The organism is Caldimonas caldifontis (assembly GCF_002930615.1).
Lineage (GTDB): Bacteria > Pseudomonadota > Gammaproteobacteria > Burkholderiales > Burkholderiaceae_C > Caldimonas > Caldimonas caldifontis.
This window is the reverse complement of the sequence record NZ_PSNX01000011.1, coordinates 1-56,887: the sequence shown is the minus strand read 5'-3', so window position 1 is coordinate 56,887 and position 56,887 is coordinate 1. Positions and strand designations below refer to the sequence as shown.

Annotated in this window: 53 protein-coding genes and 1 pseudogene (1 of these 54 cut by a window edge); 46 read left to right on the top strand and 8 right to left on the bottom strand. The window is 66.6% G+C overall.

Features of this window, described 5'->3' with window-relative positions; genetic code table 11:
• Both C1704_RS12485 and C1704_RS12480 read left to right on the top strand, forming a co-directional pair.
• On the top strand, positions 1-1,583 hold the 3' portion of the coding sequence (locus C1704_RS12485; RefSeq protein WP_104303062.1) for a peptide chain release factor 3. It extends 19 nt beyond the left edge of the window; the window shows 1,583 of its 1,602 coding nt (coding positions 20-1,602); the start codon falls outside the window, past its left edge; its stop codon occupies positions 1,581-1,583.
• On the top strand, positions 1,580-2,371 hold the full coding sequence (locus C1704_RS12480; protein WP_245876476.1) for an HAD family hydrolase: 792 nt from the start codon (positions 1,580-1,582) through the stop codon (positions 2,369-2,371). The genes C1704_RS12485 and C1704_RS12480 overlap by 4 nt, the downstream gene beginning before the upstream one ends.
• On the opposite strand, the gene C1704_RS12475 is transcribed toward C1704_RS12480, so the two are convergent.
• On the bottom strand, positions 2,372-3,631 hold the full coding sequence (locus C1704_RS12475; protein ID WP_104303061.1) for an HD-GYP domain-containing protein: 1,260 nt from the start codon (positions 3,629-3,631) through the stop codon (positions 2,372-2,374).
• A 119-nt stretch (positions 3,632-3,750) separates the two neighbouring features.
• Positions 3,751-4,935: a methionine adenosyltransferase gene (metK, locus tag C1704_RS12470; RefSeq protein WP_104303060.1), complete on the bottom strand. Its 1,185-nt coding sequence runs from the start codon at positions 4,933-4,935 to the stop codon at positions 3,751-3,753.
• Positions 4,936-5,069: 134 nt separating this feature from the next.
• Between metK and C1704_RS12465 the strand changes: the two genes are divergently transcribed.
• The 6 genes and pseudogenes from C1704_RS12465 (at position 5,070) to C1704_RS12440 (ending at position 10,586) form a co-directional block, all read left to right on the top strand.
• Positions 5,070-5,999 carry a lysophospholipid acyltransferase family protein gene (locus C1704_RS12465; RefSeq protein WP_104303059.1) on the top strand — a complete coding sequence of 310 codons (930 nt, stop codon included), beginning with the start codon at positions 5,070-5,072 and terminating at the stop codon, positions 5,997-5,999.
• Positions 5,999-6,880 carry an LpxL/LpxP family acyltransferase gene (locus C1704_RS12460; protein ID WP_104303058.1) on the top strand — a complete coding sequence of 294 codons (882 nt, stop codon included), beginning with the start codon at positions 5,999-6,001 and terminating at the stop codon, positions 6,878-6,880. Before C1704_RS12465 ends, C1704_RS12460 begins: the two co-directional genes overlap by 1 nt.
• Before the next feature lie 37 nt (positions 6,881-6,917).
• Positions 6,918-7,775: a diaminopimelate epimerase gene (gene dapF, locus C1704_RS12455; protein ID WP_104303057.1), complete on the top strand. Its 858-nt coding sequence runs from the start codon at positions 6,918-6,920 to the stop codon at positions 7,773-7,775.
• Positions 7,772-8,461 (top strand): DUF484 family protein, encoded by a 690-nt coding sequence (locus C1704_RS12450; protein WP_104303056.1) that lies wholly within the window; start codon positions 7,772-7,774, stop codon positions 8,459-8,461. Before dapF ends, C1704_RS12450 begins: the two co-directional genes overlap by 4 nt.
• A 10-nt stretch (positions 8,462-8,471) precedes the next feature.
• Positions 8,472-9,383 (top strand): annotated as a pseudogene (locus C1704_RS12445) (tyrosine recombinase XerC).
• A gap of 15 nt (positions 9,384-9,398) precedes the next feature.
• The gene (locus C1704_RS12440; RefSeq protein WP_104303055.1) at positions 9,399-10,586 is read left to right on the top strand and encodes a class I SAM-dependent rRNA methyltransferase; all 1,188 of its coding nucleotides are present in this window, start codon (positions 9,399-9,401) and stop codon (positions 10,584-10,586) included.
• A gap of 3 nt (positions 10,587-10,589) precedes the next feature.
• Here C1704_RS12440 and lysA read toward each other — a convergent pair whose 3' ends face one another.
• Positions 10,590-11,858: a diaminopimelate decarboxylase gene (gene lysA / locus C1704_RS12435; protein WP_104303054.1), complete on the bottom strand. Its 1,269-nt coding sequence runs from the start codon at positions 11,856-11,858 to the stop codon at positions 10,590-10,592.
• Positions 11,855-12,022, bottom strand: a complete 168-nt coding sequence (lptM, locus tag C1704_RS12430; protein WP_104303053.1) for an LPS translocon maturation chaperone LptM — start codon at positions 12,020-12,022, stop codon at positions 11,855-11,857. The genes lysA and lptM overlap by 4 nt, the downstream gene beginning before the upstream one ends.
• Positions 12,023-12,040: 18 nt before the next feature.
• On the opposite strand from lptM, the gene cyaY reads away from it, so the two are divergent.
• Positions 12,041-12,394 carry an iron donor protein CyaY gene (gene cyaY / locus C1704_RS12425; RefSeq protein ID WP_104303052.1) on the top strand — a complete coding sequence of 118 codons (354 nt, stop codon included), beginning with the start codon at positions 12,041-12,043 and terminating at the stop codon, positions 12,392-12,394.
• 32 nt (positions 12,395-12,426) lie between these two features.
• Here the strand turns inward: cyaY and C1704_RS12420 are convergent, their stop codons facing one another.
• Positions 12,427-14,727: a penicillin-binding protein 1A gene (locus tag C1704_RS12420; protein ID WP_245876474.1), complete on the bottom strand. Its 2,301-nt coding sequence runs from the start codon at positions 14,725-14,727 to the stop codon at positions 12,427-12,429.
• Between the two features lie 326 nt (positions 14,728-15,053).
• Between C1704_RS12420 and C1704_RS12415 the strand changes: the two genes are divergently transcribed.
• The 9 genes from C1704_RS12415 (at position 15,054) to C1704_RS12380 (ending at position 24,767) form a co-directional block, all read left to right on the top strand.
• Positions 15,054-16,133 (top strand): pilus assembly protein PilM, encoded by a 1,080-nt coding sequence (locus C1704_RS12415; protein ID WP_104303050.1) that lies wholly within the window; start codon positions 15,054-15,056, stop codon positions 16,131-16,133.
• Positions 16,130-16,765, top strand: a complete 636-nt coding sequence (locus C1704_RS12410) for a PilN domain-containing protein (RefSeq protein ID WP_104303049.1) — start codon at positions 16,130-16,132, stop codon at positions 16,763-16,765. Before C1704_RS12415 ends, C1704_RS12410 begins: the two co-directional genes overlap by 4 nt.
• A 13-nt stretch (positions 16,766-16,778) precedes the next feature.
• Positions 16,779-17,468 carry a type IV pilus inner membrane component PilO gene (locus tag C1704_RS12405; protein WP_104303048.1) on the top strand — a complete coding sequence of 230 codons (690 nt, stop codon included), beginning with the start codon at positions 16,779-16,781 and terminating at the stop codon, positions 17,466-17,468.
• Positions 17,465-18,010 carry a pilus assembly protein PilP gene (locus C1704_RS12400; RefSeq protein ID WP_104303047.1) on the top strand — a complete coding sequence of 182 codons (546 nt, stop codon included), beginning with the start codon at positions 17,465-17,467 and terminating at the stop codon, positions 18,008-18,010. Before C1704_RS12405 ends, C1704_RS12400 begins: the two co-directional genes overlap by 4 nt.
• Complete coding sequence (locus tag C1704_RS12395) at positions 18,007-20,199, top strand: type IV pilus secretin PilQ (protein ID WP_419186801.1); 2,193 nt, start codon at positions 18,007-18,009, stop codon at positions 20,197-20,199. The genes C1704_RS12400 and C1704_RS12395 overlap by 4 nt, the downstream gene beginning before the upstream one ends.
• A gap of 204 nt (positions 20,200-20,403) precedes the next feature.
• Positions 20,404-21,933 (top strand): hypothetical protein, encoded by a 1,530-nt coding sequence (locus tag C1704_RS17480; RefSeq protein ID WP_146076082.1) that lies wholly within the window; start codon positions 20,404-20,406, stop codon positions 21,931-21,933.
• A gap of 8 nt (positions 21,934-21,941) precedes the next feature.
• Positions 21,942-22,466 (top strand): shikimate kinase, encoded by a 525-nt coding sequence (locus C1704_RS12390; RefSeq protein ID WP_104303183.1) that lies wholly within the window; start codon positions 21,942-21,944, stop codon positions 22,464-22,466.
• Between the two features lie 95 nt (positions 22,467-22,561).
• A complete protein-coding gene (aroB, locus tag C1704_RS12385; protein ID WP_419186800.1) occupies positions 22,562-23,641 on the top strand; it encodes a 3-dehydroquinate synthase in 1,080 nt (359 codons plus the stop codon).
• A 13-nt stretch (positions 23,642-23,654) separates the two neighbouring features.
• Entirely contained in the window at positions 23,655-24,767 is a 1,113-nt protein-coding gene (locus C1704_RS12380) for a deoxyguanosinetriphosphate triphosphohydrolase (protein ID WP_104303046.1), read from the top strand.
• Here C1704_RS12380 and C1704_RS12375 read toward each other — a convergent pair whose 3' ends face one another.
• Positions 24,768-25,826, bottom strand: a complete 1,059-nt coding sequence (locus C1704_RS12375; protein WP_104303045.1) for an MBL fold metallo-hydrolase — start codon at positions 25,824-25,826, stop codon at positions 24,768-24,770.
• Positions 25,827-25,870: 44 nt separating this feature from the next.
• Between C1704_RS12375 and C1704_RS12370 the strand changes: the two genes are divergently transcribed.
• From C1704_RS12370 to C1704_RS12280, 19 genes are all read left to right on the top strand, one after another.
• The gene (locus tag C1704_RS12370) at positions 25,871-26,296 is read left to right on the top strand and encodes a MerR family transcriptional regulator (protein WP_104303044.1); all 426 of its coding nucleotides are present in this window, start codon (positions 25,871-25,873) and stop codon (positions 26,294-26,296) included.
• Positions 26,297-26,397: 101 nt separating this feature from the next.
• Positions 26,398-26,865, top strand: coding sequence for a PaaI family thioesterase (locus C1704_RS12365; protein ID WP_104303043.1), 468 nt, complete (start codon positions 26,398-26,400; stop codon positions 26,863-26,865).
• A gap of 46 nt (positions 26,866-26,911) precedes the next feature.
• Positions 26,912-28,090, top strand: coding sequence for an isovaleryl-CoA dehydrogenase (locus tag C1704_RS12360; protein ID WP_104303042.1), 1,179 nt, complete (start codon positions 26,912-26,914; stop codon positions 28,088-28,090).
• Positions 28,091-28,156: 66 nt separating this feature from the next.
• The gene (gene can, locus C1704_RS12355) at positions 28,157-28,840 is read left to right on the top strand and encodes a carbonate dehydratase (protein ID WP_104303181.1); all 684 of its coding nucleotides are present in this window, start codon (positions 28,157-28,159) and stop codon (positions 28,838-28,840) included.
• Positions 28,840-30,645 carry a bifunctional isocitrate dehydrogenase kinase/phosphatase gene (aceK, locus tag C1704_RS12350; RefSeq protein WP_104303041.1) on the top strand — a complete coding sequence of 602 codons (1,806 nt, stop codon included), beginning with the start codon at positions 28,840-28,842 and terminating at the stop codon, positions 30,643-30,645. The genes can and aceK overlap by 1 nt, the downstream gene beginning before the upstream one ends.
• 34 nt (positions 30,646-30,679) lie before the next feature.
• Positions 30,680-31,858, top strand: coding sequence for an acetyl-CoA C-acyltransferase (locus C1704_RS12345; RefSeq protein ID WP_104303040.1), 1,179 nt, complete (start codon positions 30,680-30,682; stop codon positions 31,856-31,858).
• Between the two features lie 7 nt (positions 31,859-31,865).
• On the top strand, positions 31,866-32,537 hold the full coding sequence (locus C1704_RS12340) for an SDR family oxidoreductase (protein ID WP_104303039.1): 672 nt from the start codon (positions 31,866-31,868) through the stop codon (positions 32,535-32,537).
• Between the two features lie 22 nt (positions 32,538-32,559).
• Entirely contained in the window at positions 32,560-33,690 is a 1,131-nt protein-coding gene (locus tag C1704_RS12335) for an acyl-CoA dehydrogenase family protein (protein ID WP_104303038.1), read from the top strand.
• A gap of 72 nt (positions 33,691-33,762) precedes the next feature.
• Positions 33,763-35,205, top strand: coding sequence for a Trk system potassium transporter TrkA (gene trkA, locus C1704_RS12330; protein ID WP_104303037.1), 1,443 nt, complete (start codon positions 33,763-33,765; stop codon positions 35,203-35,205).
• Positions 35,206-35,218: 13 nt separating this feature from the next.
• Complete coding sequence (locus C1704_RS12325; RefSeq protein WP_104303036.1) at positions 35,219-36,688, top strand: TrkH family potassium uptake protein; 1,470 nt, start codon at positions 35,219-35,221, stop codon at positions 36,686-36,688.
• A gap of 214 nt (positions 36,689-36,902) precedes the next feature.
• Positions 36,903-38,033 (top strand): TRAP transporter substrate-binding protein, encoded by a 1,131-nt coding sequence (locus C1704_RS12320; RefSeq protein ID WP_104303035.1) that lies wholly within the window; start codon positions 36,903-36,905, stop codon positions 38,031-38,033.
• A 99-nt stretch (positions 38,034-38,132) separates the two neighbouring features.
• Positions 38,133-38,729 (top strand): TRAP transporter small permease subunit, encoded by a 597-nt coding sequence (locus C1704_RS12315; protein WP_104303034.1) that lies wholly within the window; start codon positions 38,133-38,135, stop codon positions 38,727-38,729.
• Positions 38,726-40,681, top strand: coding sequence for a TRAP transporter large permease (locus C1704_RS12310; protein WP_104303033.1), 1,956 nt, complete (start codon positions 38,726-38,728; stop codon positions 40,679-40,681). Before C1704_RS12315 ends, C1704_RS12310 begins: the two co-directional genes overlap by 4 nt.
• A 4-nt stretch (positions 40,682-40,685) precedes the next feature.
• A complete protein-coding gene (locus C1704_RS12305; protein ID WP_104303032.1) occupies positions 40,686-41,291 on the top strand; it encodes a 2-hydroxychromene-2-carboxylate isomerase in 606 nt (201 codons plus the stop codon).
• A 7-nt stretch (positions 41,292-41,298) separates the two neighbouring features.
• Positions 41,299-41,697, top strand: a complete 399-nt coding sequence (locus C1704_RS12300) for a rhodanese-like domain-containing protein (protein ID WP_104303031.1) — start codon at positions 41,299-41,301, stop codon at positions 41,695-41,697.
• A gap of 98 nt (positions 41,698-41,795) precedes the next feature.
• On the top strand, positions 41,796-43,403 hold the full coding sequence (locus C1704_RS12295; RefSeq protein ID WP_104303030.1) for a carboxyl transferase domain-containing protein: 1,608 nt from the start codon (positions 41,796-41,798) through the stop codon (positions 43,401-43,403).
• A gap of 14 nt (positions 43,404-43,417) precedes the next feature.
• A complete protein-coding gene (locus C1704_RS12290; RefSeq protein WP_104303029.1) occupies positions 43,418-44,203 on the top strand; it encodes an enoyl-CoA hydratase/isomerase family protein in 786 nt (261 codons plus the stop codon).
• Positions 44,204-44,209: 6 nt separating this feature from the next.
• Positions 44,210-44,833: a DUF4126 domain-containing protein gene (locus tag C1704_RS12285; protein ID WP_104303028.1), complete on the top strand. Its 624-nt coding sequence runs from the start codon at positions 44,210-44,212 to the stop codon at positions 44,831-44,833.
• A 10-nt stretch (positions 44,834-44,843) separates the two neighbouring features.
• A complete protein-coding gene (locus C1704_RS12280) occupies positions 44,844-46,832 on the top strand; it encodes an acetyl/propionyl/methylcrotonyl-CoA carboxylase subunit alpha (RefSeq protein WP_104303027.1) in 1,989 nt (662 codons plus the stop codon).
• Positions 46,833-46,850: 18 nt separating this feature from the next.
• Here C1704_RS12280 and C1704_RS12275 read toward each other — a convergent pair whose 3' ends face one another.
• Positions 46,851-47,183, bottom strand: coding sequence for a hypothetical protein (locus C1704_RS12275; protein ID WP_104303026.1), 333 nt, complete (start codon positions 47,181-47,183; stop codon positions 46,851-46,853).
• A gap of 122 nt (positions 47,184-47,305) precedes the next feature.
• On the opposite strand from C1704_RS12275, the gene C1704_RS12270 reads away from it, so the two are divergent.
• The 9 genes from C1704_RS12270 (at position 47,306) to C1704_RS12230 (ending at position 55,677) form a co-directional block, all read left to right on the top strand.
• The gene (locus tag C1704_RS12270; RefSeq protein ID WP_104303025.1) at positions 47,306-48,226 is read left to right on the top strand and encodes a hydroxymethylglutaryl-CoA lyase; all 921 of its coding nucleotides are present in this window, start codon (positions 47,306-47,308) and stop codon (positions 48,224-48,226) included.
• On the top strand, positions 48,223-48,723 hold the full coding sequence (locus C1704_RS12265) for a YbaK/EbsC family protein (protein WP_104303024.1): 501 nt from the start codon (positions 48,223-48,225) through the stop codon (positions 48,721-48,723). Before C1704_RS12270 ends, C1704_RS12265 begins: the two co-directional genes overlap by 4 nt.
• Positions 48,720-48,941, top strand: a complete 222-nt coding sequence (locus tag C1704_RS12260) for a DUF1289 domain-containing protein (RefSeq protein WP_419186799.1) — start codon at positions 48,720-48,722, stop codon at positions 48,939-48,941. The genes C1704_RS12265 and C1704_RS12260 overlap by 4 nt, the downstream gene beginning before the upstream one ends.
• Positions 48,938-49,618 carry a 2-hydroxychromene-2-carboxylate isomerase gene (locus tag C1704_RS12255; RefSeq protein ID WP_104303023.1) on the top strand — a complete coding sequence of 227 codons (681 nt, stop codon included), beginning with the start codon at positions 48,938-48,940 and terminating at the stop codon, positions 49,616-49,618. Before C1704_RS12260 ends, C1704_RS12255 begins: the two co-directional genes overlap by 4 nt.
• A 395-nt stretch (positions 49,619-50,013) precedes the next feature.
• Positions 50,014-50,799: a S1C family serine protease gene (locus C1704_RS12250; protein WP_419186798.1), complete on the top strand. Its 786-nt coding sequence runs from the start codon at positions 50,014-50,016 to the stop codon at positions 50,797-50,799.
• A 35-nt stretch (positions 50,800-50,834) separates the two neighbouring features.
• Positions 50,835-51,848, top strand: coding sequence for an AAA family ATPase (locus C1704_RS12245; protein WP_104303021.1), 1,014 nt, complete (start codon positions 50,835-50,837; stop codon positions 51,846-51,848).
• A complete protein-coding gene (locus tag C1704_RS12240) occupies positions 51,823-52,851 on the top strand; it encodes a DUF58 domain-containing protein (RefSeq protein ID WP_104303020.1) in 1,029 nt (342 codons plus the stop codon). The genes C1704_RS12245 and C1704_RS12240 overlap by 26 nt, the downstream gene beginning before the upstream one ends.
• A 14-nt stretch (positions 52,852-52,865) precedes the next feature.
• Complete coding sequence (locus tag C1704_RS12235; protein ID WP_104303019.1) at positions 52,866-53,918, top strand: VWA domain-containing protein; 1,053 nt, start codon at positions 52,866-52,868, stop codon at positions 53,916-53,918.
• Positions 53,919-54,012: 94 nt separating this feature from the next.
• Positions 54,013-55,677, top strand: a complete 1,665-nt coding sequence (locus C1704_RS12230) for an MBL fold metallo-hydrolase (RefSeq protein WP_170064691.1) — start codon at positions 54,013-54,015, stop codon at positions 55,675-55,677.
• A gap of 3 nt (positions 55,678-55,680) precedes the next feature.
• On the opposite strand, the gene C1704_RS12225 is transcribed toward C1704_RS12230, so the two are convergent.
• A complete protein-coding gene (locus C1704_RS12225; protein ID WP_104303017.1) occupies positions 55,681-56,688 on the bottom strand; it encodes a metal-dependent hydrolase in 1,008 nt (335 codons plus the stop codon).
• Positions 56,689-56,887: the final 199 nt, after the last annotated feature.

Sequence of the window (56,887 nt, the reverse complement as noted above, 5' to 3'; positions counted from 1 at the left end):
CCCGGCGCCGCCGGACCTTTGCCATCATCTCCCACCCCGACGCGGGCAAGACCACGCTGACGGAGAAACTGCTGCTGTTCTCGGGTGCGATCCACATCGCCGGCTCCGTCAAGGCGCGCAAGGCCAGCCGCCATGCCACCTCCGACTGGATGGAGATCGAGAAGCAGCGCGGCATCTCGGTGGCCAGTTCGGTCATGCAGATGCTCTACCGCGACCACGTGGTCAACCTGCTCGACACGCCGGGCCACAAGGACTTCTCAGAGGACACCTATCGCGTGCTGACGGCGGTGGATTCCGCGTTGATGGTGATCGACGCGGCCAACGGTGTGGAAGCCCAGACCCGGCGCCTGATCGAGGTCTGCCGCCAGCGCGACACGCCCATCCTCACCTTCGTGAACAAGATGGACCGCGAGGGACGCGACCCCATCGCCCTGCTCGACGAGATCGAGCAGGAACTGGGCATGCCCTGCGTGCCCATGACCTGGCCGGTGGGCCAGGGCAAGGCCTTCGCTGGCATCATCAACCTGCGTCAGAAGAACATGCGCCTGTTCAAGGCGGGGCAGGACCGTGTCACCGACGACGAGGTCGTGTCGCTCGACCAGGCCGATGCCTTGCGCGCACGCTTCGGGCACGACTTCGAGCAGGCCGAGCAGAACATCGAGCTGCTGAGCGAAGCCGCGCCGGCCTTTGACATGGAGGCTTTCCTGGCGGCGAAGCAGACGCCGGTGTTCTTCGGCTCGGCCGTGAACAACTTCGGTGTGCAGGAGGTGCTGGATGCGCTGGTGGACCTGGCGCCACCGCCCGCGCCGCGCCAGAGCACCACGCGCCTGGTGCAACCCGATGAGGAGGCGTTCTCGGGCGTGGTCTTCAAGGTGCAGGCCAACATGGACCCCGCGCATCGCGACCGCATCGCCTTCGTACGCGTGTACTCGGGCCGTTACACCCAGGGCATGAAGCTCAAGGTGCAGCGCACGGGCAAGGAGCTGCGCCCCACCAGCGTCGTCACCTTCCTCTCGCAGCGGCGCGAGGCTGTGGACGAGGCTTACGCCGGCGACATCATCGGCTTCACCACGCATGGCGGTGTTCAGCTCGGCGACACCATCACCGAAGGCGAAGCCCTGCAGTACACCGGGCTGCCCTTCTTTGCGCCCGAACTTTTCCAGGCCGTCGAACTGGCCAACCCGATGAAGAGCAAGCAGCTCCAGGCCGGTCTGATGCAGCTGGGCGAGGAGGGCGCCATCCAGGTCTTCCGTCCGCATGATGGTGGCGCCATGCTGCTGGGGGCCGTGGGTCAACTGCAGTTCGAGGTGGTGCAGCACCGACTGAAGGCCGAGTACGGCGTGGAGGTGCGCCTGATGCCCTCGCGCTACGTCGGCGCGCGCTGGGTCACGGCCGACACGCCCGAGGAACTGAAGAAGTTCACCGACGCCAGCAGCGCCAAGCTCGCGCTGGACGCGGCCGACACGCTGGCCTACCTGATGACCTCGCCCTACGACCTGCGCCTGACGCAGGAGCGGCATCCGAAGATCCACTTCCATCCGCTGCGTGAGCATGCCGGCCTGACCCTGCAGAAAGCCGCATGACGCCCGCCGTGATGCAGCCTTTGTCCGCCTGGCCGGCGGAGGCCCGTCGCCAGTTGCGCGGCGTCTTCACCGACATTGACGACACGCTGACCCGCGACGGGGCCATCACGTCCGATGCCCTGCAGGCGCTGCACGAGTTGAAGGACGCCGGGCTGGTGGTCATCCCCATCACCGGCCGCCCGATGGGCTGGTCGGAACCCTTTGCGCGAGCATGGCCGGTGGCAGCCATCGTGCCGGAGAACGGTGCGCTGGCGGTACTGCCCGACGGCCGGCGGCTCTATGTGCAGGACGAAGCCACCCGCACGCACAATGCCCGCCGCCTGGGGGAGGTTGCGCAGCGCATCCTTGTCGAGGTGCCCGGCGCACACCTCGCTCGCGACAGCGCCGGGCGCGTCACCGACATCGCCATCGACCACAGCGAGTTCACCCACCTGCCGCAGGAGCGCATCGACCAGGTCGTGGCGCTGATGCAATCCGAGGGCATGGTGGCCACCGTCAGCTCCATCCACATCAACGGCTGGTTCGGCACACACGGCAAGTGGAGCGGTGCCTGCTGGATCGTCAGGGAACTGCTGGGTATCGACCTGGCGAGCGAACTCGACCGCTGGGCCTACGTGGGCGACTCCACCAACGATCAGCCCATGTTCGAGCGCTTCGCCCACAGTGTCGGGGTGGCGAACATCGCGCGCTTCGTGCCCCAGATGCAGCACCTGCCTCGCTACGTCACGCCCTCCGAGCGTGGCAGCGGTTTTGCCGAGGTGGCGCACGCCGTGCTGGCCGCCCGCTGATCAGGGCTTGCGGCCGGGGATGCCCGTCCACATCTCATCCAGGTTGGCGATGCTCCAGGCCTGCGGGTCCTCATGGCCGACGATGCGGTCGTTGGTCTGCACCGTCCCCAGCTCCAGCACCTCGGGCACGATGTAGGTGTTCGACTTGGTCGAGAAGAAGACCTTCACGCGTGGCAGGAGCAGCGAGCGTTCGCTCTGGTCGAGCACCACACCCAGGCGTCCTGAGTGCATGCGCACCAGCGAGCCGGTCGGGTAGATGCCCACGCACTTCACGAAGGCCTGGAAGACGCGTTCGTCGAAGTGGCCCTCCTTGGTCCACTGCGCCATGCGACGGATCGATTCCGCCGGGTGCCAGCCGGCCTTGTAGGGGCGGTCGGAGGTGATGGCGTCGTAGACGTCGCACACCGCGCCCATCTTGGCGTACAGGCTGATGGCGTCGCCCCTCAGGCGATCGGGGTAGCCGCTGCCATCCACCTTCTCGTGGTGGTGCAGGCACACGTCCAATGCCATCTCCGACTGCACGCCGGCCTCCACCAGCATGTCGTAGCCGGCCCGCGGATGGGCCTTGACCTGGCCGAACTCCTCGTCCGTCAGGCGCCCCGGCTTGTTCAGGATGTCCAGCGGGATGGCCGCCTTGCCCAGGTCGTGCAGCAGGCCGGCCAGCGCCGCCTCGCGGATTTCGTCGGTGGAGAGCTGAAGCTGGCGCGCCAGGCCCGCGGCCAGCGCCGCCACCGCCACCGAGTGGAGGTAGGTGTAGTCGTCCTTGGTCTTGAGCCGCGCCAGGCTGATCAGGGCGCTGGGGTTGCGCAGCACGGAATCCGAGATGTCATCCACCAGCGGGCCGAGGTGTTCGGTGGAGACGACCTTGCCCAGCCTGGCCTCCCGGAAGAGCACGCCGACCTCCTTCTTCGCCTGGGCCAGCACCCGTTGCGCGCGTTCGACCTCGGCGCCGAGGCTCAGGGCCTCGGGCACCGGGCGCGACGGCCGGGTGGCAGGGCCTTCCTGGCGCAGCTCGGCCCTCAGCCTTTCGTCGTCCGCCGTGCCAGGGGCAGGAGCCTCTGCCGGGGCCGCCACATCCAGCCCCTTGTCCACGTCGATCAGCACCTCCTTGACGGGGCTGCGCAGGAGCTTGTCGAGATCGGCCTGGTCCTTGATGACGAAGGAGGTCTTCCAGAACGGATGGTCGAGCCAGGACGACCCGCACAGGCCGTGCAGGAACATGCCCAGGCGCACCTGGTCGACGGGGATCTTCTTCAGCATGGAGGCGCCATGCTAGTGCGGGTCATTGGATGGCACACAAGAAAAAAGCGTGCCGAAAGGCACGCTTGTTCCAAGTTTCCGGTGCGACCCCGCGTGTGCGGGCGCTCACATCGTAGGTGTCACTTGAGACCGGCCGCAGCCCGCAGCGCCTGGGCCTTGTCGGTGCGCTCCCAGGTGAACTCGGGTTCCTCGCGGCCGAAGTGACCATAGGCCGCGGTCTTGGAGTAGATCGGGCGCAGCAGGTCGAGCATCTGGATGATGCCCTTGGGGCGCAGGTCGAAATGCTCGTTCACCAGCGCGGCGATCTGCTCGTCCGGGATCACGCCGGTGCCTTCGGTGTAGACCGTCACGTTCATCGGTCGGGCCACGCCGATGGCGTAGGCCACCTGGATCTGGCACTGGCGGGCCAGCCCGGCGGCCACGATGTTCTTGGCCACATAGCGTGCGGCATAGGCGGCCGAGCGATCGACCTTGGACGGGTCCTTGCCCGAGAAGGCACCGCCACCGTGGGGGCATGCGCCGCCGTAGGTGTCGACGATGATCTTGCGGCCGGTCAGGCCGCAGTCGCCCTGCGGCCCGCCGACGACGAAGCGGCCCGTGGGGTTGATCAGGTACTTGGTGTCCTTCAGCCACTCCTTGGGCAGCACCGGCTTGATGATCTCCTCGATCACCGCTTCGATGAACGAGGCCTTCATCTTCTTGGGCGTCTCGCTCTGGTCGGGGCTGTGCTGCGTGGACAGCACCACGGTGTCGATGCTGTGCGGCCTGCCATCGACATAGCGCATCGTCACCTGGCTCTTGGCGTCGGGACGCAGGAAGGGCAGGCGGCCGTCCTTGCGCAACTGGGCCTGGCGCTCCACCAGCCGGTGCGCGTAGTAGATGGGCGCGGGCATCAGCTCGGGGGTTTCGTCACAGGCGTAGCCGAACATCAGGCCCTGATCGCCGGCGCCCATGTTCAGATAGTCGTCGCTGGCCTGGTCCACGCCCTGGGCAATGTCGTTGCTCTGCTTGTCATAGGCCACCAGCACCGCGCAGCCCTTGTGGTCGATGCCGTACTCGGTGTTGTCGTAGCCGATGCGCTTGATCGTGTTGCGAGCCACCTCGATGTAGTCGACATGGGCGTTGGTGGTGATCTCGCCGGCCAGCACCACCAGGCCGGTGTTCGTCAGGGTCTCGGCCGCCACGCGCGAGCGCGGGTCCTGCTCGAAAATGGCGTCCAGGATGGCGTCGGAGATCTGGTCGGCCACCTTGTCGGGGTGACCTTCGGACACGGACTCGGACGTGAAGAGAAATTCGTTCGCCACTGCAGGGCCTCCAATCAAGTTGACTCACCTTCGGGCGTTTGCCGTCTCGGGTGTGCTGGAGGAGCGGCGAACGCTTTAGCGGAATTTATGGAGCGAGCCCTCGAAGCAGGCACTCACCCGGCAGCGGGCTCGCTATGCTTGCCCCTCTGCATCGCCCCGCAAGTTGTTCCTTAACCCGGCGATGGACGCATTATAGAAACATGCAATTCCTCTTCCGTGTGCTTTCCCGATGGCCCTTGTGGCTGCTCCACTGGATCGGGGGGGGGCTGGGCTGGCTGGCGTACGCACTGTCGCCCAGCTACCGTCGGCGTTTTCGTGCCAATGCTGCGCAGGCAGGGCTCCCGTGGTCGGCCGTGCGGCCCGCCGTGGCCCAGGCCGGTCGCATGGCCGCCGAGCTGCCGTGGTTGTGGATGCGGCCGCACGATGCCGATCTGGGAGCACGTGCCCGCGTGGAAGGTGCGGACTGTGTCGATGCGGCCCACCGCGCAGGGCGGGGCCTGATCTTCCTCACGCCCCACCTGGGTTGCTTCGAGGTGACGGCCCAGGTCTATGCCGAGCGTTTCGGCGAGCGTTATGGGGCGCTGACGGCCCTGTACCGCCCACCCCGCAAGGCGGCGCTGCGCGATCTGGTGGACACGGCCCGCCACCGGCCGGGCCTGAAGACGGCGCCGGCGACGCTTGCGGGCGTGCGGCAGATGATCCGTGCCCTGAAGGCCGGGGAAGCGGTGGGGCTCCTGCCTGACCAGGTGCCGCCCGAGGGGATGGGGGTGTGGGCCCCGTTCTTCGGCAAGCCGGCCTACACCATGACCCTGGCGGCGCGCCTGGCCCACCAGACGGGCGCGCACATCGTGCTGGCATGGGGCGAGCGCCTTCCGAGGGGTGCGGGCTATGTCGTGCGGTTTTCGCCCCTGGAGGAAGCCGTGCCCCATGAGGCAGAATCGGCCGCCGCCTGCATCAACCGCGCAATGGAACGATTGATCCTGCAATGCCCAGGCCAGTACCTCTGGGGCTATCACCGCTACAAGAACCCCCGCACGGCGCCCGCGGACGGAGTGCTGGCGTGATGCATCTGGGAAGCCGTGCCACCATCGGCTTGATGTGGCTGTTGCACTGGTTGCCGCTGTCGATGCAGGCCGTGATCGGGCGCATGCTCGGGCGGGCGCTCTATGCACTCGGGAGGTCGCGCCGGCGCATTGCCCTGCGCAACCTGGAACTGTGCTTTCCCCAGCAGTCGGCAGCTGAGCGTGAGGCACTGGCGCGGGAACATTTCCAGTGGCTGGGGCGCAGCCTGCTCGAACGAGGCCTGCTGTGGTACGGATCGCGGGCTCGCCTGGAGCGCCTGATCCACGTGGAAGGCGACATCGGCCTGGCAGACCGCAGCGACAAGCCCGTGATGTGGCTCGCCCCCCACTTCATGGCCCTGGACGTGGCCGGCGTGGCCATCCAGCTGCATGTGAAGAAGACCGGCACCTCCATCTACCAGGCCCAGAGCGACAAGGTCTTCGATGCAGCGATTCGCCGCGGCCGGCTGCGCTTTGGCAACGCCGAGATCTTTTCGCGCAAGGAGTCGGCCAAGCCCCTGATGCGCTGCATCCGTCGCGGCCAGCCCTTCTTCAACCTGCCGGACATGGATTTCGGCCCCAAGGATGCCGCCTTCGTGCCGTTTTTCGGTGTGCCTGCGGCCACGCTGCTGGCGCCGTCTCGCATGGCCCGGGCCCTCGACATGGTGGTGCAGCCCGTGGTGGCCGAGATGCTGCCGGGCGGCGAGGGCTATGTGGTGCGTTTCCTGCCACCGTGGACAGACTTTCCCACCGACGATGCGCTGGCTGACACGCTGCGCATGAACCAGTGGATCGAACGCGAGATCGAGCGCCTGCCCGCGCAGTACCTCTGGGTCCACAAGCGCTTCAAGACCCGTCCCCCGGGCGAGCCTCGCCTGTACTGATCGCCCGCCCGGCCGCAGGCGGGGGATAATCTTCGCCATGAGACTGCGCTTCACCAAAATGCAGGGGGCGGGCAATGACTTCGTCGTCATTGATGCCACCACCACGCCGCTGTCGCTGTCGGTGGCGCAGTTGCAGCGCCTGGGCGACCGCCGCTTCGGCGTGGGAGCCGACCAGATCCTCGTGGTCGAGCGCGCCTCCTCGGCCGATGCCGACTTCCGCTACCGCATCTTCAACGGCGCCTCGGGCGAGGAGGTCGAGCATTGCGGCAATGGTGCGCGCTGCTTCGTGCGCTTCGTGCACGAGAAGGGTCTGAGCGACCGCAATCCCTTGCGGGTGGAGACCGTCAACAACCGCCTCGTGCTGCAGGCGCAAGCCGATGGTCGCGTGACGGTGGACATGAACGCGCCGATCTTCGAGCTCGACCGCGTCCCGTTCGATGCCTCGGATCTCACGCCCCGGCGGGTGGGGGCGGGCTTCCCGCTGTGGCCCCTGGATCTGGGCGATGCGCGCGTGGAGGTTGCCGTGCTGTCCATGGGCAACCCGCATGCGGTCCTGCTCGTCGACGATGTGGACCAGGCCCCGGTGGCGCAGTGGGGCCCGCGCATCGAGCAGCACCCGCGCTTTCCCCGCAAGGTCAACGCCGGCTTCCTGCAGATCATCGACCGCGGCCATGTGAAGCTGCGCGTGTACGAGCGCGATGCGGGTGAAACCCTGGCCTGTGGTACCGGCGCCTGCGCGGCTGTCGTGGCCGGCATTCGCCAGGGGCTGCTCGATCCGGCGGTCGAGGTCGACACGCGAGGCGGCCGGCTGCGCATCGAATGGGCGGGCGGGGACGCGCATGTGTTCATGACCGGCCCGGCGCAGACCGTCTTTGAAGGAGAAATCGAACTGTGAGCACCTCTTCCGGCATCCAGGGCATCACCGAGGATGACATCGCCCGCTTCCTCGCCAACACGCCCGGTTTCTTCGAGCGGCATGCCGAGCTGCTGGCCAGCATCCAGCTCACCAGCCCGCATGGCCATCGCGCCGTCTCGCTGCAGGAGCGCCAGATGGAGATGCTGCGCGAGAAGATCCGCGGCCTGGAGATGCGTCTCATGGAGATGATCCGCCATGGCCAGGAGAACATGGCCATCGCCGACAAGCTGCACCGCTGGACGCGTGCGCTGATGCTCACGGCCGACCCTGCCGACCTGCCCGGCACCCTGGTGCATGAACTCAAGGCCCAGTTCCTGATTCCCCAGGCGGGTATCCGCGTCTGGGGCGTCGTGGGTGCCTATGCCGACCACGCCTTCGCCCAGGGCGCGAGCGAGGACACGCGGGCACTCGCCTCCAGCCTCACCCAACCCTACTGCGGCGCCAATGCGGGCTTCGAGGCAGTACGCTGGCTGGACGATCCAGAGACCGTGGCCTCGGTGGCGATGATTCCGCTGCGTCATGCCGTGGGGGCTCCGGCCTTCGGTCTGCTGGTCCTGGGGTCTCCTGATCCGACCCGCTACACCGCCGACATGGGCACCGAGTTCCTGATGCGCGTGGGCGATCTGGCCAGCGCCGGCCTGACGCGCCTGCTGCCCGAGGGCTGAGCACGCGGCCATGGACGGCGACGGCATCGATCCGCAGATCGAGCGTTACCTCGAGCACCTGCGCGTCGAGCGACGCATGGCCGAACTCACGCTCACGGCCTATGCCCGCGACCTGGCCCAACTGCAGCGTCTGGCCGTCGAAGCCGGCGTGCCGCTGGATGCGGTGCAGCCCCACCACGTGCGCCGCTGGCTGGGCCGGCTGCACGCCCAGGGCCTGTCCGGGCGCAGCCTGGCCCGCACGCTGAGCGCCTGGCGCGGCTGCTATCGCTGGTGGGGGCGCCAGGGGGGCATCGCCCACAACCCCGTCGAGGGCCTGAAGGCCCCCAAGGCGCCCAAACCGCTGCCCAAGGCGCTGTCGGTGGACCATTCCGTGGCGCTGGCTGAACACACCCCGGTACAGGACGAGGATCCCGCCCTGGCCGCACGCGACCGCTGCATCGTCGAGTTGCTCTACGGCTGCGGTTTGCGCATCAGCGAGCTGGTGGGGCTGGACGTGCGCAGCACCGCCGCCTCCCGAGGCTGGGTCGATCTGGCCGAGGCCGAGGTGCATGTGCTGGGCAAGGGCGGCAAGCGGCGCAGCGTGCCGATCGGTGCTGCGGCACGCGAGGCCCTCGTGGCCTGGCTCGCCCATCGGCCTCGCTACGTGCGAGCCGATGACGCCCCCCTGCTGCTGAGCGAGCGCGGGGCGCGGCTTTCCCCCCAGCAGCTGCGCCTGCGCCTGTCGCGGCGCGCCCTGCAGGCCGGGCTGCCCACCCAGGTGCACCCGCACATGCTGCGCCACTCCTTCGCCTCGCACCTGCTGCAGTCCAGCGGCGACCTGCGTGCGGTGCAGGAGCTGCTGTAGATCTACACCCAGCTCGATTTCCAGCACCTGGCCCGGGTCTATGACAAGGCTCATCCGCGGGCCAGGCGCAAGCCCTGAGGCGCATCCACACCCATGAAAGTCATCACCCTGCGCGAAGGCAAGGAGCGCTCCCTGCTGCGCCAACATCCCTGGGTCTTCCAGGGCTCCATCGCCCGCGGCAAGGCCGACGCCGGCGAGACCGTGCGTGTCGAGGCTCACGATGGCCGTTTCCTGGCCTGGGCCGCGTTCAGCCCCACCTCCATGATCCGGGTGCGTGCGTGGAGCTTCGACGAGAACGAGCGCATCGACGCCGACTTCTTCTCGCGTCGCATTGCCCGCGCGCTGGCGTTGCGCGATCGCCTGCCGCTCAACAGCGACGCCGTGCGGCTGATCCATGGCGAGGCCGACGGCCTGCCCGGGCTTATCGTCGACCGCTATGGCGACACGCTCAGCGCCCAGTTCCTCTCGGCGGGCACCGAACGCTGGAAGGCGGTGATCGCCGACCAGTTGCTCGCGGCGACCGGCGTGCAGCGCCTCTACGAACGGTCGGACTCCGGCGTGCGCAGCCTCGAAGGTCTGGCGCCCGCCAGCGGCTGGCTACGAGGCGAGGGGCCCACCGAAGTGCGCATCCACGAGAACGGCTGGCAGCTCACGCTGGACGTGGCCGAGGGCCACAAGACCGGCTACTACCTCGACCAGCGCGACAACCGCGGGCGCTTCGCTCAGTGGGTGCAGCACTTCGGCTGCCGGCGAGTGCTCAACTGCTACAGCTACACCGGCGGCTTCAGCGTGGCGGCGCTGGCCGGCGGGGCCGAGGAGGTGGTGAGCGTGGATTCCTCCGGGCCGGCCCTGGCCCGGGCCGACGCGCATGTGCGGCTCAACGGCTTCGACGCCGCGCGCCACCAGGCCCTCGATGCCGACGTGAACGAGACCTTGCGCCGTCTGATCAAGGAAGGCCGCTCCTTCGACGCCATCGTGCTCGATCCGCCGAAATTCGCCCCGACCGCCGCCCACGCCGAGCGGGCCTCCCGGGCCTACAAGGACATCAACCGCCTGGCCTTCAAGCTGCTGGCTCCCGGGGGGCTGCTGCTGACCTTCTCGTGTTCGGGTGGCATCGGTGCCGAACTCTTTCACAAGATCGTGGCGGGCGCCGGCCTGGATGCCGGGGTGGATGGGATGATCCTGTCACGCTTGGAGGCCGCGCCCGACCACCCGATGACGATCTGCTTCCCCGAGGGCGAGTACCTCAAGGGGCTGGCCATCCTTAAGCAGGTGCCCTGAGCGTCAGGGCAGCAGCCGCTCGTTGCGAAAGAGTTCGGCCGGCTGCTCCCGCTCGCGCACGAGGTGGGCCTGGTCCCCGATGACCAGCACCTCGGCCGCACGACCACGGGTGTTGTAGTTGCTGGCCATGGTCATGCCGTAGGCCCCGGCCGACAGGATGGCCAGCCGGGCACCCGGTTGCACCGCCAGGGCGCGGTCGCGGCCCAGCCAGTCGCCCGACTCGCACACGGGCCCCACGACGTCGTAGGTGACCGGGGAGGCGTTATGCAGGCGCGTCGGCACGATGCCCATCGTGGCCTCGTACATCGCCGGGCGCATCAGGTCGTTCATGGCCGCATCGACGATGCAGAAGTTCTTCTCTTCTCCCGGCTTGAGGTAAAGAACCTCGGTGAGCAGCACGCCGGCATTGCCCACCAGGGAGCGCCCCGGCTCGAACATCACCATGCGATGGCCGTGCCCGCGTGCGTCCAGGCGCTGGAGCAGGGCGGAGATCAGCACATCGGCCGTGGGCGGCGCCTCGTCGGTGTAGGTGATCCCCAAGCCGCCACCCAGGTCGAGATGGTGCAGGCGGATGCCCTCGGCCTCGATCGCCTCTACCAGGTCGAGCACACGGTCCAGCGCATCCAGGTAGGGGGCCACGTCGGTGATCTGCGACCCGATGTGGCAGTCGATGCCCACCACCTCCAGGCCGGGCAGCCCTGCCGCTCGCCGATAGAGGGCCACGGCACGCTCGTGGGCCACGCCGAACTTGTTCGCTTTCAGCCCGGTGGAAATGTAGGGATGCGTCCCCGCGTCCACGTCCGGGTTCACACGCAGGCTGATGCGGGCGGTGCGTCCCTCCTGAACTGCCATGGCCGACAGCACCTCGAGTTCGGCCTCGCTCTCCACGTTGAAGCACTTCACGCCGGCCTGCAAGGCCAGGCGCATCTCCTCACGCGTCTTGCCCACGCCGGAAAACACCACCCGGTCGGCGCTCACGCCCACGGCCAGCACGCGCGCGAGCTCACCGCCCGAGACGATGTCGAAGCCGCAACCGGCGCGTGCGAAGGTCTGCAGCACGGCCAGGTTGGAATTGGCCTTCATCGCGTAGCAGATGAGGTGGTCGCGCCCCGCCAGCGCCCGTTGATACGGCGCCAGCGCCGCCAGCATGGCGGCCTGGGAGTACACATACAGCGGCGTGCCGAAGCGCTCGGCCAATGCGTCCAGGGCGCAGTCCTCGAGATACAGCGACTCGCCGCGGTAGGCGAGAAAGGGAGCACCGGGCAGGTTCATCGCGACGGGACAGGTGAGGGGGAGGTGGGGGCCGAGGCAGCATCGGCCGGGGCAGGCGATGCGGTCTGGGGCAGGTAGAGAGGACCCTTCTGCCCGCATGCCGACAGGCCCAGGGCCAGCAGCGCGAGCAGGCCGGCAGATAGAATCAGGCCACGTTTCGACATGCACGGATTCTATCGGCGATGGCTCTGGACCCCACTCCCTTGAGCGACAGCGAGTACCACGAACGCAGCCTGGCGGTCCTGGCTGCCGTGGAAGCGCGTGCGGACCAGTTGCTGCAGGAGGACGTCGTCGACATCGACACCCATCGCACAGGGGGGCTCCTGGAACTGGTGTTTCCCAACGGGAGCAAGATCGTCATCAACACGCAGCCGCCGCTGCATGAGATCTGGCTCGCCGCACGCTCCGGCGGCTATCACTACCGCCATGTCGACGGGCGCTGGCTTGACACCCGGACCGATGCAGACTTCTTCGACATGCTGTCGGCATGTGCCAGCGAGCAGGCCGGCAAACCGGTGCGCTTCAGCCCCCCCTGAGACCCGCACCGAAGGCCCCGGCGAGGGGCGCTTCAGGGGCGGAAGAGATCGAGGATGCTGCGGCGTTCCTCTTCCGTGGTGGTGGTCGCCGGCGCGGTCGGATCCTCAAGGCCCAGGCTGGTGACGCCGGCTCCGTGCGCATACTCGTCGTAGAACCACTCACCACCCACCTGGATCAGCCCCGGCGGCACGCTGGGCTGGGCCACTGGCACATCCTTCAGGTAGGCAGCCATGTAGTCGATCCACACCGGCAGGGAGAGGCCGCCGCCGGTTTCATTGCTGCCGAGCTTCTTCGGGGTGCCGTAGCCAATCCACACCACCGCCACCCGTCCCGGCTGGAAACCCGCGAACCATGCATCCACCGAGTCATTCGTCGTGCCGGTCTTGCCGTACAGGTCGGGGCGCTTGAGGGTGGCCTGCGCGCGGGCGGCCGTGCCACTGCGGGTGACCTCCTGGAGGAGGCTGTTCATCACGAAGGCATTGCGCGGATCGATCACCCGCATGCTCTCATCGAGCGCGGGCGGCTTGTACTCGACCAGCACCTGCCCCCGGTTGTCGGTGACCTTGGTGACCAGTGAGGGTGCCACCCGGTAACCGCCGTTGGCAAACACCGCATAGCCGGTGGCCATCTGGAGCGGCGTGACCGAGCCGGCGCCCAGTGCCAGCGTGAGGTAGGGGGGATGCCGCTCGCGATCAAAGCCGAAGCGCGTCACCCACTCCTGCGCATACGCCGGGCCGATGGCTTCCACCACGCGGATGGAGACCATGTTCTTGGACCGGGCCAGCGCGCGCCGCATCGACATGGGGCCATCAAAGGTGCCGTCGTAGTTCTTCGGCTCCCAGGGCTTGCTGCCGGTGGTCGTGGCGTCGTAGAAGAGGGGGGCGTCGTTCACCACCGTGGCGGGGGTGAAGCCGCGTTCCAGGGCCGCCGAGTAGATGAAGGGCTTGAAACTCGAGCCAGGCTGGCGCCACGCCTGGGTCGCGTGGTTGAAGCGGCTCTTGGCGTAGTCGAAGCCGCCGACCAGGGCGCGGATCTCGCCTGTCGTGGGGTCCAGCGAGACGAAAGCGCCTTCGACTTCGGGCAACTGGGTGGCAGCCCAGCCTGCCCGGCCGAGGTTGATCACGCGAATGATCGATCCGACCCGGATCTGGACCTTGGGGTTGGCCTTGGCCGACAGCCCGGACTGCACCGGACGAAGCCCCTCCGGGCCGATGGTGACCGTTTCGCCATCGGCGAGCATGGCCACCAGCTTCTTGGGGTCCAGCTCCAGCACAACTGCGGCGCGGATCTCGTCATTGTCGGGGTGATCCACCAGCGCTTCGGCCACACGTGCATCGACCAGTGCGGGGTCTTTGGGCAGATCGACGTGACCTTCCGGGCCGCGATACCACTGCCGGCGTTCGAAGTCGGTGATGCCTTTGCGCAGCGCACGGTAGGCAGCCGTCTGTTCGTCCGAACGAATGCTCGTGTAGACATTCAGCCCGCGCGAGTAGCTTTCGTCACCGTACTGGTTGTAGATGAGCTGGCGAGCCGTCTCGGCCACGTACTCGGCGTGGACTGGCAAGCTCGGCGTCTGGCGGTAGCGCAGCACCTCGGCTTTGGCTGCGGCATGCTGCTCCGGCGTGATGAACCCGTTTTCCAGCATCCGGTCGATGATGTACTGCTGTCGGATCTTGGCGCGCGGCGGGTTGCGGATGGGGTTGTAGGCGGCCGGTGCCTTGGGCAGTCCGGCAAGCATGGCGGCCTCGGCGATGGTGATGTCCTTGAGGTCCTTGCCGAAGTAGATCTCGCTGGCGGCGGCAAAACCATAAGCCCGCTGACCCAGGAAGATCTGGTTCATGTAGAGCTCGAGGATTTCGTCCTTGGTGAGCTGGTTCTCAATCTTCAGGGCCAGCAGGACCTCATAGATCTTGCGCGTCAGCGTCTTCTCGGAAGAGAGATAGAAGTTGCGCGCCACCTGCATCGTGATGGTCGAGGCCCCCTGGCTGCCCACCGAGCCGAAGTTGGCCAGCGCAGCACGCGCCATGCCCTTGTAGTCGATGCCGATGTGATCGTAGAAGCGCGCATCCTCGATGGCGAGCACCGCCTGCTTCATCACCGCCGGGATCTCTTCGATGGGGACGAACTTGCGGCGCTCCTCGCCAAACTCGCCAATCAGCACACCGTCGGCCGAGAACACCCTCATGGGGAGTTTGGGCCGGTAATCGGTCAGGCCATCGATGTCCGGGAGATTGGGGTAGGCCACCGACAGTGCAATGACACCCAGCAAGGCCCCGGACAGCGCGGCAGCCGCAGCACCGCCGGCCACCCAGGCCAGGATCCGCAAGACCATGCGTGACCAGGGTGGCATCGAAACTCGGCGGCGAGACGGGGAGGAGGGGTCGTGGTCGGCCATGCTGGATTATAGGAAGGCGCCGTTGCCCCACCGGCTTGGATGCCTTGCCGGATGGGCGTCGCAAAAACGCTGCAGACACAGCTTGTTTCAATGTCCGGTGGTGCTCAGGGTTCTCCCGGAAATGCTGCTTTCAAGTCAGCTTTTCGCGACGGAAACAAACGGCCAAACCGTGAAAAAATCTTTGTTGCACAAAGGCTTTACTGCTAGCATTGAAGTAACTTATTAACAATCCGGCGCACCTGTGAGCGCCGTTGGGGGACCCCGTGAGCCTTCTTGATGTTTTGTTGGGCCGCAAGCATCCGCCGCTTGTCGGGCTGGACATCAGCTCGTCGAGCGTGAAGCTGGTTGAGCTGGGCCAAAGTGCTTCCGGCGAGTACATCGTCGAGCGTTTTGCAACGGAAAGCTTCGAGAAGGGCTGGATCGCGGACGGCCAGATCGAGAAGTTCGACGAAGTGGCCGATGCCGTGCGGCGTGTCGTGGTGAAAAGCGGCACCCGCACCAAGCATGTGGCCATGGCCATGCCTCAGTCGGCGGTGATCACCAAGAAGATCATGCTGCCGGCCGGCCTGCGCGAGGAAGAACTCGAGATGCAGGTCGAGTCCGAGGCCAACCAGTACATCCCCTTTTCCCTTGATGAAGTCAGCCTCGACTTCTGCGTGGTTGGCCCGAGCCCCACGTCGGCCGGCGATGTGGAGGTGCTGATTGCGGCCTCCCGCAAGGACCGCGTCCAGGACCGCCAGGGCCTGGCCGAGGCCGCCGGCCTGAAGCCGCTCGTGCTGGACATCGAATCGCACGCCTCCCGGCTGGCGGTCGGGCGCCTGATCCAGGCGCTGCCCAATGAGGGGCGCGATTCGCTCGTGGCGCTGTTCGAGATCGGGGCCGAGACCACCAGCCTCAAGGTGCTGCGCGACGACGAACTGCTCTACGACCGCGACCAGGCCTTCGGTGGCAGCCAGCTGACCCAGCTGATCTCCCGTCAGTATGGTTTCTCGTTCGAGGAGGCCGAGCAGAAAAAGCTGGCGGGCGACCTGCCCGAGGACTACGAACAGTCCATCCTCAACCCCTTCGTGGACAGCATGGCCCAGGAAGTCGGCCGCGCGCTGCAGTATTTCTTCACCAGCACACCCCATCACAAGGTGCACTACGTGATGCTGGCGGGCGGGAGTGCAGCGCTGCCCGGTCTGAAAGAGCGGGTCACCGAGCAGACGGGCTTTGCCTCGATGATCGTCAACCCCTTCGACGGCATGAAGCTGGGTTCCAGCGTGCGTGAAAGCAAGCTGCGTCGCGAGGCGCCGTCCTACCTGACGGCCTGCGGCCTGGCGATGCGGAGGTTCCTGCAATGATCCTCATCAACCTGCTTCCCCACCGGGAAGAAAAGCGTCGCCGCCGCAAGCAGGCCTTCTTTGCCGTCCTGGGCTTCTCGGCCCTTGCGGGCGGCTTGGTTGTGGTCCTGTGGTACGCCGTGCTGCAGCAGATGATCTCCACCCAGCAGGAGCGCAATGCCTTTCTGCAGAGCGAGATCGCCAAGCTGGATGAGCAGATCAAGGACATCGCCAACCTGCGCGCCGAGATCGATGCCCTGAAGGCCAGGCAGAAGGCCGTGGAGGATCTCCAGACCGATCGCAACATGCCGGTGCACCTGCTCAACGAGCTGGTCCGGCAGACGCCCGAAGGTGTCTATCTGACTTCCATCCGCCAGGACGGGCAGATGGTGTCCGTGGCCGGGGTTGCGCAGACCAACGAGCGCGTGTCCGAGATGCTGCGCAACACGGCCTACAACTCGCCCTGGCTGGAGCGGCCGGAGCTCATCGAGATCAAGGTGGCCAACGTTCGTGCCGATGGGCGCAGGGCCGAACGCGCGGATGCCGGCCAGCGCCGACTGTACGAGTTCTCCATGCGTGTGGCCCTCAAGCGTCCCCAGGATGCCTCGGCTGCCGGGGCCGCACCCGCGCCGCGCGCGGGTCCCGCGTCGTGAGGGAGAGGAAAAGATGGCAAAAGCAAACCTCAACCTGAGCGAGCTGTCGGACGAGATCGCGTCGCAGTTTCGCGGGCTCGACCCCAACGAGCCTGGGCAATGGCCCATCCTTCCACAGATTGCAATGTGGGTGCTGGCGGCAGTGGCCATTGTGGTCGCCGGCTGGTTCCTCATCCTCACCAACGAGGCCGACGCGCTCGAAGCCGAGCGGAACAAGGAGCCTCAGCTCAAGCAGACCTACCGCAACAAGCTGGGGCAGGCGGTCAACCTGGGTGAGCTTCGCAAGCAGCGTCTGCAGGTGCAGGAATACGTGACCCAGCTCGAGAAGCAGCTTCCCGGCAAAGCCGAAATGGATGCCCTGCTGTCCGACATCAACCAGGCGGGCCTGGGCCGGGCGCTGCAGTTTGAGCTTTTCCGCCCCGGGCAGGTGGTGGTGAAGGACTACTACGCGGAGTTGCCCATCGCCATCCGCGTGACGGGTCGTTACCACGACATCGGCGCCTTTGCAGGCGACATCGCCAACCTTTCGCGCATCGTGACCCTCCACGGCCTGAACATTTCCGTTCCCAAGGGCAGCGAGGGTGCCGGCACCCTGGGCATGGATGCGACCGCCCGGACTTACCGCTATCTGGATCAAAGCGAGATCGACGCGCAACGCAAGGCAGCCGCTGAGGCTGCCAAGAAGACGGGGGCCAAGCGATGAGACGCCTCTCCCAGTTCCGCCTCCTGCCCTTGTCCTCTGTCGCCCTGGCGCTGGCGCTTGCCGGATGCGGGGGGCCTCAGGAGGAGTTGCAGGCCTGGATGGAGCAGCAAAAGCGCGAAGTCCAGCCCCGCGTGACCCCGCTGGAGCCCCCCAAGCAGTTCGACCCTCAGGCCTACGTGGCGGTTGACGGGGTCGAGCCCTTCAGCCCTCAGAAACTGACCGTGGCACTGAAGCTGGAGGCGCGCCAGCCGAACTCCCTCATCGCCGCCGAATTGAACCGACGGCGTGAGCCGCTGGAGGCCTATCCCCTGGACAGCATGACCATGGTTGGCAGCGTGTCGCGTCAGGGCCGGCAGTACGCCTTGCTGCGGGTTGATCAGTTGCTTTATCAGGTCAAGGTAGGCGACTACCTCGGCCAGAACTACGGCCGCATCACCGGCATCACCGAGACGGAGGTCGCTCTCCGGGAGATCGTTCAGGACGCCGCTGGCGAGTGGATCGAGCGCACCAGCAGCCTCCAGCTTCAGGAGAAGACCCAATGAAAACCATGCAGGAACACTCCAAGATGAAGACGCTGCGCCTCGGCGCTCTGGGCCTGGCCTTCGCGATGGCACCCATGGTCGCCTGGGCCCAGGCCGCCATTCGCTCGATCAGTGCCAGCCAGTCCGCCGGCGCGGAAGTGGTGCGCATCGAGCTGACGCAGCCCTTGTCGGCCGTGCCGGGCGGGTTCACCGTCCAGACCCCGCCCCGCATTGCCATCGACCTGCCTGGCGTGACCAGCGATCTGCCGCGCCCCAGCGTGGAGATCAACCAGGGCAACGTCCGCTCGGCCAATGTGGCCCAAGCCGGCGAGCGCACACGCTTGGTGCTCAATCTGAAGCAACCGGCCAACTACACGGCCCAGTTGGAGGGCAATGCGCTGTTGCTGGTCCTGGAGAATACGGGCGCTGTGGCTGCGACGACTGCCGCTGCCTCTCCAGCCGGCGGTGGCACTGTGCACTTCGCCCCCAGTGTGAATACATCCGTGCAAGCCTTGCGAGGCGTGGATTTCCGTCGGGGCGCCGAAGGGGCCGGGCGCGTTGTTGTGGATCTTCCAAGTACCCAGGTTGGCGTAGACATCCGCCAGCAAGGTCAGAATCTCGTGGTTGAGTTTCTGAAGACCAATCTGCCCGACAACCTACGCCGCCGCCTTGACGTGACGGATTTCGGCACACCAGTCCAGATGGTGTCGACGACGCAGGTTGGCGATCTGGTTCGTATGGTCGTGGAGCCCCGTGGTAACTGGGAGCACAGCGCGTACCAGACAGACACTCAGTTTGTCTTGGAGGTGCGCCCCCAAAAGGAAGACCCCAACCGGTTGGTGCAAGGCCCGACATTCCAGGGCGAGAAACTGTCGCTGAACTTCCAGAACATCGAGGTGCGTGCACTCTTGCAGGTGATCGCTGACTTCACAAACTTCAATGTGGTCACCAGCGACTCTGTCACAGGCAATGTCACCTTGCGGCTGCGCGATGTACCTTGGGACCAGGCGCTGGAGATCATTCTCCAGGCCAAGGGGCTCGGCTATCGGAAAGCGGGCAACGTCCTGTGGATTGCACCTAAGGACGAAATCGCCGCCAAGGAGAAGATGGAGCTCGAAGCGCAGGCTCAGATCGCTCAGCTGGAGCCATTGCGCACGCAGTCGTTCCAGCTCAACTATGCGAAAGCTACCGATGTCGTGCGGAGCCTCGTCGGTACCGGTGGTGGCGCAAACGCGTCGCCGGGAGGGGCATCTGGCGCAGGCGGCATGCGCATCCTCACTCCGCGGGGCAGTGTGATCGCTGAGCCACGCACCAATCAGCTCTTCATTACCGACGTGGCGTCCAAACTGGAGGAGGTCCAGCAACTGATCAGCAAGATCGACATTCCTGTACGTCAGGTGATGATTGAAGCGCGAATCGTCGAGGCAGATGACAGCTTCGGACGCCAGCTGGGTGTGAAGCTAGGTGCTACCGACTTGCGCGGCCTGCGTGGAGGTGTTCCGGGCTGGGGTGTCGGCGGGAGCAACCGTATTGGTATTGGCGGCAACTACCTCGGCATTGGAGAGCAGACCCTCCAGGCGCAAGTAACGAGCGGTAGCTATATCCCGAACAGCTACTTCGTCAACATGCCTGCCCAGGCTATCGATACAGTGAACCCGGCGACTCTGGCCCTGTCGCTGTTTAGCTCCGCGGCCAACCGGTTCCTCAACCTCGAGATCTCTGCGCTCGAGGCTGATGGGAAGGGGCGCGTGGTGTCCAGTCCTCGGGTTATTACTGCTGACCAAGTCACTGCGCTGATTGAGCAGGGAACGGAGTTGCCTTATCAGAACGCAACATCCAGCGGTGCCACCAGTGTTGAGTTCCGCAAGGCCAGTCTCAAGCTGGAGGTCAAGCCTCAGATCACGCCAGAGGGTGGGATCATTCTTGACGTGGATGTGAACAAGGACACGCCGGGTATTCTGACCCCGGGGGGCTATGCGATCGATACCAAGCACGTGAAAACCCAGGTGCTCGTGGAAAACGGTGGTACGGTCGTGATCGGCGGCATTTTCACCATGAGTGAACGCGAGGATGTGAACAAGGTTCCGCTGCTGGGCGATATCCCTGTCCTGGGTTATCTCTTCAAGCAGCGCGGCAAGTCCACGTCAAAGACGGAATTGCTGGTGTTCCTAACGCCGCGAATTGTTTCAGAGCGAGGGGGGGTGCGCTGAACCTCGGCGCACGCCACGTAAAAATGTCAACATGAACTTCACGGGAAGCATGCAATGAAGATGGGCAGATGGTTGTGGATGGCTGCGGGCTCGTTGATCTTGTCGGCCTGCGGTGGTGGGGGAGGGGGCTCCGGCTGCTCGGTCTTCGACTCGAACTGTGGCGGCGACCCTGATCCCGGGGGTAGCGCGCAGGTCGCAGAGCTGGTGGTGATCCTCGACCGGAACACTCTTCCGAACACCAGCACGGATTCCGTGACAGCGACGATCACCGCAGTTGGCGCCGGTGGCGTGGTGGTGGCGGATGCACCCGTAGCCCTGTCGGTGGATACAGGAGCGCTGCTGATCGCTTCTGCGCCCTCCACGGACAGCAGCGGGCGTGTCACTGGGCAGATCTCCCTTGGAGCGGATCGGTCTAATCGTATCGTGACGCTCACGGCTACGAGCGGTTCGATCTCGCGGACGGCTTCGTTCCAAGTCGTCGGAGCCAATCTGTCTGCCTCACCTAACCCGCCTATTATTGCTCCTGGGTCGTCTGGAACCGTCGAGTTTCGTCTGACAGACGCCAGCGGTAGCGGCATGGTGGGGCAGTCCATCTCTGTATCTGGCAACGGTATTGCTACTGTGACGGGCGTGACCGGGACGGATGGGAAGTACAACTTCAGCTATATCGCCCCGAACATCCTCGGCGAATTGCGGCTCACTGCCCAAGCGGCTGGAGCGAGCGTTGTACAGCCCATTCAAGTCCAGTCGACCACCATAGATCCTGCAGTCGGCCCGATCAACTCGGCCAGTGTGACCGCGAATCCAAGCGTGGTTGGCGCCAACACAGGTGGCAGCACCAGCAGCCGAACAGAGATTCGTGCACTCTTTCTCGGCGCCAGCAATGCTCCGATCCCACGTGTTCGAGTGCGTTTCGACCTCAACGGCGATGCGAATTCGATCGGGGGTAGTTTTTCCACTACTGATTTGGTCTACTCAAATACAAATGGCGAGGCGACTGCGGCGTATATCCCGGCGGATCGTGCTAGCCCGACAAACGGCGTGACTATTCGAGCGTGTTACGATCTCAACGATTTCCCGGCAGGCACCTGTCCCAATCAAGCGCTTACGACCGTGACGGTTACGGACCAGCCCGTGTCTGTGGCTATTGGTTTCAATGACCAGATCAGGCAGTCTGCCAACCAACTCTCGTATATCAAAGACTTCGTGGTCTCGGTAGCCGATTCTTCCGGCCGCGCAAAGCCCGATGTGGTGATCACACCATCGGTTGATCTGACCGACTTCTTCACGGGTTTCCTCACTTGGGACGGATCCGCCTGGGTTGTTGGAGGTCCGGTTTACCAGTGTCCGAATGAAGACATCAATCGGAACAATGTCCTGGAGGCAGGTGAGAACTATTTTCAGCGTTCTGGTCAGCCGGTGGTTTTGGAACCTCCGAAGTCTGCGGTTACGATCAGTACGACGCCCTCCAACGGACGCACTGGCCCCGATGGCACGATGGTTGTCTCGGTCCAATACCCGAAGAACTATGGCTACTGGGTTCAGATGGAGCTGACGGTTGCTGCATCGGGCATCTCGGGCACCGAGGCGCGTGCGAGCATCCTGCGCGTTTTGGATGTGGATGCGACAGCGATATCTCGCGAGACGCCACCACCTGCTTTTGTTGAGAGCCCATTCGGAACGCTTCCTCAATACGCCGCCGGCGCGACGGTGAGCTGTAGTCTTGTTCCTTGAGAAGCTGCATCGTTCTTATTGGCCTGCCCGGCTGTGGGAAGTCCACGGTTGGGCGCCAGTTGGCCAAGCGTCTCAACACAGCGTTCCAAGATACTGATGCAGTGATTACAGACCGGATTGGAATGCCAATCCGCAGCTTCTTCGAACAAGAGGGTGAGGAGCGTTTCAGGGAAATCGAGCATCGGGTTCTTGCCGAGTTCCTGGACGGAGGTTATCAGGGGGTTCTTGCCACTGGTGGCGGGATTGTCCTGCGGGACGACAATCGAGAGTGTCTGCGCCAAGCCCGATCGGTGGTCTATCTGCGTGCATCGCCCGACGACCTCGTGCGCCGACTTCGTCACGATCGGCAGCGGCCCTTGCTGCAAGTATCTGATCCCCTCAAGAGACTGCGTGAACTCTACGCGGTGCGGGACCCCCTGTACCGAGATGTCGCAACCTTTGTGATCGACACCGGTCGACCCTCGGTCAGCATGCTGGCGAACCTGATCGCCACCCAGCTTGAACTGGACGCTGCCAACGGCCGCGCTTGCTGACGGCCAAATGCGGGACAATAAGAGCCTCTCCTGCACAGCCGGCAGGTTGATGCAGCTTGGGCATTCCTTCTCCCGTCTCCTTTGCGCTAATTGCCGTGCACAGCCTGAAACTCTCGCTCGGGGATCGTTCTTATGCCATCCTGATCGGTGCCGGCCTTCTGGCTGATCAGGAGAGCTACGCAACGCTGCCAAGTGCCCCACTGGCCGCCATCGTCACCAACGACGTGGTGGCCCCCTTGTATGCCCAGCGCCTGGAGTCGGTCCTCAAGCAGCGCCACCGTGAGGTCGTCCAGATCATCCTGCCCGACGGCGAAGCTCACAAGGACTGGGCCAGTCTCGATCGCATCTTCGATGTCTTGCTGGCCCATGGCTGCGACCGCAAGACGGTGCTGTATGCGCTGGGCGGTGGTGTGGTGGGCGACATGACGGGCTTTGCCGCCGCCTGCTACATGCGGGGTGTGCCCTTCGTGCAGATCCCGACGACGCTGCTGGCTCAGGTGGATTCGTCGGTGGGGGGCAAGACGGCGATCAACCATCCGCGCGGCAAGAACATGATCGGAGCCTTCTATCAGCCGCTGCTGGTGGTGTGCGACCTCGATGTGCTCGACACCCTGCCGGAGCGCGAACTGTCGGCTGGCCTGGCCGAGGTGATCAAGTACGGGCCCATCGCCGATCCGGCCTTTCTCGACTGGATCGAAACGAACCTGGATGCGCTGCGGGCTCGCGACAAGGACGCGCTGGCCTATGCGGTGCGGCGTTCCTGCGAGATCAAGGCCTGGGTGGTCGGTCAGGACGAAAAGGAAGCCGGCCTGCGCGCCATCCTCAACTTCGGCCACACCTTCGGTCATGCGATTGAAGCCGGCCTGGGCTATGGCGAGTGGCTGCACGGCGAGGCAGTGGGCTGCGGCATGGTGATGGCCAGCGAGTTGTCGGCCCGCCTCGGCTTGATGCCACCTGCGTTTGTCGATCGGATGCGGCGCCTCATCGAGCGCGCGGGCTTGCCGGTGCGCGGCCCGGCACTGGGTGCGGAGCGCTACCTCGAGTTGATGAGCGTGGACAAAAAGAACGAAGGCGGCGAGATCCGCTTTGTGGTCATCGAGGCCCTGGGCCGTGCGGGGGTTCGCCCGGCGCCCGACACCCTCGTGGCTCAGGTGATCGAGGCCCACAGCGGCTGAGCGGTAGCGAGACATGCTCGCGCCCTATGCCTGCGATCCGGCACAGTCGCGCGGCCGGCGCCATCCTGAACCTGATGCGCCCACGCGCAACGCCTTCCAGCGTGACCGCGACCGCATCGTGCACAGCACGGCCTTCCGACGCCTGGTCTACAAGACCCAGGTCTTCCTGAATCACGAAGGCGATCTCTTCCGCACGCGGCTGACCCACTCGCTGGAGGTGGCGCAGCTCGGTCGTTCGATCGCGCGGGTGCTGGATCTGCACGAGGACCTGGTGGAGGCCATCGCGCTGGCCCATGACCTCGGGCACACCCCGTTCGGCCATGCGGGCCAGGATGCGCTGCACGAGTGCATGCGCGACGATGGGGGGTTCGAGCACAACCTGCAGAGCCTGCGGGTGATCGACGAGCTGGAAGAGCGCTACCCGGGCTTTGATGGCTTGAACCTGAGCTTCGAGACCCGCGAGGGGGTGCTCAAGCACTGTTCGCGCACGAATGCGCAGCGCCTGGGCGACGTGGGCCGGCGCTTCCTGGACGGCACCCGCCCCAGCCTGGAGGCCCAGCTGTGCAACCTGGCCGACGAGATCGCCTACAACGCCCATGACATCGACGATGGCGTGCGCTCGGGGCTGCTGCATTTCGAGCAGCTCGACGAGGTGCCGCTGGTGGCGCGCTACCGGCATGCGGTGCTGCGCGAGCATCCTGCGTTACCGCCGAAACGTGTGCTGGCCGAGGCCATCCGCCGCATGCTGTCGGATCAGGTCTATGACGTGATCGAGGCCACCCGCCAGGCCCTGGACCGGCACCACCCACGGCATGTGGACGAGGTGCGGCAACTGCCGGGCCTGCTGTGCTTCACTGAGACGATGCGCCGCGAGAGCGACACGCTCAAGCGCTTCCTGCGCGCCAATCTTTACCGCCATCCCCAGGTGGTGGAGACCACCGAGCGGGGCAAGCAGGTGGTGCGCGAGCTGTTTGCCGCCTACGACCAGGACCCTCGCGAGATGCCGGCCGACCACTGGCAGGACGGTCGCAAGGGCCGGCGGGCGATCGCCGACTACATCGCGGGCATGACCGACCGCTTTGCCATCCGCGAGCATGAGCGGCTCACGGGATCACGCCTGTTCTGATCAGACGATCGAGAAGCGCCAGACGCCGTCGCGACCTTGTTCGCGGCTGAGGCGCCCGTCGAACCACAGCGCGTGCAGGTGGGCCAGGGCCTCGCCCATCGCGAAGGTGGTCTGGTGCAGGTCGAGCTTGCGTTTGAACATCACCTCCAGGAGGTCGGCCGCGCAGCGCGGGGCGGTGGCGCAGGCGTCCATCACCTCCTGCAGGCGTTCGGCGTGATGCGCCTCGAGTTGGCGCACACGCTCATGAAGCCCACGGAACGGGCGTCCGTGCGAGGGCAGCACCAGCGTGTCTTCGGGCAGCGTGCGCAGTCGGCGCAGGGACTCCAGGTACAGGGGCAGCGGATTGGCCTCGGGCTCGATGTCGAAGACGCTGACGTTGGTGGAGATGCGGGGCAGCAGCATGTCACCCGAGATCAGCACGGGGCCACCCTCCGTGGTGTGCAGCGAGATGTGCTCGGGCGCATGACCGTAGCCGGCGATGCAGCGCCACGGCCGCGATCCGATGGCCAGTGACTGGCCGTCCATGAGGCGGCGGAACTGCTCGGGTACGCGCGGCACCATCGAGGCATAGTAGTTGCCGCGCTGGCGTACGCGCTCCACCGAGTCAGGGTCAGTGAGGCCATGGCTGGCGAAAAAGGCCGCGGCGCTGTCGCCGCCATGCCCGCCGGCGCGCAGGCTGCCCACGCGGGCGGCGTTGTAGTCGGTGGCGCTGATCCACATCCGGCACTCCCAGCGCTCGGTGAGCCAGTGGGCCAGGCCGATATGGTCAGGGTGCATGTGGGTGACGATCACGCGCAGCACCGGCAGGCCGTCCAGCTCGGCCGCGAAGACCTGCTCCCAGGCCTCGCGCGTGGCGTCGTTGGCGATGCCGCAGTCGACGAGCGTCCAGCCCTCCTTGCCGTCCAGGCGGTCGCGCAGCAGCCACAGGTTGATGTGGTCGAGCGCAAAGGGCAGGCCCATGCGCACCCAGCGCAGACCGGGCAGCACGTCCATCGTGGTGCCGGGGTCGGGGAGGCGGTCGCCCAGTGGGTAGTCCAGACGCTGTTCCTGCGGATTCATTCGCTACACTTTACGTAAACGTCACTTGCCCAGTATAGGCAGCCATGGCTACTTCCGCTGTCACCGCCGCGTCGCCGCAGTACACGATCAGCGAGCTCGCGCGTGAGTTCGACCTGACCACCCGGGCCATCCGCTTCTACGAGGACTGTGGACTGCTCAGCCCCGAGCGCAGCGGCCCGAATGGGCGCAACCGCATCTACACGGCGCGCGACCGCACGCGGCTGAAGCTCACGCTGCGCGGCAAGCGCCTGGGCTTGAGCCTGGCGGAAATCAAGGAGCTGGTGGACATGTACGAGTCGCCCCGCGACACCGTGCCTCAGCTCAAGAAGTTCCTGGTGGTGCTGGCCGCACATCGAGAACAGCTGGAGCAGCAACTCGCCGACCTGCAGGTCACGCTGGAAGAAGTGAGCAGCCACGAACGGGAAGCGCGGCGCCTGCTGGGCGAAAGCGAACGCAAGAAGCGGGCGTGAGCGGGTCCTGGGTGCCCGGAGTGGGTCGAACCAGAATTGACGTTTACGTTAACGTCAATTAGGCTGTGAGCTTCGTTCCGATCCCAGCGCCGGAGTCCGCAATGCCGCCCATCCCCACCGAGTTCGTGCCGGTCGACCCCGGCTATGCCGATCGGGTGCGTGCGTCCTTCGGGCGCCAGTCGGTGATGTCCACACTGGGCATTCACCTCGACACCGTCGAACCCGGCTGTGTGATCCTGCGAATGCGGCATCGGGACGACCTGACGCAGCAACACGGCTTCCTGCACGCGGGGGTGGTTTCGACCGCCCTCGATTCTGCTTGCGGCTATGCCGCGTTTTCCCTGATGCCGGCCGACGCGGCGGTGCTGACCATCGAGTTCAAGGTCAATCTGCTCGCGCCGGCGCGTGGCCCCGATTTCCGCTTCGAGGCCCGGGTCACCAAGGCCGGGCGCACGATCTCGGTCGTGGATGGTCAGGCGCTGGAGCGCGCGCCGTCCGGCGAACGGGTGGTGGCCACCATGACCGCCACCATCATGGCCGTGAGGGGCCGCGAGGGCGTGCGCCACTGACGCTGTGCTGCTCCGATTGAACACTTTCCCCGAAGGACACCCCACCATGCAACTGCCCGGACTCAACTTCCAGCTTGGCGAAGACATCGATGCCCTGCGCGACACCGTGCGCGCGTTTGCGCAAGCCGAAATCGCCCCGCGGGCCGCCGAGATCGATCGCAGCGATCAGTTCCCGATGGATCTGTGGCGCAAGATGGGTGACCTCGGCGTCCTGGGCATCACCGTCTCCGAGGAGTACGGCGGCGCCGGCATGGGCTACCTGGCCCACATGGTGGCCATGGAGGAGATCAGCCGCGCAAGCGCCTCGGTGGGGCTGTCCTATGGGGCCCACTCCAATCTGTGCGTCAATCAGATCAAGCGCAACGGCAACGAGGCGCAGCGCAGGAAGTACCTGCCCAAGCTCATCAGTGGCGAGCATGTGGGTGCGCTGGCGATGAGCGAGCCGGGCGCCGGATCGGACGTGATCAGCATGAAGCTCAGGGCCGAAGACAAGGGCGGCTACTACCTGCTCAACGGCAGCAAGATGTGGATCACCAACGGCCCCGACGCCGACACCCTGGTGGTCTATGCCAAGACCGAGCCCGAACTGGGCGCCCGTGGCGTGACGGCCTTCCTGATCGAAAAGGGCATGAAGGGCTTTTCCATCGCCCAGAAGCTCGACAAGCTGGGCATGCGTGGCTCGCACACCGGTGAGCTCGTGTTCCAGAACGTGGAGGTGCCGGCGGAGAACGTGCTGGGGGCCGTGAATGGCGGCGCCAAGGTGCTGATGAGCGGCCTGGACTACGAGCGCGCCGTGCTGGCAGCCGGGCCCATCGGCATCATGCAGGCGGTGATGGACAACGTGGTGCCCTACATCCATGACCGCAAGCAGTTCGGCCAGAGCATCGGCGAATTCCAGCTCATCCAGGGCAAGGTGGCCGACATGTACACCGTGCTTCAGGCCGCACGCGCCTTCTGCTACACCGTGGGCAAGAACCTCGACATGCTGGGCAGCGAGCACGTGCGCCAGGTGCGCAAGGACTGCGCGAGCGTCATCCTCTGGTGCGCCGAAAAGGCCACCTGGATGGCCGGGGAGGGCATCCAGATCTTCGGCGGCAATGGCTACATCAATGAGTACCCGCTCGGCCGGCTGTGGCGCGATGCCAAGCTCTATGAGATCGGCGCGGGCACGTCGGAGATCCGGCGTATGCTCATTGGCCGGGAGCTCTTTGCTGAAACGATGTGAGCTCGGTTGTGCGCCTGGCGCCCGTCAGCGCCTACACTCCGGGCTGGGATATTGCGCTGCACCATCATGTCAACCCAGCTGACCGAGCTCTTCGAAAGCAACCGCGAGTGGGCGCGCCAGACCGAGGCGCGTGAGCCCGGTTTCTTCACCCGGCTGCTCAAGCAGCAGACGCCACAGTACTTGTGGATCGGCTGCGCCGACAGCCGCGTGCCGGCCAATGAGCTGGTGGGCCTGATGCCCGGTGAGCTCTTCGTGCACCGCAATGTCGCCAACGTGGTCGTCCACTCCGATCTCAACTGCATGTCGGTGATCCAGTTCGCGACCGATGTGCTGAAGGTGCAGCACATCATCGTCGTGGGCCATTCCGGCTGTGGCGGCGTGGCGGCGGCTTTGCGTGACCGGCGGGTGGGCATCGTGGACAACTGGCTGCGTCACGTGCAGGACGTGCGGGATCGTCACAGCGACTGGCTGGCCACCGTGCCCGACGCGAGGCAGGTCGATGCCTTGTGCGAACTCAACGTGATCGAGCAGGCAGAGAACGTGTGCCAGACCACGGTGGTCCAGGATGCCTGGCAGCGTGGCCAGGCGGTGGTGGTGCATGGGTGGTTCTATGGCCTGCACAACGGATTGCTGCAGGATCTGACGATGACGGTGGCGGGGCCCGAAGAAGTTCAGCCGGCCTATGAACGGGCAGTGAGGGCGGTGTACGCGCGGTATGACACGGCCTCGGCGCCGCGCAAGGTGGCGTGATGTTCCCCCAGAAGCTCACTGACCCGCGGGCCTTCGACATTGCGGCGGCCCTGCTGGAGGGCTTCAACCGGCACTATCGCCTCTTCCGCCAGGCCAGCGTCGAGGCCAAAAGCCGCTTCGAGGCTGCCGACTGGCACGGACAGCAGCGGGCCCAGCGCGAGCGCATCGAGTTCTACGACAAGCGTGTGGACGAGGCGGTGGAGCGGCTGCAGCATCAGTTCCGCGCCCACGAGCTGCCCATGGACGTGTGGCATCAGGTCAAGCTCCACTACATCGGACTGCTCACCAACCACCTGCAGCCCGAGCTGGCCGAGACCTTCTTCAACTCGGTCACGACCAAGATCCTGCACCGCAGCTACTTTCACAACGATTTCATCTTCGTGCGACCGGCCATCTCGACGGAGTACCTCGAGAACGACGAGCCGGGCTCGCAACCCACCTACCGCGCCTACTACCCCACGCGCGAAACATTGCGCGAGACGCTGCTGCGGGTGGTGAACAACTTCCAGCTCGCGCTGGAGTTCGAGGACCTCGGCCGCGATGTCGAGTACGTGCTGCGGGCCATGCGCGAGGAATTCGGTGAGGTGCGCCTGCGCACCAATTTCCAGCTGCAGGTGCTGTCCTCGCTGTTCTTCCGCAACAAGGGCGCTTACATCGTGGGCAAGATCATCAACGGCTTTCGCGAGATCCCGTTCGCGCTGCCGCTGCTGCACACCTCGCGCCGCCAGCTCTACATCGACGCGGCCCTCTTCGGCGAGGATGAACTGCAGATGCTGTTCAGCTTCGCGCGCGCCTATTTCCTCGTGGACATGGAGATCCCGGCGGCCTACGTGCAGTTCCTGCGCTCGCTGATGCCACGCAAGCCGCGCTCGGAGATCTACAACGCACTCGGCCTGCACAAGCAGGGCAAGAACCTCTTCTACCGCGATTTCCTCTACCACCTGAAGCACTCCAGCGATCACTTCCGCATCGCACCGGGCATCAAGGGCATGGTCATGCTGGTCTTCGACCTGCCGTCCTACCCCTATGTGTTCAAGGTCATCAAGGATTTCTACCCACCGCAGAAGGACACCTCACGCGAGCTGATCCAGCGCAAGTACCTGCTGGTGAAGACCCACGACCGCGTGGGGCGCATGGCCGACACGCTGGAGTACTCCAACGTGGCCTTCCCGCGCTCGCGCTTCGAGGACGAGCTTGTCGAGGAGCTCAAGCACTTCTGCCCGAGCCTCATCGAGGAAGATGGCGACGATCTGGTGATCAAGCATCTCTACATCGAGCGCCGCATGATCCCGCTCAACATCTATCTGCAGGAAGCATCCACCGAGCAGATGACGCATGCGGTCATCGAGTACGGCAACGCGATCAAGGACCTCGTGGCGGCGAACATCTTCCCCGGCGACATGCTCTGGAAGAACTTCGGCGTGACGCGCCACGGCAAGGTGGTGTTCTACGACTACGACGAGATCGAATACCTCACCGACTGCAACTTCCGCAAGGTGCCCGAACCTCGCACCGAGGAAGAGGAGATGTCGGGCGAGGTCTGGTACAGCGTCGGCCCCAAGGATGTGTTTCCCGAAACCTTCGGGCCTTTCCTGCTGGGCAATGCGTCGGTGCGCGAGGTCTTCATGCGTCACCATGCCGACCTGCTGGACCCGGCCTACTGGCAGGCGCACAAGGAACGCATCCTCGCCGGCCATGTGCACGACGTGTTTCCCTATGACGTGGACAAGCGTTTTTCGCGGCTGCGCCATGTCCACAACCCCGATCAACCCCAGGCGGCCGGCAGTCCGGCACTCTCGTCCTGAACGATTGCCCCGCCTTTTTCCGTAGGAGAGCATCATGTCCGACCCCATCGTCATCGCATCCGCCGCCCGCACCCCCATCGGGGGTCTGCTGGGCGATTTCTCCAGCCTGCAGGCCTGGGAGCTTGGGGCCATCGCCATCCAGGCCGCGGTGGAGCGGGCTGGCATCCAGGGCACGGCTGTCGATGAAGTGCTGATGGGCAACTGCCTGATGGCCGGCCAGGGCCAGGCGCCGGCGCGTCAGGCGGTGCGCCGCGCGGGTCTGCCCGACGCGACGGGCGCGGTCACCTTGTCGAAGATGTGCGGCTCGGGCATGCGCGCGATGATGTTCGCGCACGACATGCTGGCCGCCGGCAGCGCCGAGGTCATGGTGGCCGGCGGCATGGAAAGCATGACCAATGCGCCTCACCTGGCCTTCATCCGCAAGGGCCAGAAGTACGGTGCCACGGCCTTCTACGATCACATGGCCCTGGATGGCCTGGAAGACGCCTACGAACGCGGCAAGGCCATGGGTGTGTTCGCCGAGAGCTGCGTGGCCAAGTACGGTTTCAGCCGAGACGCCCAGGATGCCTTCGCCATCACGTCGACCGAACGGGCCCGCCGCGCCAATGAGGACGGCAGCTTCGACTGGGAGATGGCGCCCGTGACGCTGGCCGGCAAAGGCGGCGAGGTGAAGATCAGCAAGGACGAGCAGCCGGCCAAGGCCAAGCTCGACAAGATCCCCGGCCTGAAGCCGGCGTTCAAGAAGGACGGCAGCATCACGGCGGCCACCTCGTCGAGCATCTCCGACGGCGCTGCCGCGCTGGTGCTGATGCGCCAGTCCACTGCGGCCAGGCTGGGTGTGACGCCGGTGGCGCGCATCGTGGCACACAGCATGCACGCGCAGGCGCCCGAGTGGTTCACCACGGCCCCGGTGGGTGCCATCGACAAGGTGCTCAAGAAGGCCGGCTGGGCGGCGAAGGACGTGGATCTGTGGGAAGTCAACGAGGCCTTTGCGGCGGTGACCATGGCTGCGATGGCCGAGCACAAGCTGCCCCATGACAAGGTGAACATCAATGGGGGGGCCGTGGCCCTGGGCCATCCCATCGGTGCCAGCGGTGCGCGCATCGTCGTGACCCTGCTGGGCGCGCTGCGCAAGCACGGCCTGAAGAAGGGCGTGGCCTCGCTGTGCATCGGCGGCGGGGAAGCGACCGCCATGGCCGTCGAGCTGGTCTGAGGCGGATGTGATGCAGGTCCTGGTGATCGGGGCATCGCGTGGGCTGGGGCTGGAGTTCGCCCGCCAGTTCCGCACGGCGGGCGCCCGCGTCGTGGCCACGGCACGCAGCGAGGCGGGCCTGTCGGCCCTGCGTGCCCTGGGCTGCGAGGCCTTGCCGCTGGACCTGCTCGATGCCGCCAGTGTGGCCGGCCTGGGCTGGCGGCTCGATGGCGAGCGCTTCGATGCCGTCGTCCTGAATGCGGGGGTCTATGGCCCGCGCACCCAGGGGCTGGAGTCGCCCACCCAGGACGACTTTGACACGGTGATGCGCACCAATGTGCTGGGCCCCATGCGCGTGCTGCCGCAGATCGAAGCCACGCTTGCTGCGGGCGCGAAGCTGATGGTGCTGTCGTCGATGATGGGTTCGATCGGCCAGCGCAGTTCGACCACCGGCTGGCTCTACCGGGCCTCGAAGGCCGCGGTGAACTCGGTGCTGCGCGATGCGGCCCTGACGCTGGGGCCACGCGGCATCACTTGCGTGGCGGTGCACCCGGGCTGGGTGCAGACCGACATGGGTGGCCCCAACGCCAGCCTCCCGCCCGAGCGCAGCGTGGCCGACCTGCGCCGGCTGCTGGCCCGCCTGACGCCCGATGACAACGGGCATTTCCTCAACCACGACGGCTCGCCCATCGCCTGGTGAGCCGCACACGCCTGTCGACATCATGCTGCTGAGCGAAGACCACCGTGCGGTGCAGGACGCCGTGCGCGCCTATGTGCAGGACCACATCGCGCCCCACGCGGCGCGCTGGGACAAGGAGCACCACTTTCCGGCCGACGAGCTGAAGGGCCTGGCGGCGCTGGGCTGCTACGGGGTGGCGGTGCCGGCCGAGTACGACGGCGCCGGGCTGGACTATCTCGCCCTGGCCGTGATCCTCGAAGAGATCGCCGCCGGCGACGGTGGCACCAGCACCGTGGTGAGCGTCAACAACTGCCCGGTCTGCTCCATCCTCATGGCCTATGGCAACGAGGACCAGAAGCAGCGCTACCTCAAGCCCCTGGCGCGCGGCGACATGCTCGGCGCCTTCTGCCTGACCGAGCCGCATGTGGGCAGCGAGGCCGGGGGCCTGAAGACCACGGCCGTGCGTGACGGTGACCACTACGTGCTCAACGGGGTGAAGCAGTTCATCACCAGTGGCAAGCACGGCGACGTGGCCATCGTGATGGCGGTGACCGACAAGGCCGCAGGCAAGAAGGGCATCAGCGCCTTTCTTGTGCCCACGGCCACGCCGGGCTACACAATGGCGCGGCTGGAAGAGAAGATGGGCCAGCACAGCAGCGACACGGCCCAGATCCTCTTCGAGGACTGTCGCGTGCCCGTGGCGAACCGGCTGGGCGAGGAGGGCATGGGCCTGAAGATTGCGCTGTCGGGGCTGGAGGGTGGGCGCATCGGCATTGCGGCGCAAAGCCTGGGCATGGCGCGTGCGGCCTTCGAGGCAGCCCTGGCCTACAGCAAGGAGCGTGTCGCTTTCGGGCAGCCCATCTTCAACCACCAGGCCGTGCAGTTCCGCCTGGCCGACATGGCCATGCAGATCGAGGTGGCGCGCCAGATGATCCATCATGCGGCCAGCCTGAAGGACGCGGGTGTGCCCTGCCTGAAGGAGGCGGCCATGGCCAAGCTCTTCGCCAGCGAGATGGCCGAGCGGGTCTGCTCGGACGCCATCCAGGTGCACGGTGGCTATGGCTATGTCAGCGATTTCCCGGTCGAGCGCATCTACCGCGACGTGAGGGTGTGCCAGATCTACGAGGGCACCTCCGATGTGCAGCGCATCCTGATCGGCCGCGCCCTGGGGTGATCCGGTGAAGCCAAGGGGGTGGGCATGCCCGAGGGTTTGCTGCGCCGCAACATCTGCGCATAATCGCGCCCCATGAACATCATCATCCTCGGCGCCGGCCGGGTGGGCGAAAGTGTGGCGGAGAGCCTGGTGTCGGAGAAGAACGACATCACGGTCATCGACACCAACCCCCAGCGTCTGCGCGAGCTGCAGGACCGATTCGACCTGCGCGGTGTGGTCGGTAACGGCATCCAGCCTTCGGTGCTGCAGGAGGCCGGGGCGCAGGACGCCGACATGATGATCGCCTGCGCGCCGATGGACGAAACCAACCTCGTCACCTGCAAGATCGCGCACGACGTCTTCAACATTCCCACCACGATCGCCCGGCTGCGTTCCCCGGAGTTCCCCGACGGCTCGCCGCTGATGGAGAAGTCCGGGTTTGCCGTGAATCGGGTGATCTGTCCCGAAGCGTCGGTGACGCGCTACGTGCGCCAGCTCATTGCCTACCCTGAAGCATTGCAGGTGCTGGAGTTCGCGCAAGGGCTGGTGAGCCTGATTGCGGTGCGGGCCGTGGCCGGTGCGCCGCTGGTGCGTCACACCATTTCCGAGCTGCCGAGTCTCGTGCCTGACGTGGACATGCGCATCGTGTCCATCTACCGACCAGACCCCGAAGGACCCGACCAGGCGATCGCCTGCGATGGCATCACGCGCATCGAGCCGGGCGACGAAGTCTTCGTGCTGGCGGCCACCCGGCACATCCGCACCGTGCTGGAGGCGCTGCGCCGGCGTGACCGTCCGGTGAAGCGGGTGATGATTGCCGGGGGCGGGCGTGTGGGCTTGCGCCTGGCGCGGGAGCTCAAGGGCGAATACCGGGTCAAGATCATCGAGCATGACGCAGGTCGTTGCGAGTACCTGGCCTCACAGCTGCCGGCTGACACCCTCATCCTCAAGGGGGACTCGACCGACGAGGAGCTGCTGGAAGGCGAGAACATCCACGACATGGATCTTTTCCTGGGCCTCACCAGCGACGACGAGGACAACATCATGGCCTGCCTGCTGGCCAAGCGCATGGGCGCCAAGCGGGTGCTGGCGCTCATCAACCGCAAGGCCTACGCGGACCTGATGCAGGGCTCGCAGATCGACATCGCCCTGTCGCCGGCTCAGACGGTGATCGGCGAGCTGCTCGCCTACGTGCGCCGCGGCGACGTCGAGGCCGTGCATTCGCTTCGACGTGGGGCGGCCGAGGCCCTGGAGGCGGTGGTCCGGGGCGATGCCAAGACCTCCAAGGTGGTGGGGCGTCCGATCGGTGAACTGACGCTGCCGCCCGGCGCGCAGATCGGTGCCATCGTGCGCGGCCTTCCGGAGAATGGGGCAGACGACCTGCAGCGGGAACAGGCCCTGAAATCCGCCCAGGTCATCATTGCGCACCACGACACGGTGATCGAGGCCAATGACCACGTCATCGTCTTCCTGCCGCGCAAGCGCATGGTGCGTGACGTGGAGAAGCTCCTGCAGGTCAGCGCCACCTTCTTCTGACGCCCCCTTGCCCATGCAATCCATCCTGCCCGTCTTCTCGATCCTGGGCATGATCGTGATGTTCTTTGCCCTCACCATGGCTGTTCCGCTCGGGGTGGCGTGGTTCGGGCAGGACGCCGCGCTGAGTTCATGGCATGTGGGCATGGCCCTGACGTTCGCTTCAGGGGCCGTCATGCGCTTGCTGGCCCGCCGTCACCGGCGCGAGCTTCAGCCGCGCGACGGCATCATGCTGGTGGCCCTGGTCTGGACGGTGCTGCCTCTGTTTGCCAGCGTGCCCCTGATGGTCTATTTCAGGCAGGAAGGCAGCGAGTTGTCGTTCACGGACGCCTACTTCGAGGCCATGTCGGGCCTCACCACCACGGGGGCCACGGTGCTGACGGGCCTGGACCTGCTGCCGCCGTCGATCAACCTGTGGCGATGCTTCATGCAGTGGATGGGTGGCATGGGCATCCTGGTGCTCGCCGTGGCCATCCTGCCCATGCTGGGCATGGGCGGCAGCCAACTCTTCCGGGCCGAGGCGGCCGGCCCGATGAAGGACACCAAGCTCACGCCGCGCATCACCGAGACGGCCAAGGGTTTGTGGAGCATCTATTGCGTGCTGTCGCTGCTGTGCGTGCTCGCCTATCGTCTGGCGGGCATGAGCTGGTATGACGCATGGGTCCACATGTTCACCACCGTCAGCCTGGGGGGGCTTTCGTCGTATGACGCGAGTTTCGGGCAGTTCGACTCGCCGCTGGCCGAGTGGGTCTGCGTGTTCTTCATGATGGTGGCCGCCTGCAACTTCGCGATGTATTTCGTGGCGGTGCGCAAGCGCAGTTGGAGCCGCTTGTGGTCGGACACTGAGAGCCGCGCCACGGTGGGTCTGCTGGTGATCGCTTCCCTGGTGGTGGCGGTGCTGCTGTGGCTCAAGGGCACCTACGAGGATCCGCTGCACGCTTTGCGCATGGCCTTCTTCAACGTGGTCTCGATCGCCACGACCACCGGCTACGCCAACACCGACTACGCCCAGTGGCCCATCTTTGCACCGGTGCTGATGCTGATGCTGTCGGGGCTGTCCACGAGCGCCGGCTCCACCGGGGCGGGGATCAAGATGGTGCGGGTCATCATCCTGATCAAGCAGGCTCGCCGGGAGATGGCGCGGCTCGTCCACCCCAGGGCCGTGAACCCCGTGAAGCTCGGCGGCGCCACGGTGGACAACAACACGATCTTCGCGGTCCTGGGGTTCATGCTGGTGTACGGCGCCACCATCATCGGTCTGACCATGGTGCTGCTGGCGACCGACCTGGACGTCGTGACGGCCTTCACGGCCGTGGTGGCCAGCGTGAACAACATGGGTCCTGGACTCGGCAGCGTCGGCCCTGCTGGCAACTTTGCCGGGCTCACCGACTTCCAGACCTGGGTCTGCACCGTCGCCATGCTGCTGGGGCGGCTGGAAATGCTCACGTTCATCGTCCTCTTCACACCGTCCTTCTGGCGCAAGTAGCGATCGCTCTGACGCGGGGGCGGGTGCGGCATTCAGATCGCGTTCAGCTTGCGGGGTCACGCTGCGCGCGCAGCGCACCTTTCCAGGCTGGCGCGAGGCCGGACGCGGGTTTGTGCTAGCCCGCCCTGGCGCGCTCCTGCCTAGCATCGTTGAGTCCACGGAGGCGCAGACCTCTGGGACTGCTCCGGAACATGCACCACACAAGGAGACCGATGTGAGCGAGACCAAACCCCAGAAGGCGCCTCAGCGGCGCCGTTTCCTCAAGACTGCCGCGGCCGGTGCCGTGGGCGCCGGCGCCGCCGCCTTCCCGATGGTGTCGACGGCTCAGACCGTGTCCATGCGCTTCCAGAGCACCTGGCCGGCCAAGGACATCTTCCACGAGTACGCAAACGACTTCGCCAAGAAGGTCAACGACATGGCGGGCAACCGCCTGAAGATCGAGGTGCTGCCGGCGGGCTCCGTCGTGCCGGCCTTCCAGCTGCTCGATGCGGTGGCCAAGGGCACGCTCGACGGCGGCCACGGCGTGGTCGCCTACTGGTACGGCAAGAACCAGGCGGTGGCGCTCTGGGGCTCGGGCCCGGCCTTCGGCATGGACGCCAACATGGTGCTGGCCTGGCACTACTACGGCGGCGGCAAGGAACTGCTGGACGAGATTTACAAGGGTCTGAACCTGGACGTGCAGTCCTTCCTCTATGGCCCCATGCCCACACAGCCTCTGGGTTGGTTCAAGAAGCCGGTGGCCCGGGTGCAGGATCTCAAGGGCCTGAAATACCGGACCGTGGGTCTGGCGGTGGACATCTTCACTGACCTGGGCCTGGCGGTGAACCCGCTGCCTGGTGGGGAAATCGTGCCGGCGCTGGACCGCGGCCTGCTCGATGCGGCCGAGTTCAACAATGCCTCCAGCGACCGGGTGCTGGGCTTCCCGGACGTCACCAAGGTTTGCATGCTGCAAAGCTTCCACCAGAGCAGCGAGCAGTTCGAGATCCTGTTCAACAAGACCAAATACAACGCCTTGCCTGGCGAACTGAAATCGGTGATCGACTACGCCGTGCAGGCTGCCTCGGCCGATATGAGCTGGAAGGCCGCCGATCGCAACTCCACAGATTACCTGGAGATGCAGAGCAAGCAGGGGGTGCGCTTCTACAAAACGCCGGATGCCATCCTGCGCGCGCAGTTGGCTTCCTGGGACAAGGTCACGGCGAAGAAGTCGGCCGAGAATCCGATGTTCAAGAAGGTGATGGATTCCATGCGGACGTTCGCTCAGCGTGCCGGGCGCTGGCAGTTCGACACGATGGTCGACTACCGGATGGCCTACAACCACTACTTCGCACCCAAGAAGACCTGAGTCGCCGACGCCACCTCATGCACGCCACGCGCCCCCGGGGGTGCGTGGCGTGTGTGTATGCGGCCGCCTCCGGGCCCATCTCCACTTTGCTTTCGTCTCATGCAAAAACTGCTGCTCGCGATCGACGCAGTGTCCACCTGGATCGGCAAGGCTGCGGCCTGGGCCGCCGTGGGACTGACCCTGCTGATCAGCTGGGAGGTGTTCTCCCGCTACGTGATGAACAATCCGCACGCCTGGGTCTTCGACGCCCAGATCATGCTCTACGGCACCATGTTCATGCTCGCGGGGGCCTACACGCTGTCGAAGAACGGCCACGTCCGCGGGGACGTGCTCTACGGTTTCTTCAGCCCGCGGGCCCAGGCGGGCGTGGACCTGCTGCTCTATTTCGTCTTCTTCCTGCCTGGCGTGATCGCGCTCACCTGGGCAGGCTGGACCTATGCCCAGGAATCGCTGGCCATCCGCGAGCAGACCTTCTCGGCCACACCGCTGCCGTTGTATCCCTTCAAGTTCGTCATCCCCCTGGCCGGCGCCACGCTGCTGCTGCAGGGCTTTGCCGAGATCGCTCGCTGCATCATCTGCCTGCGTGAAGGCCAGTGGCCCTCACGCGAGCGCGATGTCGAGGAGGTCGATGTCGACAAGCTCAAGGAGATGGTCCATGCCGATGACCACGGCGCTTCCGCAGGAGGTCGGCCGTGAAGATCCGTCCGGAACTGCGGTTTGGCCTGGGCATCATGGCCCTGGTCGTGGTCGGTATCGTCTGGCTGCTGCTGGGGGTGGAGACCATCACCAAGGGGCACCTGGGCCTGCTGATGCTCTCGCTGGTGGTGGTGGCCATCATGCTGGGGTTTCCCACGGCGTTCACGCTGATGGGCATGGGCATGATCTTCACCTGGTTGGCCTACGACCGAGACATCACGCGCACGCTCGACCTGATGGTGCAGGCGGCCTACAAGAGCATGACCAACGACGTGCTCATTGCCGTGCCGCTTTTCGTCTTCATGGGCTATCTCGTTGAGCGTGCCAATCTGATCGAGAAGCTCTTCAAGAGCCTGCACCTGTCGATGGCGCGCATCCCCGGCTCACTGGCCGTGGCCACGCTGGTGACCTGTGCCGTGTTTGCCACGGCCACGGGCATCGTGGGGGCCGTCGTGACGCTCATGGGACTGCTGGCGCTGCCGGCCATGCTGCGAGCCGGCTACAGCACTCCCATGGCCGCAGGTTCGATCACGGCCGGTGGATGTCTGGGCATCCTGATTCCTCCGTCGGTGCTGCTGATCCTGTACGGGGCAACGGCGGGGGTGTCGGTGGTTCAGCTCTATGCGGGCGCCTTTTTCCCGGGACTGATGCTGGCCGGGCTGTATGTGGTCTATGTGATCATCATGGCCAAGCTCAAACCACATTGGGCGCCGCCGCTGTCTGAGGCGCAACGTCGTGTGGAACTGCCGCCGCATAACCAGCGTCTTGCGCAGACCGGCACCCACCATGCCCTGCTGCGCCTGTTGTCGGCCTTGAAAGGGCAACGCAATGCCGATGTGCCCTTGTCGCACGTGCTCAAGCAGCTCGGTGTCGTGCTGATGCCGGGCTTGCTCTTCCTGTTGCTTGCCACGAGCACCTACCGCGCTGTGACGACGGTGGCTGCTGAGCCCGAATACGACATCGAGCCCATCAGCTTTGCTGCTGACGGCGCGCCCCAGACCAGCGGCTTGGCAGAGCCTTCGATGGCCGGGGGCCTGGCCGAGCCGCCCGTGGAAGACGATGAGGAGGCCCCCACCGAGCCCCTGGCCCTGAGCGAACCCCCTGGCGCCGAGGAAGACGAACCCGCGCCGGCGGCTCCCGCGCTGGCCGAGCCGGGCGGCGCACCGCAGGGCGAGGCCGTGACGGCAGAGACGACGCGGCCGGCACCCACCTGGTGGTGGGTGGTGTTCTCCATCCTGGGTGCTGTCGTCACGCTGTTCTATCTGTTCCTGAGCTTTGCGCGGCTGGAAGTGTTCAAGATGCTCCTGGCCTCCTTCTTCCCACTGGTGGTGCTGATTGCCGCCGTGCTGGGCTCGATCGTCTTCGGGCTGACCACGCCCACCGAGGCGGCCGCGATGGGGGCCCTGGGGGGCTTCCTGCTGGCCGCCGCCTACCGCCAGCTCAACGTGCGGGTGGTGAAGGAGTCGGTGTTTCTGACCGCCAAGACCTCGGCCATGGTGTGCTGGCTCTTCGTGGGCTCGGCCATCTTCTCGGCGGCCTTTGCCCTGCTGGGCGGGCAGGAGCTGGTGGAGCACTGGGTGATGAGCCTGAACCTCACGCCCACACAGTTCCTGATCCTGTCCCAGGTGCTGATCTTTCTGCTGGGCTGGCCGCTGGAGTGGACCGAGATCATCGTGATCTTCATGCCCATCTTCATCCCGTTGCTGGACAACTTCGGCATCGACCCGCTCTTCTTCGGGCTCCTCGTGGCGCTGAACCTGCAGACGGCCTTCCTGAGCCCGCCAGTGGCGATGTCGGCCTTCTACCTGAAGGGGGTGGCGCCGCCGCACGTGACGCTCAATCAGATCTTCCTGGGCATGTTGCCCTTCATGGGGATCCAGATCATCGCGATCGTGCTGCTCTACGTTTTCCCGGGTATCGGCCTGTGGCTGCCCCAACTGTTGTACCGTTGAGGGGATGAACAAGCCACCGATCGACTTCTACTTCGATTTCTCCTCGCCCTATTCGTACATCACGTCCGAGTGGATCGAGGCGCTGGCGGCACGGCATGGGCGCACGGTGCGCTGGCACGCCGTGCTGCTGGGGGTGACCTTCCAGGCGGCCGAACTGAAGCCGCCCGTGGCGCACCCCATCAAGCGCGACTATGTGTTGCGCGACTTCGCCCGTTCTGCGCGATTCGAGGGCTTGCCCTATACCCAGCCCGAGGTGTTTCCCATCCCGACGCAGAACGCGGCGCGGGTGTTCTGGTGGCTCAACGAGAACGACCCCGGGCGGGCCGTGGCCTGGGCACGCGCCTGCCTGCGGGCCTATTTCGCCCGGGGGGTGAATCTGTCGGACCCCGAGGCGCTGAAGGCCCTGGCGGCGGAGTTTGGGCTGGAGCCCGACCACGCCGAGGCGGTCTGGAACGAGCCCGCCTGGAAAGAGCGGCTCAAGCGCGCGAATGAGTCGGCCGTGGCGGCCGGCATGTTCGGCGCCCCGTATGTGATCGTGGATGGCGAGCCCTTCTGGGGCAACGACCGCAAGGCCCAGATCGAGCGCTGGCTCTCCCAGGGACCCTTCTGACACGGAGGTGCGGATGAAGAAAGGCTACAAGGCCCTGGTGGATGAAGCCATGGCCCAGGTGACGACCTACAGCGTTGAACAGGCCCGTGCGCGCCTTGATGACCCCGGCGTGTGCTTCGTCGACGTGCGCGACGTGCGCGAGCTCGAGCGCGAGGGGGTGATCCCCGGTGCCGTGCATGCACCGCGCGGGATGCTGGAGTTCTGGGTGGATCCGGAGTCGCCCTATCACCGCCCGGTGTTCGCCGAGGACAAGGAATTCGTGCTGTTCTGCGCCGCCGGCTGGCGCTCGGCCCTGGCCACCAAGACCCTGCAGGACATGGGGTTGGCGCGCGTGGCCCATATCGAGGGGGGGTTTTCCGCCTGGAAAGCGGCGGGCGCCCCCGTGGCGGAAAAACCGAAGAAGTAGGGCGCACCCTGCTGGTCAGCCGGGTTGGACTCCGCCTAGAATTGACGTTTACGTAAACGTCAAACAGGCCGCCCCCGGCGGACCCTGCTGGAGACCGCATGAGCCCGATCGAATCCCGCCTGAACCCGCGCGCCGACGATTTCAAGGCCAATGCCGCGGTGATGCGTGCGCTGGTCGATGACCTCAACCAGCGTCTGGCCACCATCGCCCAGGGGGGTGGCGAGGCGGCGCGGGCCAAGCACCTGGCGCGTGGCAAGCTGCTGCCGCGCGAGCGGGTGGAGATGCTGCTCGACCCGGGCACGCCCTTCCTGGAACTGGCGCCGCTGGCCGCATTGAACATGTACGGCAACGACGCCCCCGGCGCGGGGCTGATCGCCGGCATCGGGCGCGTGTCGGGCGTGGACTGCGTGATCGTGTGCAACGATGCCACCGTCAAGGGCGGCACCTACTACCCCATGACGGTGAAGAAACACCTGCGCGCGCAGGAGGTGGCCCAGCAGAACGGCTTGCCCTGCATCTACCTGGTCGACAGCGGCGGCGCCAACCTGCCCAACCAGGATGAGGTCTTTCCCGACCGCGACCACTTCGGGCGCATCTTCTACAACCAGGCCACGATGAGCGCGGCCGGCATCCCGCAGCTGGCGGTGGTGATGGGCTCGTGCACGGCGGGCGGCGCCTATGTGCCGGCCATGAGCGACGAGACCATCATCGTCAGGAACCAGGGCACCATCTTCCTGGGCGGACCGCCCCTGGTGAAGGCAGCCACCGGCGAGGTGGTGAGCGCCGAGGACCTGGGTGGCGGTGACGTGCACACACGCCTGTCGGGCGTGGCCGACCACTTGGCCGACAACGACCTGCATGCCCTGGCGCTGGCACGCGCTTCGGTGGCGCGCTTCAACCGACGCAAGCCCCAGCCGCTGGCCTGCGTGCCGCCGCGGCCGCCCAAGTACGCCCCGGAAGAACTGCACGGCGTGATCCCCACCGACACGCGCAAGCCCTTCGACGTGCGCGAGGTCATCGCCCGCATCGTCGATGCCAGTGAGTTCGACGAGTTCAAGTCCCGCTACGGCAGCACCCTGGTGTGCGGCTTTGCGCACATCGAGGGCATGCCGGTGGGCATCGTGGCCAACAACGGCATCCTCTTCAGTGAAAGCGCCAACAAGGGCGCGCATTTCATCGAGCTGTGCTGCCAGCGCAAGGTGCCGTTGGTCTTCCTGCAGAACATCACCGGCTTCATGGTGGGCCGCAAGTACGAGAACGAGGGCATCGCACGCGCCGGCGCCAAGATGGTGACGGCGGTCGCCTGCGCCCAGGTGCCCAAGTTCACCGTGATCATCGGTGGCAGCTTCGGTGCCGGCAACTACGGCATGTGCGGCCGGGCCTATTCGCCCCGCTTCCTGTGGATGTGGCCGAATGCGCGCATCAGTGTGATGGGCGGCGAGCAGGCGGCCAGCGTGCTGGCCACCGTCAAGCGCGATGGCATCGAAGCCAAGGGCGGGCAGTGGAGCGCCGAGGAGGAAGAGGCATTCAAGGCCCCGATCCGCCAGCAGTATGAAGACCAGGGCCATCCGTATTACGCCTCGGCCCGGCTGTGGGACGATGGGGTGATCGACCCGGCCGACACCCGCCGCGTCCTCGCCCTGGGCCTGAGCGCCAGCCTCAATGCACCCATCCCCGACACCAAGTTCGGTGTCTTCCGCATGTGATGGAGGGCGGCCTCATGTCCAGCACACTCGACATCCGCATCGACGGCCCCGTGGCCCATGTCTGGCTCAACCGGCCGGAGGTGCGCAATGCCTTCAACGACGCCACCATCGCCGAACTGACCAAGACCTTCCTGGCGCTGGGCCACAACCCGCAGTTGCGCGCGGTGGTCCTGGGCGCCCACGGCAAGGCCTTCAGTGCGGGCGCCGACCTGAACTGGATGCGCGCGATGGCCGACTACACCTGGGAGCAGAACCGCGACGACGCGGCACGCCTGGCCGAGATGCTGTGGACGCTCTACAGCTGCCCGCTGCCGGTGGTGGGCCGCCTCCAGGGCGACTGCTATGCCGGCGGCGTGGGCCTGGCCGCCGTGTGTGACGTGCTCGTGGCGGCCGAGGGGGTGCAGTTCTGCCTGTCCGAGGCAAAGCTCGGCCTCTTGCCGGCCACCATCAGCCCCTACGTCATCCGCGCGATGGGGGAGCAGGCCGCGCGGCGTTACTTCATCACGGCCGAACGCTTCAGTGCGGCCGAGGCGCACCGCCTGGGACTGGTGCACGAGGTCTGCCCGGCCGAGGTGCTGGACGAGCGTGTCGATGCGATCGTGGCGGCCCTGGTGGCCAACGGCCCGCAGGCGGTGAAGGCCTGCAAACGCCTGGTGCAGGACGTGGCCGGCCAGCCGATCAGCGCGGCGCTGCGTGACGACACGGCGCGACGCATCGCCGACATCCGCGCCAGCGACGAAGGCCGCGCCGGGGTGCGGTCCTTCCTCGACAAGCGCAGCCCGCCGTGGGTGGTGTCGTGAGCACCCATGGACGCACCGGGCTTCGACACCGTGCAGCTCATCGCCCTGGCGGGAGCGCTGGGCTGGGCCAGCGGCCTGCGGGTGTATGCCGTGCTGTTCGCCGCCGGGGCGGCGGCTTGGCTGGGCTGGATCGAGTTGCCCCAAGGCCTTTCGCTGCTGGAGCATCCGCTGATGCTCGGGGCCTCGGGGCTGATGCTGGCGGTGGAGTTTCTGGCCGACAAGGTGCCGGGGCTGGACACCTTGTGGGACGGCCTGCAGACCTTCGTGCGGATTCCTGCCGGGGCGGCACTGGCGGCGGGCGTGTTCGGCTACGACCAGGGCACGGTCACGGCCGTCGCGGCAGTGCTGGGCGCGGCACTGGCGGCCAGCAGCCATGCCGCCAAGGCGAGCACGCGCGCGGCGGTCAACACCTCGCCCGAGCCCTTTTCCAACTGGGGGCTGTCGCTGGCCGAGGACGGGCTGAGCCTGGGGGCCTTGTGGCTGTCACTGGCCAACCCGGTGCTCTTCCTTGGCCTGCTGGGCCTGGCCGTGCTGGGCTCGCTGCTGCTGGTGTGGTGGCTGGCCAGATTCCTGCGTTTTGTGTTCCAACGCCTGCGCGGCCGCTCGGTGGCCGATGCGCGGGGTGCCTGAAAGGCTGTGCATGTTCAAGAAGATCCTGATTGCGAACCGCGGCGAGATCGCCTGCCGCGTGGCGGCCACTGCGCGCCGGCTGGGCATCCGCACCGTGGCGGTGTATTCCGATGCCGACGTCCAGGCCAAGCACGTGCAGGTGTGTGACGAGGCGGTGCACATCGGTGGGCCCGCGCCGCGCGACAGCTACCTGCGCCATGAACGCATCCTGGAGGTGGCGCGTGCCACGGGTGCCCAGGCCATTCATCCGGGCTATGGCTTCCTCAGCGAGAACGAGGTTTTTGCCCAGGCCTGCGAGCAGGCGGGCATCGCCTTCATCGGCCCGCCCGCCTCGGCCATCGCCGCGATGGGCAGCAAGGCGGCCGCCAAGGCCCTGATGGAAAAGGCCGGCGTGCCCCTGGTGCCGGGCTACCACGGGGATCGGCAGGAGAGCGACTTCCTGCTGGCGCAGGCCCAGGCCATCGGCTTTCCGGTGCTGATCAAGGCCAGCGCCGGCGGGGGCGGCAAGGGCATGCGCGCGGTGCAGGCGGCTGAGGAGTTCGAGGCGGCGCTGGCCTCGTGCAAGCGCGAGGCGCGTTCCAGCTTCGGCGATGACCATGTGCTGGTGGAACGCTACGTGACCCGGCCGCGCCACATCGAGATCCAGGTGTTCTGCGATGCCCACGGCAACGGCGTTTATCTCTTCGAGCGCGACTGCTCGGTGCAGCGCCGCCACCAGAAAGTGCTGGAAGAGGCCCCGGCCCCCGGCATGACCCCGGAGCGCCGGCGCGAGATGGGCGAGGCGGCCGTGGCCGCGGCGAGGGCCGTGGGCTACGTGGGTGCGGGAACGGTGGAGTTCATCGCCGAGCAGGACGGCCGCTTCTACTTCATGGAGATGAACACCCGGCTGCAGGTGGAGCACCCGGTCACTGAAGCCATCACCGGCCACGACCTGGTGGAGTGGCAGCTGCGGGTGGCGGCTGGCGAGCCACTGCCGGCGCGGCAGGATGACCTGCGCATCCGCGGCCATGCGATTGAGGCGCGGCTGTGCGCCGAGAACCCCGAAGCGAATTTCCTGCCGGCCACCGGGCAGTTGCGGGTGTTCCGTCTGCCGGCGCAGTCCAGCGAGTTCGCGGTGGCGCCCGTGCGTGTGGATGCCGGCGTGCGCGAAGGCGACGAGATCTCGCCCTATTACGACTCGATGATCGCCAAGCTCATCGTGCATGGCGACACGCGCGAGCAGGCCCTGGCGCGGCTCGATGCGGCGTTGGCCGAGACCCATATCGTGGGCTTGCACACCAACGTGGCCTTCCTGCGCCGCGTGGTGGCCAGCGCCTCCTTTGCCGGAGCCGATCTCGACACCGCCCTGATCGAGCGTGAGCGCGCCCAGCTCTTCGGCCAGCCCGGCCTGCCCCTGGCCTGTGCCGTGGCCGGCGTGGCCGCGCGCGTACTGGCTGATGAAGCGATGCTGCAGGATGCCGATCCCTGGAGCCGGCGCGATGGCTGGCGCTTGCATGGCACGGCCCGCCGGCGCATGGAGATCGAAACCGGGGGCGATCGCCACGTGGCCTATCTGGAATACCTGCATGACGGCCGGCACGCACTCGACCTGGGCGGACAGCGGCAGTTGCTGCACGTGCGCTCCCACGGCAACGAAGCGCACGAGGTGGTGCTGGGGGAGGCGCGCTGGCGACTGGCCGTCTACCGCCAGGGGGAACACTTCCACGTGTTCGGTCCGGAAGCGGTGGCCGCGTTGCGCTGGATCGACGCCATCGCCCATGCCGGCGAGGGCAGCCACGACAGCGGCCGCCTGACTGCGCCGATGCCGGGCAAGGTGCTGGCGCTGCACGTGACGCCGGGCCAGGCGGTCCAGAAGGGCCAGGCGCTGGCGGTGATGGAGGCAATGAAAATGGAGCACACCATCGCAGCGCCCGCCGATGGTGTGGTGGAAGAACTGCTTTACGAGGTGGGAGACCAGGTGGCCGAAGGGGCCGAGCTGCTGCGCCTGAAGGCGTCTTGAGGGCGGGGCTGCAGGCGCTCAGCGGGCCCCGATCGGGGACGGATGGAAGGCGGCGCTCAGGTGGCGCCACCAGGCCGAGCGCGTGGGCTGGGCAGGAAAGGGTGTGACAGGGCGCGGCCGCACCGGGCGAGAGGCTGCCGCACCGTCGGAAGGCTGTGCCTGGCTCACCCGCACGAACTGCTCGGCCAGCTGTTCCAGTTCTTCGTTCTCGCTGGCGCGGCAGACGTTGATCACGTCCAGCGCGTACAGGTCGCGGCTGAGCATCAGGCCCACATCGATGCCGCTGCCCAGTTCGCGCAGCAGGGCGAAGTGGATGCGGGTGGCGAGGTGGAGGCGATGGGTGCTGTCCATGATGCGTGTCCTTCGTGATGGAAGGAATTCTTGTTCCCCTGACGAGGGTCGGCCATCCCCAATAAGGTGGAATTCCCTCCAATTGGGGGGGCACAATCGCGGGGTGCTGTTGGAGTCTTGCCATGTTTCCTGATCAAGTCACCCTGGTGGATGTGGGGCCGCGCGACGGCCTGCAGAACGAGAAGCAGCCGGTGTCGGCGGCGCACAAGATCGAACTCGTGCACCGCCTGCAGGCCGCCGGCCTGAGAGAGATCGAGGTGACCAGCTTCGTCTCCCCCAAATGGGTGCCCCAGATGGCCGACAACGCCGAGGTGATGGTCGGCCTTAAGCGCAAGCCCGGGGTGCGCTACTCGGTGCTGGTGCCCAACATGAAGGGCCTGGAGGCCGCGCTGCCCACCCGGCCCGACGAGATCGTGGTGTTCGGCGCCGCCAGCGAGGCCTTCAGCCAGCGCAACATCAACTGCTCGATCGAGGAATCGATCGAGCGCTTCCGCCCGGTGGCGGCCGCCGCACGCGAGCAGGGCCTCAAGGTGCGCGGAGCCATTTCCTGTGCCGTGGGCTGCCCCTACCAGGGCGAGGTCTCGGCCGACGAGGTCGAGCGGGTGGTGCGCCTGATGAAGGACATCGGCGTACAGCACGTGGGCGTGGCCGACACCATCGGTGTGGGCACACCGCTGAAGGTGCGCGCCGCGATGGAGCGGGCGCTGCGCCACTATCCGCTGCACGAAGTGAGCGGGCATTTCCACGACACCTACGGCCAGGCCGTCGGCAACATCTACGCCTGCCTGGAGATGGGCATCCACCACTTCGACACCAGCGTGGCCGGCCTGGGGGGCTGCCCCTATGCCAAGGGGGCCACGGGCAATGTGGCCACCGAGGACGTGGTCTTCCTGCTCCAGGGCCTGGGCATCGATTGCGGCGTGGACCTGGACGCGCTGGTCGATGCGGGCGACTTCATCTCGCGCGTGCTGGGCCGCAAGCCGGTCTCGCGCGCCGCCAATGCCCTGCTGGCCAAGCGGGTGCGTGAGGAGGCCCCGGCATGAGCACAGTGCTGCCACCGGATTTGCATGAACGCCCCGAAGGCTTCCAGCGCGTGGCCCGGGCCCTGGCCGAAGCCGGCCATGCGCAGCCGCCGGTCTTCCTGGAAGTGGCCGCCCGCACGGCCCAGGAGGCGGCCGAAGCCCTGGGCATCGTGGTGGGCCAGATCGCCAAGAGCATCGTGTTTCGCCGCAAGTCCGACGAAGCTGCGGTGCTGGTCGTGACCTCGGGCGACAAGCGCGTGGACGAGAAGAAGGTGGCGGCGCTCGTGGGGCCGCTGGGCCGCGCCGATGCGGATTTCGTCAAGGCCCGCACGGGGTTTTCGATCGGAGGTGTGTCGCCGGTGGCCCACCTGCAGCCGCCGGTCATGCTGATCGACCGCGAGCTCTTCCGTTTCGACGTGGTGTGGGCTGCGGCGGGGCATCCCAACGGGGTCTTTCCGGTGGCGCCGCAGCAGCTCGTGGCGCTGACGGGCGCGCCGGTCGAGGACGTGGTGCTGTGAGCGGCAACACACCGTCGCCGGCCCAGGGCCTCGTGCCCAGCCCCTGCGTGAATGTGTGCCGCATGAACGCGGCCACCGGCTGGTGCGAAGGCTGCCATCGCACCCTGGACGAGATCGCGGCCTGGTCAACGATGAGTGACCTGGACAAGCGGGCTGTCTGGAAGCGTCTGCCTGCACGGCGAGATGCGGCAGCCCAGATCCGGGCGGAGGGGACATGAAGGCCTTGACCTTCTGGCTGGATCCGGTCTCGCCCTATGCCTACCTGGCCTTCGAACGCCTGCCCCAGGTGCTGGAGGGCCTCTCCTATGCCGTGAGCTACCGGCCGGTGCTGTTCGCCGGTCTGCTGCAACACTGGGGTCAGCTGGGACCGGCCGAGATTGCACCCAAGCGCGACTGGACCTACCGCCAGGTGGCCTGGCTGGCGCACCGCCTGAGCATCGAGCTGAAGATGCCCGCACAGCATCCCTTCAACCCCCTGGCGCTGTCGCGCCTGCTGCTGGCGCATGGCGCGGCCACCCACCAGGAGGGTGCCGCCAATCGCTGGGCTTGCGAAACGGTGCTGCGGCGCGTCTGGCGCAGCGGCGAGTCGGCGGGAACGGTGGAGCAGACTCAGGCCCTTGCCGAGGCTCTGTCGCCGGGGCAGGCCAGCGACCTGCTCGTCGCAGCCCAGGGCGACGCCGTGAAGGCGCGCCTGCGGGCCAACACGGAAGAGGCCGCCGCACAAGGCATCTTCGGCGTGCCCACCGTGGTGGTCGAGGGACGCCATTTCTGGGGGCTCGATGGCCTGGAGCTGCTCAGCGCCTGGCTGCGCGGCGACCCCTGGTTCGACGGGCCCGACTGGGACGCCGCGCCGCAGGTGCCCAGCGGGGCTGCGCCGCGCCGAGCCAGCCGCTGACGGACGCTCCCCCACCAGGTGCGAACCGTGCACATTTCCGGCTTGCGCTGAGGGGTTGCCGGCGGCAAGATGCATTCACGCACATGACGTGTTAGCGTGTGTGCCATGGTGGGCCGAAACGCTCACCGGCGATTCCGTTCGGTCGGCGCCACCGCCGCACGGGGCGTCTGCGCAGGTGTCGCGCACGAGGTGGCGGTCGGGGCAGCTTACCGATGAGCAAGCGTGCGCTGTACAGCAGTTCCAGGCCACCCGCCCGTGCGACGCCGGCTGAGGCGTCACGGCCGCAGCAGCCGCCTCCGGCCGCAAAGCCTTCGTCCGGGGGGGACTCCGTGGCGCGCACCGCGCCGGCTGCGGCAGCCGCCCCGGCATCCCGGCGTGCCCGTCTCGTGGCATGGATGCACCGCCATGAACGATGGGGCCTGGTGCTCGCTGGCGGATTGCTGGGCCTGGGCCTGATGATGGGCTACAGCACCTTGCAGCCGGGCAGCCCGCGCCTCACGCAGGACGATATCGACAAGGCTGTCCTGCACACCCTGAACAACAAGCCCCTGCCCTCCCTGGCGGCCAAGGCCTACGAGAAGATCCGCCCCTCGGTGGTGCGCGTGCGGGGCCTGAGCGTGCCCAATGCCGAAGGGCGGCAGCGGGAGATCGGCACCGGCACGGGCGTGGTCATCGTCGATGAGGGCCTGATCCTCACCAACCTGCACGTCGTGATGGGCGCACCGCGCCTGCAGGTGGTCTTCGACGATGGCCATGTGGCCGAGGCCGACATGGTGGCCGCCCAGCCGGAGAACGACCTGGCGGTGATCAAGCCGCGCACCCTGCCCGATGACCTGATTCCGGCGACCCTGCGTTCGACCTCCGACCTCGCGCCCGGCGATCAGGTCGTGGCCGTGGGCTTCCCCTTCGGCATCGGCCCCACCGCCACGGCCGGCGTGGTGTCGGGCCTGGGACGCGAGTTCCGCTCGCCCGAAGGCGAACGCATCCTCACGAATCTCATCCAGTTCGACGCGGCCGCCAACCCTGGCAGTTCGGGAGGGCCGCTGGTCACCCAGGACGGCGAGGTGGTGGGCATCGTCACCGCGATCCTCAACCCCACGGAACACCGGGTCTTCGTGGGCATCGGATTTGCGGTGCCCATCGAGAACGCGGCGGCCGCCGTCGGCCTGTCGCCGTTCTGAGCCACTCCCTTCACCGACAGAGAAAGGACTCACGCATGGACAGCAACGCCAACCACAACGCCGTGGCCGAGCAGATGCAGCGGGTGCTCTACGAGGTCAAGCGTGTCGTCGTGGGGCAGGACCATTTCCTCGAGCGCGTGCTGGTCGCCATGCTGGCCCAGGGCCATCTGCTGGTGGAAGGCGTGCCGGGCCTGGCCAAGACGCTCACGGTGAAGACCCTCGCACGTGTCATGCGTGGCAGCTTCAAGCGCGTGCAGTTCACGCCCGACCTGGTGCCAGCCGACCTGGTGGGTACGCGCATCTACAACCAGAAGATGGGCGAGTTCAACACCTCCCTGGGCCCCGTCTTCACCCACCTGCTGCTGGCCGACGAGATCAACCGCGCGCCGGCCAAGGTGCAGAGCGCCTTGCTGGAGGTGATGCAGGAATACCAGGTCACCATTGCCGGGGAAACCCACAAGGTGCCGCGGCCCTTCCTCGTGATGGCCACGCAGAACCCCATCGAGACCGAGGGCACCTACCCGCTGCCCGAGGCGCAGGTGGACCGCTTCATGATGAAGGTGCTGGTGGGCTACCCGAGCGAGGAAGAGGAATTCGTCATCGTGCAGCGGGTGACTGGTGCAGCCGAGGAAGTGGCCGCGGTGGTCACCACCGAGGAACTGGCGCAGCTGCAGAAGGAGTGCCGCAAGAGCTATGTGGATCCATCGCTCATTCAATACGCGGTGAAGCTGGTCGCGGCCACGCGTTCGCCCGAGCGCTTTGGACTGCCCGAACTCGGACGCTACCTCAGCTTTGGCGCCAGCCCGCGTGCCACCATCAACCTCATCGAGGGCGCGCGCGCGCTGGGGCTGCTGCGCGGGCGGCCCTATGTGCTGCCCGAGGACCTGACCGACCTCGTGCCCGACGTGCTGCGCCACCGCCTGGTGCTGTCGTACGAAGCCCTGGCCGAGTCGCTCACGGCCGATCACATCGTGCGGCGCATCATGGACAAGCTGCCCGCCCCCGACAAGCCCCTGGACACCCATGCGCGCACCGAAGCCACCGCCTGAGGCGGCACCCATCGAGGCCAGCGAGACCCACGCCGCGCTTGGCGAGGCTGACCGGCTGCTGCGCCGTCTCGAATGGAAGGTGCTGCGCCGTCTCGACGGGCTGCTCGAAGGGGACTACCGCACGCTCTTCCGCGGCCAAGGGCTGGACCTGGCCGACCTGCGCGAGTACCAGTTCCACGATGACGTGCGCTACATCGACTGGAACGTGACCGCGCGCATCCAGGTGCCCCATGTGCGCGAGTTCCAGCAGGACCGCGACATCAACGTGTGGTTCCTGCTCGACCTCAGCGGCTCGGTGCATTTCGGCGCGGGCGAGTTCAGCAAGCGCGACCTGCTGATTGCCTTCGTGGCCCTTATGTCACGCCTGCTCACGCGTCATGGCAACCGGGTGGGCGCCCTTGTCTGCGGTGACACGGTGGATACCGTGATCCCCGCGCGCAGCGGGCGCCAGCAGGTGTTGCAGCTGGTGCATCGGCTGCTGGCGCGTCCGGCGCGTCCGACCGGACGGCCGGCACGGGCCCAGGGCGACACCGACCTGGCCGAGCTCTTTCACCGCGCGGGCAGCATGATGCGTCGCCGCTCGCTGGTGTTCGTGGTGTCCGATTTCATTGCCCAACCCGGCTGGAGCGAACCCTTGGGAAGGTTGGCACAGCGCCACGAGGTGCTGGCGGTGCGGCTGACCGACCCCTTGGAGGCGTCGCTGCCCGACCTGGGCCTGGTGATGTTCGAGGACGCTGAAACCGGCGAGCAGCAGCTGGTGGACACCCACGACCCGGGGTTTCGGCGACGTTTCGAACAGGTGGCGCAGGACCGCGAGGCGCGGCTGCGTCTGGCGTTCGGCGATGCCGGCGTGGATGTCCTGGAACTGGCCACCGATGAAGACCTGGTGGTGGCCGTGCGGCGCTTCGTCGAGTTGCGCAAGCTGCGCGCGCGGTTGTCGGCGGGGGGCGGTGCGATCCAGTCGCGCCCACCTGCGGCCCTGGCCTCGACGGCCCCCTTGTGAACCGGGAGACGAGCATGGCATTCATCTGGCCGGAATTGTTGTGGCTGCTGGTGCTGGTGCCCCTGAGCGTGCTGGCGTACTGGTGGCTCTTGCGCCGACGCCGGCGCATGGCGCTGCGGTACTCGGGCCTGTCGCTGGTGCGCGAAGCCCTGGTCAAGGGACCGGGCTGGCGTCGCCATGTGCCGCCCGCGCTGATGCTGCTGGCCCTGGTGGCCCTGCTGGTGGCGATCGCCCGGCCCACGGCCAGCGTGACACTGCCGTCGCAGCAGCGCATGGTGATCCTGGCGATGGATGTGTCCGGCAGCATGCGGGCCACCGACGTCGAGCCCAGCCGCATGGCGGCGGCCCAGGCGGCGGCACGCGAGTTCGTGGCCCTGCAGGACAGCGGCACGCGCATCGGCGTGGTCACCTTTGCGGGCACGGCACTGCTCACGCAGCCGCCCACGCACAGCAAGGAAGACGTGCTGGCCGCCATCGACCGCTTCAACTTCCAGCGTGCCACGGCGGTCGGCAGTGGCATCCTGGTCTCGTTGCAGGCCATCTTCCCTGATCTGGAGTTCGACCTGCGGGGCAGCAACCCCCGCCCCGGCTCGGAAGACAGCCGACTGGGTCGATCGCTCGACCAGCGCAGCGCGGGGGGCAAACCGCCGCCGCCCCCGGTGGAGCCGGGCTCCTATGCGTCCGCGGCCATCATCCTGCTCACCGATGGTCAGACCACCACCGGCCCCAACCCCATGGAGGCCGCGCGCATGGCGGCCGAACGGGGCGTGAAGGTCTACACCATCGGCGTGGGTACCGAAAACGGAGAAATCCTCGTGGGAGACGGCTGGTCGATGCGGGTGCGCCTCGACGAGGAGTCGCTGCGGGGCATTGCCAACCTCACCGGGGGAGAGTATTTCTACGCCGGCACGGCGCCGGATCTGAAGAAGATCTACCAGGGGCTGCACTCCAAGCTGGCGTTGGAAACCCGCGAGATCGAGGTGACCGCCCTGCTGGCTGCCGCTGCGGCGGCGCTGATGCTGCTGGCGGCCGGGCTGTCGGTCTTCTGGTTCCATCGGGTGCTGTAGGGACCGTACCTGCGGCATGGATGGGGCATCATCGGTCTCCAAGGTGACTGCCGCCCTTGCAGGGCGCAGGCACCATGAGCCCCGGATGCCACCCATGACCGATCGCCCCGCACCCTCATCCCCATCTCCCCGTCCACCCCGCCCTGCGGCCACCCTTGTGGTGGTGCGCGATGCCATCACAGGGCCGGAGGGCCTGGAAGTGCTGCTGCTGCGACGTGCCGAGCGCGGAGATCACAACAGCGGCGCCTGGGTGTTTCCTGGCGGGCTGGTCGATGCGGGTGATCGCGAGGCCGCCATGTGCAGCTCCGGCCTGTCCGACACGCAGGCGAATGCGCGCCTGGGTGTGACCGAAGGGGCTCGCGACTACTTTGTCTGTGCCGTGCGTGAGTGTTTCGAGGAGTGTGGGCTTCTCTTTGCCGACGGTCCCCTGCCCGACGCGCACACGGCCATGCACTGGCGGCGGCAGGTCCACTGCGGCGAACTCGCCTGGGCTGACCTGTGCACGCGAGCGGGCTGGACCTTGCGGCTCGATCGGCTGGCCTATCTGAGCCATTGGCTCACCCCCCTGGGCCGCGCCAAGCGCTTTGACACCCGCTTCTTCGTGGCGGTGGCCCCCGCGGGCCAAGCCGCCGTGCACGATGAACACGAGACCGTGGAGCACGCCTGGCTGCGTCCTGCGGAAGCTCTTTCGCGTGGCACAGACTTCAAGCTGATGACCCCCACGCGGGTGACGCTGGAACTGCTGGCCCGCTTCCAAACGTGCGAAGCCCTGATGGACTGGGCCCGTGCCCCGCGGCAGGTGGCCCTGGTGATGCCTCGGGTGGGCCAAGGCCCCGAGGGGGAGCGTCCGGTGATGCCCGAGGAGCCGGCCTGGGCCGAGATCGGCCGTCTCGACCCCCTGGGTCACGGGCACGTGTCCTATGCGCTCGTTCCCGGTGTGCCGGTGCGCCTGTCCGAACGCGTGATCCGCGTGACCGCCCCCAACGGCAGCCTGATGACCGGTCCGGGCACCAACACCTACCTCGTGGGCGGTGGAGCCGCCAACCGATGGACCGTCATCGACCCCGGGCCTGACGACGAGGAACACGTGCGAGCCGTGCTCGCCGCAGCCCCTGGCCCCATCGAGGCCATCGTGCTCACCCACAGCCACAAGGACCATTCCCCCGCGTCGCAGGCCTTGAGTGCGGCCACCGGGGCGCCGGTATGGGGCCGCTGGCCTGCCCATCCACAGGGGCAAGACCCCCGGCTGGCGCTGGACCGGGAGCTGCAGCATGGCGAACGTCTGGTGTGCTCCTCCGAGACGCACCTGCGCGTGCTGCACACGCCGGGTCACGCGTCCAACCACCTGTGCTTCCTGCTGGAGGAAGAAAAACTGCTGTTCACCGGCGACCACGTGATGCAGTCCTCCACGGTGGTCATCAACCCGCCGGACGGCGACATGGCGGCCTACCTCGCCTCGCTGCGGGGCTTGCTCGACGAAGGCCTCGAATGGCTTGCGCCCGGTCATGGCTTCCTGATGGCCCAGCCGGCGAAGGTGATCGAAGCGCTCGTCGCTCACCGCCTGCGCCGGGAGGCGCTGGTGCTGGAGGCGACTCTGGCCCTGGGCCCGGCGTCCGTGGCCCGGCTGCGCGAGCGTGTCTACACCGACATTCCCTCGGCCCTGTACGCCATGGCCGAGCGATCGCTGCTGGCGCATCTGATCAAGCTGCAGACCGAAGGTCGCGTGCGCCAGGACGAAGCCGGCTGGAGCGCGGCCTGAGCCTCAACGCGGCGGCGGCAGCGGCTCACCCCAGATGCGTCGCCACAGCCAGGGCAGTCCCCGCTCCAGGTCGGGGCGCGTGCCCACCTGCTCGGGACGCTCCAGCGGCACGGGATCGGAGTGCCGCTGCGCCATCCGGAAGGTGAACACGTAGTAGGGCTCCTGGCCCATGCGCAGGTCGCTCATCAGCACGTCGTCATCGCGCTCGTGCATCTTGAAGTAACCCTTGCTGAACCAGGCGATGCGGTCCACCGGCCAGTGACCCCGCAACTGCTCGTACAACGCGGTGCCGCGGTCGAAGCGATCGAAGGTCACGTCGCGGCCGTCGTCCAGCAGCGAGTGGAAGCCTTCGAGGTGAGCATCGGGCGTGATCACCAGGATGCGCCACAGCAGGGTGTTGAAGGCGGTGGGGGTGGCCATCACCTGCTGCGCCTCCACGCCCTGCCGGGCCAGGGACTCGCGCGCCACCGCCATCGCTTGCTGCTGGGCCACCACGCTCCAGCCCAGGTAGGCGGTGCTCAGCACCAGGCCGGCCGTGTTCCAGCGCAGCCGGTCGGTCCTGCGGGAGGCGAGCGCCACGCCCACGCCCACCAGCAGCGGCAAGGTATAGAGCGGGTCGATGATGAAGATGCTGCCCACACCGAAAGGGTGGTTGCTGAAAGGCAGGGCCAGCTGGGTGCCGTACACCGTCATCGTGTCCAGCAGCGGGTGTGTGATGAGCACGAGCCAGATCGCCAGCCACCAGCGCTTGAACAGGGCCGCCTCCCCATGCACGCGTGTGACGATCCACGCCAGCAGCGGCGAGGCCAGGGTCAGGTAGAACAGCGCATGGCTCTCGCCCCGGTGATAGGTCATGTTGCGCACCGGGTCGCCGAAGTCCACCAGGGCGTCCAGGTCGGGCAGGGTGCCTGCCACGGCGCCCCACAGTGCGGCCTTCCACAAGGCCGTGCGACGGCCCATCACGGCCATGCCGACGGCCGACCCAAGGGCGATCTGCGAAACCGAGTCCATGGCTGCGATTGTCGGCGCCCGCGGAAGGCCCTGCCGACCCGGGGGCACGGCCATGCCGTGGGCCCGTTGCACCTTCCCCCTTTTGGGGGTGTGTGACAGGGCCCCCCTCAGCCACTAGGGCGTGTTCACACTAATTGCGATGATGGTCGGGGCATTGGACACTTGGGGGCATGGAAATCACGCCCGAGCAATTCGCTGC

Excerpts from the sequence above, each read along its gene's own strand:
- C1704_RS12380 (WP_104303046.1), top strand. The coding sequence starts at position 23,655 with ATGCTCGCGCCCTATGCCTGCGATCCGGCACAGTCGCGCGGCCGGCGC.
- C1704_RS12460 (WP_104303058.1), top strand. The coding sequence starts at position 5,999 with ATGCATCTGGGAAGCCGTGCCACCATCGGCTTGATGTGGCTGTTGCAC.
- C1704_RS12365 (WP_104303043.1), top strand. The coding sequence starts at position 26,398 with ATGCCGCCCATCCCCACCGAGTTCGTGCCGGTCGACCCCGGCTATGCC.
- C1704_RS12345 (WP_104303040.1), top strand. The coding sequence starts at position 30,680 with ATGTCCGACCCCATCGTCATCGCATCCGCCGCCCGCACCCCCATCGGG.
- C1704_RS12325 (WP_104303036.1), top strand. The coding sequence starts at position 35,219 with ATGCAATCCATCCTGCCCGTCTTCTCGATCCTGGGCATGATCGTGATG.
- C1704_RS12255 (WP_104303023.1), top strand. The coding sequence starts at position 48,938 with ATGAAGGCCTTGACCTTCTGGCTGGATCCGGTCTCGCCCTATGCCTAC.
- C1704_RS12245 (WP_104303021.1), top strand. The coding sequence starts at position 50,835 with ATGGACAGCAACGCCAACCACAACGCCGTGGCCGAGCAGATGCAGCGG.
- aceK (WP_104303041.1), top strand. The coding sequence starts at position 28,840 with ATGTTCCCCCAGAAGCTCACTGACCCGCGGGCCTTCGACATTGCGGCG.
- C1704_RS12270 (WP_104303025.1), top strand. The coding sequence starts at position 47,306 with ATGTTTCCTGATCAAGTCACCCTGGTGGATGTGGGGCCGCGCGACGGC.
- can (WP_104303181.1), top strand. The coding sequence starts at position 28,157 with ATGTCAACCCAGCTGACCGAGCTCTTCGAAAGCAACCGCGAGTGGGCG.
- C1704_RS12420 (WP_245876474.1), bottom strand. The coding sequence starts at position 14,727 with ATGGTCTTGCGGATCCTGGCCTGGGTGGCCGGCGGTGCTGCGGCTGCC.
- C1704_RS12225 (WP_104303017.1), bottom strand. The coding sequence starts at position 56,688 with ATGGACTCGGTTTCGCAGATCGCCCTTGGGTCGGCCGTCGGCATGGCC.
- C1704_RS12370 (WP_104303044.1), top strand. The coding sequence starts at position 25,871 with ATGGCTACTTCCGCTGTCACCGCCGCGTCGCCGCAGTACACGATCAGC.
- C1704_RS12290 (WP_104303029.1), top strand. The coding sequence starts at position 43,418 with ATGTCCAGCACACTCGACATCCGCATCGACGGCCCCGTGGCCCATGTC.
- C1704_RS12295 (WP_104303030.1), top strand. The coding sequence starts at position 41,796 with ATGAGCCCGATCGAATCCCGCCTGAACCCGCGCGCCGACGATTTCAAG.
- C1704_RS12400 (WP_104303047.1), top strand. The coding sequence starts at position 17,465 with ATGAGACGCCTCTCCCAGTTCCGCCTCCTGCCCTTGTCCTCTGTCGCC.
- C1704_RS12285 (WP_104303028.1), top strand. The coding sequence starts at position 44,210 with ATGGACGCACCGGGCTTCGACACCGTGCAGCTCATCGCCCTGGCGGGA.
- C1704_RS12465 (WP_104303059.1), top strand. The coding sequence starts at position 5,070 with ATGCTTGCCCCTCTGCATCGCCCCGCAAGTTGTTCCTTAACCCGGCGA.
- lptM (WP_104303053.1), bottom strand. The coding sequence starts at position 12,022 with ATGTCGAAACGTGGCCTGATTCTATCTGCCGGCCTGCTCGCGCTGCTG.
- C1704_RS12280 (WP_104303027.1), top strand. The coding sequence starts at position 44,844 with ATGTTCAAGAAGATCCTGATTGCGAACCGCGGCGAGATCGCCTGCCGC.
- C1704_RS12230 (WP_170064691.1), top strand. The coding sequence starts at position 54,013 with ATGACCGATCGCCCCGCACCCTCATCCCCATCTCCCCGTCCACCCCGC.
- dapF (WP_104303057.1), top strand. The coding sequence starts at position 6,918 with ATGAGACTGCGCTTCACCAAAATGCAGGGGGCGGGCAATGACTTCGTC.
- C1704_RS12315 (WP_104303034.1), top strand. The coding sequence starts at position 38,133 with ATGCAAAAACTGCTGCTCGCGATCGACGCAGTGTCCACCTGGATCGGC.
- C1704_RS12360 (WP_104303042.1), top strand. The coding sequence starts at position 26,912 with ATGCAACTGCCCGGACTCAACTTCCAGCTTGGCGAAGACATCGATGCC.
- C1704_RS12410 (WP_104303049.1), top strand. The coding sequence starts at position 16,130 with ATGATCCTCATCAACCTGCTTCCCCACCGGGAAGAAAAGCGTCGCCGC.
- C1704_RS12235 (WP_104303019.1), top strand. The coding sequence starts at position 52,866 with ATGGCATTCATCTGGCCGGAATTGTTGTGGCTGCTGGTGCTGGTGCCC.
- C1704_RS12240 (WP_104303020.1), top strand. The coding sequence starts at position 51,823 with ATGCGCGCACCGAAGCCACCGCCTGAGGCGGCACCCATCGAGGCCAGC.
- C1704_RS12480 (WP_245876476.1), top strand. The coding sequence starts at position 1,580 with ATGACGCCCGCCGTGATGCAGCCTTTGTCCGCCTGGCCGGCGGAGGCC.
- trkA (WP_104303037.1), top strand. The coding sequence starts at position 33,763 with ATGAACATCATCATCCTCGGCGCCGGCCGGGTGGGCGAAAGTGTGGCG.
- lysA (WP_104303054.1), bottom strand. The coding sequence starts at position 11,858 with ATGAACCTGCCCGGTGCTCCCTTTCTCGCCTACCGCGGCGAGTCGCTG.
- C1704_RS12275 (WP_104303026.1), bottom strand. The coding sequence starts at position 47,183 with ATGGACAGCACCCATCGCCTCCACCTCGCCACCCGCATCCACTTCGCC.
- C1704_RS12335 (WP_104303038.1), top strand. The coding sequence starts at position 32,560 with ATGCTGCTGAGCGAAGACCACCGTGCGGTGCAGGACGCCGTGCGCGCC.
- C1704_RS12395 (WP_419186801.1), top strand. The coding sequence starts at position 18,007 with ATGAAAACCATGCAGGAACACTCCAAGATGAAGACGCTGCGCCTCGGC.
- C1704_RS12375 (WP_104303045.1), bottom strand. The coding sequence starts at position 25,826 with ATGAATCCGCAGGAACAGCGTCTGGACTACCCACTGGGCGACCGCCTC.
- C1704_RS12265 (WP_104303024.1), top strand. The coding sequence starts at position 48,223 with ATGAGCACAGTGCTGCCACCGGATTTGCATGAACGCCCCGAAGGCTTC.
- C1704_RS12475 (WP_104303061.1), bottom strand. The coding sequence starts at position 3,631 with ATGCTGAAGAAGATCCCCGTCGACCAGGTGCGCCTGGGCATGTTCCTG.
- cyaY (WP_104303052.1), top strand. The coding sequence starts at position 12,041 with ATGGCTCTGGACCCCACTCCCTTGAGCGACAGCGAGTACCACGAACGC.
- C1704_RS12305 (WP_104303032.1), top strand. The coding sequence starts at position 40,686 with ATGAACAAGCCACCGATCGACTTCTACTTCGATTTCTCCTCGCCCTAT.
- C1704_RS12440 (WP_104303055.1), top strand. The coding sequence starts at position 9,399 with ATGAAAGTCATCACCCTGCGCGAAGGCAAGGAGCGCTCCCTGCTGCGC.
- C1704_RS12405 (WP_104303048.1), top strand. The coding sequence starts at position 16,779 with ATGGCAAAAGCAAACCTCAACCTGAGCGAGCTGTCGGACGAGATCGCG.
- C1704_RS12250 (WP_419186798.1), top strand. The coding sequence starts at position 50,014 with ATGCACCGCCATGAACGATGGGGCCTGGTGCTCGCTGGCGGATTGCTG.